This window comes from Actinomyces sp. HMSC075C01, assembly GCF_001812965.1.
Lineage (GTDB): Bacteria > Actinomycetota > Actinomycetes > Actinomycetales > Actinomycetaceae > Actinomyces > Actinomyces acetigenes.
The window spans coordinates 1-57,671 of the sequence record NZ_KV811028.1; the positions used below are offsets into that span (position 1 = coordinate 1).

Below are 57,671 nucleotides of genomic sequence, written 5' to 3' on the forward strand. Positions count from 1 at the left end.
TGTTTCAGCAGGCCTGGCAGTACTCCACCGCCCGCGAGATCGACTCGCCCGACCGCGGGGCCTTCTTCGGCTCCGTCCTGCGGGGATACTCGCTGGCCACTCTGTCGACTGCGGGTCTGGTCATTGCCCTGAACCGGCCGATCTCCAGGGTGATGCTCCAGGCCGAGTTCGCCGAGGGGTGGCGCTACGTCCCCCTGCTCATGCTGGCGGCGACCTTCGGGGTCATGACCATCTTCTTCGGCACCTTCTACCAGGCGCTCATGAACAGCCGCATGCTCATGGTCTCCACCATGATGGGGGCGGTGGTCAACGTGATCCTCGGGGTGGCTCTCGTACCGTTCATGGGGCCGTGGGGCGCCGGCCTAGCCGGAGCGGTGGCCTACGCCCTCATCCTGGTGGTGCGGGCATACGATCTCGGGCACCGCATCGACCTGCCCATAGACCGCCCGCGCCTCACCTACCAGCTCACACTGCTCAGCATCATGGCCGTGTGCACGTCCTTCGATGGCGGCTCATGGCTGAGCGCGGCAGTCTGGGCCTGCCTGATCCTCCTGGCAACCAGCGACTTGGCAGTGCTGGTCGCCTGCGCTCGCGCAGTGGCCGCACCGCTGATGCGCAGACTTGGGCGGCGCTGAGCCTGCGCCGCCCAAGCCCCTCACCGCCGTCCGATGCCGCGGTAGCTCCAACCGGCCGCCTTCCAGGCCTGCGCGTCCAGGCAGTTGCGTCCGTCAATGACGTAACAGGTGCGCACCAGGCCAGCCGCCTGGGCGGGGTCGAGATCCCGGTACTCGCGCCACTCCGTGCCGATGATGACCAGATCAGTCCCCTCCAGTGCGGACTGCGCGGAGGCAGCGACCTCGTAGGGGCGGTTCGTCCTCTGAGCGAGGATCGGGCCGGCGGCCGGATCGTGCACGACGACCCGCTCGACCATGCCCGACAGCTCCACGGCGAGATCCAGGGCGGGAGAGTTACGCATGTCGTCGCTGTCCGGTTTGAAAGCCGCCCCGAGGACCGTCACCGTGGCGGCGGAGGTGTGCTCGCCGAGGAGCTCTCGAACTGTGCGGATGACACCGGCGCGCATGGTGTCGTTGACCCGATCGACCTCCGCGAGGAAGGCCAGGGCGTCGCCGACGCCGAGCTCGCCGGCGCGGGCCTGGAAGGCGCGGATGTCCTTGGGCAGGCAGCCCCCACCGAAGCCGATACCGGCGCGCAGGAACCGGCGCCCAATACGGTCATCCATGCCGATCGCCTCAGCGAGGGCCGTCACATTGGCCCCCGCGGCGTCGCAGACCTGGGACATGGCGTTGATGAAGGAGATCTTCGTGGCCAGAAAGGCGTTCGCACTGATCTTGACCAGCTCGGCGGTGGCGTAGTCCATGACCAGGCGCGGAGTGCCGGCAGCCAGGATCTGTGCGTAGACCGCATCCATCGTCTCCTGGGCGCCGGCGGTGGCGTCGGGATTCTCCGGCACGCCGTAGACCATCCGGTCCGGACGCAGCGTGTCCTGAACAGCGAAGCCCTCCCGCAGGAACTCCGGGTTCCACAACAGCAGCGCCCCGGTCGGCTCGATCAGCCGGGACAGGTGCGAGGCGGTGCCAACGGGAACCGTGGACTTGCCGGCGACCACCTCGAGGCCGCTGGTGCAGTGCCCCAGGTGAGGGAGCATGGAGGTCACGGCCGCGTCGACGTAAGTCATGTCCGCCGCCCCCGACTCGGACTGCGGTGTGCCCACGCCGATGAAATGGACCTGGGCTCCCTCAATGGCGGAGAAGTCCTGAGTGAAGGTCAGGCGCCCGGCCTCCACGTTACGGGTCAGAAGCCCTTCCAGCTCGGGCTCGAAGAACGGCGCCCTGCCGTTGCTCAGAAGATTTATCTTGTGAGCGTCGACGTCCACGCCCACCACATCATGCCCAAGCTCCGCCATTGATGCAGCGTGAACAGCACCGAGATATCCGCAACCAATCACTGATAAACGCATGGAGGAAGCCTAGGCAGGTATGTGGGGGGTATGTCTACCCCTATACCCGCAGGGCTCCCTGGTGAATTCCTCAAATATTTCACCGAGAATTAGGATGTATTCACTGAGTATTCATGCGGCAATCATGGTAGTCGTATTGTCTGAGCCATTCGGATGTGCTTGTGCTCCGAAAAAAGATTTAAGAAGAAATCGTTGCGCGGGCCTGGGTCTTGCCGTGAGAGACGTGCGCTCACGTGATTCTTCTGTCAGCCATCGTGGCGGGGGAGTGGCCGGGAGTCTTCGGGGCCTCGGCTAGATTAGGACTGGGCGGGAGCGCTTGAGAGAGCCTCTGCCCAACCCGCCACGTCGAGTAAAGGATGGCACAGTGCCCGTAGACGACGACTCCAAGCAGGTCAGGCCCGGCGCCGCCTTCGGCATCCCCGAGGGTGCCACGGGGGAGGAGGTCGTCGACGCCGTCTTCGGCCAGGCCGGTATCGACCCCGAGCTCCTGCCCTACCTGGAGGCTGCAGGCGCCCCCGCTCTGGCTGAGGGCGAGAGCCAGACCGTCTCCGTCTTCGAGCTTCAACAGGCCGGCGCCCAGCAGCAGGCCGACGCCGAGGCCCAGGACCGTGAGGACCTCGAGGCTCTGCGCGAGCTCGTCGCCGCCAACATGATCCCCGGCGGTGACACTGACCGCCTCGAGGAGCTCCTCGCCGAGGTGGACGCCGATGACTCCGACGACTGGGACTCCTGGGAGCCCCAGCTCCCCGACGACTCCGAGGGTGAGCACCTGCGCGACCTGCGAGCCGCCGCCCGCGGTGTCGAAATCTCCGCCCGCATGCGCCAGGTCGAGGCCGAGATCCTCGCGCGCGCTCCCGAGCACCAGGTCCAGCCCTCCCTGGAGCGCGTCGAGGCCGTCCTCGACCTCCTGGGTAACCCCGAGCGCACCTACCGCACCGTTCACATCACCGGCACCAACGGCAAGACCTCTACCGCCCGCATGACCGAGCGCCTTCTGGCTGCCGGCGGCATGCGCACCGGCCGCTTCACCTCCCCGCACCTGGCCACCATCCGCGAGCGCATCAGCCTTGACGGTGAACCGATCAGCGAGGAGGGCTTCATCGCCGCCTGGGAGGACGTGGCCCCTTACATCGCTATGGTCGACGAGCGCTCCCAGGCCGCCGGTGGCCCCCGCCTGTCCTTCTTCGAGGTGCTGGCCGTCATGGCTCTGGCTGCTTTCGCCGACTATCCCGTCGACGTGGCCGTCATCGAGGTGGGCATGGGCGGGCGGTGGGACGCCACGAACGTCATCGGCTCCGACGTCGCCGTCATCACCCCGATCGGGCGGGACCATGAGCGCTGGCTAGGCTCGTCGATCACTGAGATCGCTCACGAGAAGGCCGGCATCATCAAGGACGGCTCCACCGTCATCGTCGCCCACCAGGTCCCCGACGCCGCTGGCGAGATCGAGCAGGCCGCAGCCTCTCATCGGGCCATCGTGCGTCGGGAGCGGGACCCGCAGGAGGACCCCACCTCGCCGGAGGCCGGTGTCCTGCAGGTTCTCGACCGCCAGCTCGCCGTCGGTGGCCAGATGGTCACCTTCGCCACGGCAGCGGCCGTCTACGAGGACGTCTTCGTCCCGTTGCACGGGGAGTATCAAGCCCACAACGCCCTGCTGGCTCTGGCTGCCGCCGAGGCGGTCCATGGCGGGCGCCGGCTGCCCGCGCGCATTGTCGAGGACGGCTTCGCCTCCGTCACCAGCCCGGGCCGTCTGGAGGTGCTGCGCTCCTCGCCCACGGTCCTGGTTGACGCCGGACACAACCCCCACGGCATCGAGGCCCTCACTGGAGCCATCGAGGAGGCCTTCGGCTTCCAGCACCTCGTGGCGGTCCTGGGGGTCATGGCGGACAAGGACGCCGAGGGCATCCTGGCGGGCCTGGAGCCGGTGACTGACGCCGTCGTGTGCGTCCCCATCGACTCGCCCCGGGCCATGGATGTCGACGACCTTGGCGAGATCGCCCGGGAGGTCTACGGTGCCGACCGCGTCGTCGTGAGCCAGCAGCTCGGCGAGGGCGTGGAGCAGGCGGTCGCCCTATCCGAGGGGTATGACGCCCCGCTGACCGCCTCGGGAATCCTCATTGTCGGCTCCGTGGTCCTGGCCGCAGAAGCCCGCGCCCTGTTCGGCAGGCCCTGACAGCAGCGGCCCGCTCCTTCGACGGCGCTTCTTGAGTCCCCGTTCCAACTGCGGAGGCATGTGCGTTTGGGCTGGTCGCAGGCCCTGCGGTCGTCTCAGCGCGCGAGGCGGCAGGGGGCGTGAGAGGATGGAAACGCGAGTGGACGGTGAGCACCTCGCCGGCCTGCTCCGGCGCGTCCCACGAACGTTCCCGGAATGCGTCGGGACCCATCGGGTCCGCGCAGGGCCCGATCACAGCCGCATGGTCGTCCTTCACCCTCGGGTGCATGGCGGTCAGGCCTGGAACCAACACCTGCCAAGACCCGAGAAGGAAACACCATGTCCTTGGATGCTGTCTGGGCCCTCGACTGGGCCCGTCGCGCCGCCCTGCTGGCCACCGAGAACCGCGCCGAGCTGACCGAGCTGGACCGAGCCATCGGAGACGCCGACCACGGCGACAACCTCGATCGCGGAATGAGGGCTGTGGTCACCAAGCTCAATGCCGCCCAGGAGGCAGGAAACCTTCCGGCTACTCCCGGGGGAGTCCTCAAGCTCATCGCCACCACCCTCATGGCCACCGTCGGCGGTGCCGGAGGCCCGCTGCTGGGCACCGCCTTCCTCAGGGCCGCCCGCTCCAGCGACGCCCCCGCCTGGGGGGCACAGGAACTGGCCCGGGCTCTGGAGGAGGCCACCTCGGGCCTGGAGGCCAGAGGACATGCCACCAGCGGGGACAAGACCATGGCCGACGCCTGGCGACCCGCGGCGATGGCCGCCAAGGAGGCCGCCGAGATCGGGCAGGACGAGGTCGGAGTCCTTGCCGCGGCCGCGCAGGCCGCCGCCAAGGGGGCCCAGGACACTGAGCCCCTCCAGGCTCGCCTCGGCCGGGCCTCCTTCCTGGGGGAGCGCTCCTGCGGGCACCGCGACCCCGGCGCCCAGTCCTCGGCTCTCATTCTCCAGGCTGCCGCCGACGCCGCCCGCGACCGCTCCTCTGGCCCCTTCCTGGTGGTTGAACAGGCCTGAGTCCGACACTGCCATGGCCTGAAGGGGGTCGGACCCGTTATGGTCCACTCGGTCCCTCACCAGCCAACCCAGCAAGGAGACTCCCATGGCCAGCACGTCCGGCACCGGCCGCATCCTCATCCTCATCAAGCCCGACGCCGTCGAGCGTCGCCTCACCGGTGAGATCCTGCGCCGTATCGAGGCCAAGGGATACGCCCTGACGGCCCTGAAGGTCCTCACTCCCACCGAGAAGATCCTCGCCCAGCACTACGCCGAGCACGTGGGCAAGCCCTTCTACCCCGGCGTCGTGGAGTACATGACCTCCGGCAACGTGGTGGCCGCAGTCGCCGAGGGCCAGCGCGTCGTCGAGGGCGTGCGCAGCCTCATGGGCCCCACCGACCCCACCACGGCCGCCCCCGGCACCATCCGCGGAGACCTGGGACGCGACTGGGGCACACCCGCCATCCTCAACCTCGTCCACGGCTCGGACAGCGACGAGTCCGCCGCCCGCGAGATCGCCATCTGGTTCCCCGAGCTGGCCGACTGACTCCCAGCCCCTCCCGCAGGGCGCCTGACGCCCGCCATGACATGAGATGACGATGGTGCGACTCCCCTCACGGGAGTCGCACCATCGTCATCGGGGCGTGGCCGGTGAAGGCCGGTGAGACCTCTCGCTCAGGACCGCTCTGCCCTTCTGAGGACCTCCTTGAGAGGGACTCGGGCACCGGTGCGGGTCACGGCCCGGGTGTAGATCGCCGCCGCCACGTGTACCAGCAGTGGCAGGAAGACCAGCGCGATCGCCAGGGCGACCAGCTGCTCGGTCCAGGAGGAGACCCCCAGCACCAGGCGCGCCGGCATCATGAAGGGAGCGAAGGGCGGCAGGTAGGACAGGACTCGGAAGGTCGTGTTGTTGCTGTCCCCGGTGGCCATCAAGAAGCTCAGGACATAGGGGACCATGGAGAGCATGACCAGGGGCATGCTCACCGAGCTGACGTCCTCCTGACGGCTCACGAGTGAGGCCGCGGCCCCGAAGGCGACCGCGAAGATCGCGTAGCCCACGATCATCCACACGATCATCGCGACGAGCACGCCGTCCAGGTTGAGACTGATGTCCGGCATGACTCCCGTGGCCTTCGCGGTGGTGACCCCGACGACGGCGACGAGCCCGGTGGTCAGGACCGAGGCGATACCGATCCCCAGGATCTTGCCGGCCAGCAGCGAGCTGGGGCGCACGCACGCCAGGAGGATCTCCACGATCCGGCTCGACTTCTCCTCCACCACCCCCTGGGCGATGAACTGACCGCCGCCCATGATGGCGAACAGCAGCAGGACGTCGATCGTCAGGAGAATCGCGTAGCGCGAGCCGAAGTCGGCCGAATCCCGCTGAGGGGCGTTGAGCACCGTGACCTTGGGCTTGGCGGCACTGAGCTGAGAGGCCACCTGGGCGGGGTCGCCTCCCAAGGACGCGATCTGCCGGCCCAGAGCCGACTGCTGAAGGAAGGCCGTGGCCCCTGAGACGACCGCGTCGTCGGCTGACTTGTCCACAGTGATGGTGGGGGCGGAGCCGGAGACGTCCAGGACCATGTCCACGTGCGGCGTGCCCTCGGAGGAGTCCTCGGCCAGGACGTCCTTCGCCTGGTGGGCGGAGACGTCAACGAGCTCGATCGTCTTCCCATTGGAGGCGGTCACCTTGTCCAACCCGGCGGCCTGGGTGGGGGTCACGCCCTTGAGCCCGACCCGGTAGGCCTGGTCCTGGCCCGAGGTGTAGAGCTTGACGCCGACGATGCCGCCGACGGCGGCGATGAGCAGCACCAGGGTCAGGATGATGGTCGACTTCTTCAGCAGGTGCGCCCGCAGCTCGCGGCCGGTGACCAGGGCGATCTCCTGACGACGAGTAATAGGGCTGGTCCGGTCGCTCATCAGTGCGTCTCCTTCGTCTCGTTGGTGTCTGCGGTTCCCTCGCGGGAGGTGGCGGTCAGCACATCCCGGAAGATCTCGGTGAGCCGGTGGCGCACCGGGCCGAGCTCGCGCACCGTCCCCAGGCGCTGGGCCGTACTCAAAAGCGCCTGCTCATCGGCTCCCGCCGCGGTGATGACCAGGCGGCCGGCGTCATCGACCTCGACCGTGGGGGCGGGCAGGTTCAAGGAGGCGGCCTGCACCGGCGCGCTGCCGGCGGCCCGCTCGACAACGACCCGCCAGCGGGGCGTCTCGGTGGCCTGCAGCTCGGGAATCGTCCCGTCGGCGACGAGCCGGCCCGAGCGGATGATGACCACCCGGTCGCACAGGCGCTCGACGACGTCGAGCTGGTGGGAGGAGAAGAGAGTGGGCACGCCTGCGGCTGCCCGCTCCAGGATGACCTGGCTCATGACGTCCACGGCCACCGGGTCCAGGCCGGAGAAGGGCTCATCGAGAATGAGCAGCTCGGGGCTGCTCACCAGCGCGGCGGCCAGCTGGACGCGCTGCTGGTTGCCCAGCGACAGGCTCTGCACCTCGTCGCCGCGGCGCTCCTCCAGGCCCAGGCGCTCGGTCCACTGGTTCGCAGCTGCCTTGGCGGCGGAGGCGGACAGTCCGTGGAGGCGGGCCAGGTAGACGAGCTGCTCGGCCACCTTCATCCGGGGATAGAGGCCGCGCTCCTCGGGCATGTAGCCGATACCGCGTCGGATGGCGGCGTCCACGGGGACGCCCTTCCAGGTCACGGCGCCGGCGTCGGCGTCGAGCACTCCCATGACGATGCGCATCGTGGTGGACTTGCCCGCTCCGTTCGCACCGACGAAGCCGACGATCTCACCGCGATCCAGGGACAAGGAGAGATCGTCCAGGGCCTGCAGGCTCCCGAAGCGTTTGGACAGGCCGGACAGTTCAAGCATCATGGCTCCTTCGGGCTCGGGGGCGAGGCGGGATGGCGAGGCGGGTGCGCGCCGCGTGCCCGGTTCTCTTGATATGGAAAGTTTGCTTGTCTCATGCGGTCGTGTCAAGTTTCTTTGTCGTTTTAGTCCCCGTGAGAACCGTCCGCGCTGTTAGGGTGGCGCTCGTGCACCTCAAGACGTTGACGATCAAGGGATTCAAGTCCTTCGCCTCGTCGACTACCCTCCGCCTGGAGCCCGGCATCACCGCCGTGGTCGGCCCCAACGGGTCCGGCAAGTCCAATGTTGTCGACGCCCTGACCTGGGTCATGGGGGAGCAGGGCGCCAAGAACCTGCGCGGCGGCTCCATGGCCGACGTCATCTTCGCCGGCGCAGGCTCCCGCCCGGCCCTCGGGCGCGCTGAGGTCTCCTTGACCATTGACAACACCGACGGCGCCCTGCCGATCGACTACACCGAGGTCACCATCTCGCGCACCCTGTTCCGCGGTGGCGGGTCGGAGTACCGCATCAACGGCAGCCCCTGCCGCCTCCTCGACGTCCAGGAGCTCCTCAGCGACACGGGCCTCGGGCGCCAGATGCACGTCATTGTCGGGCAGGGGCAGCTCGACGCCGTCCTGAGCGCCACGCCTGAGGACCGCCGCGGCTTCATCGAGGAGGCCGCCGGCGTCCTCAAGCACCGCAAGCGCAAGGAGCGCGCCCTTCGCAAGCTCGAGTCCATGGCCGCCGACCTCGCCCGCGTCGCCGACCTCACCCAGGAGCTGCGCCGTCAGCTCGGCCCCCTGGCCCGACAGGCCGCCATCGCCCGGCGCGCCCGGAGCATCCAGGTCGAGGTTCGTGACGCCACCGCCCGACTCCTGGCCGACGACGTCGTCCAGGCCCAGTCCCTCCTGGAGGCCGGGGACGAGGACAAGGAGGCCCTGGCGCGGCGCCGCAGCGCCGTCGAGGAGGCCGAGCGCGTCGCCAGAGCTCGCCTGAGCGAGCTGGCCGCCATCGAGACCACCTCCGCCCAGCGCCTCGCCCGGGCCGGCAGCACCTGGGAGGAGCTCACTGGTGCGGCCCAGTCCCTCGGGGCGCTCGCCGACGTGGCCGGCGAGCGGATTCGGCTCCTGGCCTCCGCGCCCGCTCCGAGCCACGGCACCGATCCTGAGGAGCTCGAGCGTCGGGCCGAGGCCGCGAGCCGGGAGGAGGCCGAGCTCGCCGACACCCTCGAGGCCGCCCGCACCGCACTCAGCGACGCCACCCGGGTGCGCACGGACGCGGAGACTGCTGAGAAGGCGGCGGACCAGGAGCTCTCGGCCGCTCAGCGCCGCGTCTCAGAGCGACGAGAGACCATCGCCCGGGCCGGTGGGCGCGTCGCCTCGGCACGCAGCCGCCACGAGGCCAGCCTGGCCGCCCTCGAGCAGGCGCGCAGCGCGCTGCGAGCCGCTGAGGCTCGCGAAGACGGCGCTCGGGCCGCCCTGGCAGAGGCCGGGGGACAAGCGGAACCGACAGAGCCAGCCAGTGGTGGCGCGCAGGAGAATACCGGTGCCCCAGGGCCCGCGTCTGCACAGGCAGGTGCGGCGGCCGACGCGGCGGTGCGGGCCGCCGCCGCGCACGACGAGGCCACGCGGCACCTGGCCCAGGCCCGCGAGGCCGTCGCGGCCGCGACGGACGCCCGCAGGGAGGCGGCCTCCGACCGGGCCACCTGGACCGCCAGGCGCGACACCCTGGCCATGTCCCTGCGCGGCCAGGACGGAACGGCCGCGCTGCTGCAAGCCGGTATAGACGGTCTCCTCGGACCGCTTGCCGAGCACCTCAGTGTCGAGCGCGGATGGGAGAACGCCGTCGCCGCCCTCCTGGGAGCGCTCGCCGAGGCCGGCCTGGCCGCCGATGCCGAGGCGGCCCTGGCCGGACTGGCTCATGCCCGCAGCCAGGACATCGGGGCGGTGCGACTGGTGCTGGCCGACGACCCCTCACTGGGTGCGGCCGGCACCGATGACGAGGCGGAGCCGGTTCCCGTTGACGGAGCACTGGCGGCTCGCGGCCTCGTCAGTCCCGCGCAGCCGGGGCGCCTCGAACAGGTCCTGGACGGGCTGCTCAAGGACTCCTGGGTAGTGGAGGACCTCGAGGCCGCCAGCACCCTGCGCGGCGAGCTGCCCGACGCCGTTGTGGCCACCCGCGGTGGTGACGTCCTGGCACCCGGCTGGGTCGCCGGCGCCGGTCGAGGGGCCTCCTCGGTCCTCGAGCTCACCGCCGCCCACGAGGAGGCCGACACTGAGGCCGCCGCCGCCGCGCAGGCCGAGACCGAGGCCGACGCGGCCCTGGAGGAGGCTCGGCGCCAGGAGGACGCTGCTCGCCAGGCGCTCAGCGAGGCACTGTCCGCCCTGCGTCAGGCCGACGCCGAGGCCGCTCGCGCCGCCGAGGCGATGGCCCGCCTGACCTCCGCCGCCCACGCCGCCGCCGAGGAGACCGGGCGTGCCCGCCGGGTGCTGGAGCGCGCCGAGGCCGAGTCGGTCCAGCGCACCGCCGAGCTCGCCGCCGCCACTGCCGCGCTGGCCGAGGTGGAGGACGGGGCGGGCGACGCCAAGGACGGTGACGGCGCCGGCCCTACCGGTGGGTCGGGAGCAGCGGGCGCCTCGGGAAAGGAGCGTCCCGACAGCCTCGAGCGCGCTCTGGAGGTCGCCCGCCAGGAGCGCGAGGCCGCTGCGAACGCCGCGCGCCGGGCCCGCGCCGTCGAGACCGACGCCAGGCTCGCCCTGCGCACCGCAGAGGAGCGCGAGCGCTCCAGCCGCGGGCGCGCCGACTCGCTGCGGGCGGCCGCACGCCGTGAACGCGACCAGCGCGCCGCTGCCGAGCGGGCCCAGCAGCGGCGCAGCGCCCAGCTGGCGGTCGCCACGCACGTGCGGGACCAGGCGCGCGCCGCCGCCGAGACGGCGCGCATCAGTGTGCAGCAGGCGACCGATGAGCGTGCGGCCATCGAGGCCGAGCGCTCCCAGGCTCTGTCCGCCACCAACGAGGTTCGCGAGGAGATCGACCAGCTGACCAAGGAGCTGGGCAGCCTTACCGATGCCGCCCACCGCGAGGAGGTGGCCCGGGCCGAGCAGCGCATGCGTCTGGAGGGCCTGGCGGAGCGCGCCATGAACGAGCTCGGCCTGGAGCTGGACCCCCTCGTGGAGGAGTACGGACCGCACATGCTTGTTCCCGAGCTCATCGAGGACGCTGATGCTGCCTCCGTCTCTGACTCCGACTCCGCTGCGGACCAGGACACTGCTCAGGCATCGGTCGGCGGCGCAGGCAACCCGGGCCGTCCCTACGTGCGCTCCGAGCAGGAGAAGCGCCTGGCCAAGGCCTCGCGCGACCTCGCCCGACTCGGCAAGGTCAACCCGCTGGCCCTGGAGGAGCATGCGGCCCTGGAGCAGCGTCACCAGTTCCTGGCCGAGCAGCTGGCTGACCTCAAGCGCTCGCGGGACGACCTGCTGAGCATCGTTGAGGAGATCGACACGCGGGTTCAGGAGGTCTTCGCCCAGGCCTACGAGGACACTGCCCGTCAGTTCGCCTCCGTCTTCGACCGGCTCTTCCCCGGCGGGGAGGGACGGCTGGTGCTCACGGATCCCGATGACATGCTCACCACCGGCATTGAGATCGAGGCGCGCCCCGCCGGTAAGAAGGTCAAGCGGCTGTCCCTGCTCTCAGGCGGGGAGCGCTCGCTAGCCGCCGTGGCCCTGCTGGTGGCGATCTTCAAGGCGCGGCCCTCGCCCTTCTACGTCATGGATGAGGTCGAGGCGGCCCTGGATGACACGAACCTGGGGCGGTTGCTGGAGATTTTCACCGAGCTGCGGCGCTCCAGCCAGCTCATCATTATCACCCACCAGAAACGGACCATGGAGGTGGCCGACGCCCTCTACGGCATCACGATGCGAGACGGGGTTACCAAGGCCGTCTCGCAGAGGCTGGCCCAGCCCGACCGCGGGACGGCTGTGACTCCTGATGCCTGAGTGAAACTTGATGAAAATGTGATAGACTGCTGATAATGTGACCGTCGTTTTCAGATACGAACCATTGTTGTGTCAGGAAGTTGTCAGGTTTGGTTGTTGATTGGACGACAAGTGCGTGCAAAGTCTGGTCAGATCGTATTTCGCAAGGCAGAATCCTAGCTATGGGTGTCATGATTCTTCCTCTCGTTGTCGTGCTGGTTGCCGGCCTGCTTGTGCTCGGCATGGTTTGTGCTGAGCGCTTCCCGGTGCGCTCCTGGCCCTCGCGCATTCGCAGCGTGGTCCGCAACTCTCAGGAGGTGCGCATGGAGGAGCAGGACGTCGAGGTTGAGGTGGTGCCCCAGGAGGTCAGCCTGTCCGACCTCATGACGCGTGAGGGGCCGGCGGTCTATGCCGGGACTGAGGGCTTCGGAGGCCTGGTCGGCGTCGTCGGAAAGGCGATGGACGCTGCGGAGAGGACTCGTGGCTCCGCCGGCTCCCGGCGTCGCGCTCATGTGCATGAGCCGGCAACCGGTGGGCTGTCGCAGCCTCAGAGGTGAGTGGCGGCGGTAGCCTCGTGAATAAATACTGCCGTGTACACTATTTTCACGACTATGCGATGCCGCGGTGACGCTGCTTCTGGGTGAATTCCTGGCCCTGGGAGATTGCCGCTCCTCCGATACCCTCTCGCACTTTCTCTCACTCCCACGGTCACCGAGCTGTTTCGGTCTAAGAGCGACACGGCTCACCGGGTAATGCGGCTACGAGAACGCCTCATCCTGCAGCGCGCCCACGAGCGCGCTGCAGTTTTCTTCATGCCGTAGCCACGCCGCATGCCCAGGGTCCTCGCGCCTTCCTCGGGCGAGAGGCGACCCGGGCAGGCCGACCCCGCCACAGGGGGCCCGTGATCGGGCATGATGGGTCCATGGAACCGATCCTCATCGTCCTCGGCATCATCCTGGTCATCGTCATCGCAGGAGGGCTGTGGCTCTACGCCGGTAGACGGCGGGGCCGGGTCTCCGACGAGATCAGCGCCCACAAGCCGATGTCCGTGGAGGATCTCCTGCCCTCTGAGGGTGAGGACACCGAGGAGGAGGCCGACGAGGAGGGCGTCGCCGAGCCGGCTGCGACGCTGGAGTCCCCCGAGTCCATCCCTGGCCGCATGCAGCGCCTTCGCGCCCGCCTGGCCGGCGCCGGCGGCTTCGGCAAGGCGGTCCTGTCCGTCCTGTCCCGAGGAGACCTCACCGAGGAGGACTGGGAGGAGATCGAGGACACGCTGCTCACCTCCGACCTGGGCATCGAGGTGACCACCTCACTCATGGACGAGCTGCGCACCCAGGCCAAGGTCCTGGGAACCTCCGACCCCGAGGCGGTCCGCGCCGTCCTGCGCGCCGAGCTGCTCAAGCTCGTCGACCCCTCCCTGGACCGCTCCCTCAACCTGGAACGTCCCACACCGGCCGAAGGGGCCCAGGGGACGCCCGCGGCGGCCATCCTCATGGTGGGGGTCAACGGCACCGGCAAGACCACCACCTGCGGCAAGCTCGCCCGCGTCCTGGTGGCTCAGGACAAGACCGTCGTCCTGGGGGCGGCCGACACCTTCCGTGCCGCGGCGGCCGAGCAGCTGAGCACCTGGGGCGAGCGCGTGGGTGTTGACGTCGTTCGCTCCGAGAAGGAGGGAGCCGACCCCGCCTCAGTCGCCTACGACGCCGCCCGCGAGGCCGCCGCCCAGGAGGCGGACGTCGTCGTCGTCGACACCGCCGGGCGCCTGCAGAACAAGGCCGGTCTCATGGACGAGCTGGGCAAGATCAAGCGCGTCATGGAGAAGATCGCCCCGGTCGGCGAGATCCTTTTGGTCCTGGACGCCACCACCGGCCAGAACGGTATGCGTCAGGCCCAGGTATTCTCCGAGGCCGTGGGCGTCACGGGCATCGTGCTCACCAAGCTTGACGGCACCGCCAAGGGCGGCATCGTCGTCACCGTCCAGAAGGAGTTGGGCGTGCCCGTCAAGCTCGTGGGCCTGGGGGAGGGCGCCGACGACCTGGCCCCCTTCGACCCGGAGGGTTTCGTCGACGCGCTGCTGGGCTGAGCCTAAGAACCGACGCGCCCCAGCGAACCACGCCGCAACGCCCCCCGGTCGCCCGCCTCGTCCAGAGAGTGGGTGGCCGGGGACATTTGGGCCAGTCGAACGAGTCTTCCGTGCTCTCGTCCTAGCCAGCGCTACTCAATGATCCACCCCTTCTGGGCGGCGATGTGCACCGCTGCGGCGCGGGTGGGCGCACCGGTCTTGGCCATGGCCTGGGACAGGTGGTTACGGGTAGTTCCCTCCGAGAGATGGACCCGCCGGGCGACCTCGGAGACGGTGGCGCCGTCGGCGGCGGCCTGAAGCACCTCGGTCTCCCTGGCGGTCAAGGGGGAGTCCCCGAAGATGAGCGAGTCGGCGGCCAGCGCCGGGTCGACGACGCGCAGCCCGGCATGGACCCGGCGCACCGACTCGGCCAGCTCGGTGGCCGGAGCGTCCTTGACGACGAAGCCGTGGGCCCCGGACTGAATGGCGCGCCGCAAGAATCCGGGGCGCCCGAAGGTGGTGACGATGAGGACCCTTGTGGCCGGCAACCGCTCCAGGAGACTCGCGGTCGCTCTCAGCCCGTCGGTGCCGGGCATGTCGACGTCCATGAGGACGACGTCGGGCCGCTGCTCGAGCGCGACGGGCAGGACGTCGTCCCCGTTGCCGACCTGGGCGACAACCTCGATATCGGTCTCCAGGGCGAGCAGTGCGGCCAGCGCCCCGCGCACCATGGCCTGGTCATCGGCCAGCATCACTCGGATCATCGCTCAGCTCCGTTACTCAAGGTTCCTCAAGGCCGACGACATGAGTGCTCGCCGGAATTCGGGGTGCGCGCGACCGGGTCACTGGCTCGCGTCGGGCGCCATAGGTGAGGATAGACGGCGGGCGCGTACTCTCAGGACGGTGCCGCTGCCACTGGAGGGAGCCTCGATGGTGAGGTCGGCGCCGTTGTCCTGACAGCGCTGGCGCAGCCCCTCCAAGCCGTGACCGTCGCCGGTGCCGGCCGAGTTCAGTCCGATACCGTCATCAGCCACCTCAATGGAGTCGGCGCTCAGGCTCACCCGGCAGTGTGAGGCGTGGGCATGGCGCACGATGTTGGTGACGCCCTCGCGCACCACCCAGGCGAAGAGCTCGCGCAGCTCGGGATCGACGACCTCGACGGTCAGCGGTAGGTCGGCGCGGACACCGGCCGAGGTCAGGACGTTCGTGGCCCGGGCCAGCTCGCCGGCCAGGCTCAGCTCGCGGTAGCTGTTGACGGTGGCGCGCACGTCGGCCAAGGCGGAGCGTGCCAGGGACTGAACCTCGGTCAGCTCCGCCCTGGCCTGATCGGGGGCGGTATCGACGAGCCTGGTGGCGAGCTCGGTCTTCAGAGCGATGACCGTCAGCGAGTGCCCCAGGATGTCGTGCATGTCCCGGGCCATGCGGTTGCGCTCCTCGTTGATCTCCAGTTCGTGGGTGCGTTGCTCCAGAATGCGGGCCACCCGCCGCTGCTCCATGATGTAGCGCCCGAAGACGCAAGCGCCGCCCGCACCGAGCAGAGCGATCCAGGCCCCTTCACTTGCGGACCAGGAGGGACTCATCCTGGGAACGAGGAACAGTGTGCCAGCGAGGATCGCGATGGGGCCGATGGACGCCTGCCAGGGCAGGGAGAAGGCCAGGACAACGGCCAGGAAGACCACCAGCTGCAGGCTCTGAGGCCCCACGCCGAGGGCAGCCCCGATCGCTGTGAGCGCGCCGATGACGATGAGCGACAGACTCAGGTGGCTGGGCCAGGTCAGGCCCTGGCGCACCCGTCTCACGCTGAGCGAGCAGGCGGCATACAGGCATGCGCAGGAGACGATGGCGCTGACAGCTCCCCACACCCCACCGTTGGATCCTTGGGCCAGCCCCTCCTTGACGACCGGAACCATGGAGGCGGCCCACGCGATACCCCAGCCGACCGCCACAACGCGGGTGCGGCGAGCCCGCGCCTCGTCGGGGGACAGGGCGCGGGCGGTCATGGACGAGATCGTACTCATTCTTGGAGTTCTAGACCCGAGCAGTGTCGCGGCCCATCCTCCAGGCGGCGCCGCCCAGGAAGACGGCGAGCCAGGTCAGCACGTTGACCACCCACCACCAGGAGAAGCTCTCGGCGCCCATGGGCCACAGCGCCAGGTTGTGCAGCCCGTACATGGGGGTGAAGCTGCCGATGCGATCCATGGTGGATCCCGGCGTCAACGGGATGAACATGCCGCCGAGAAAGGCGAGCAGGGCCATGAGCGGGCCAACCACCTGCATGGCGTTGTCCGAAGGCAGGAGGTAACCGACGAACAGTCCGAAGGCGACGAAGACCAGGGAACCCAGCCAGATGATGAGAGCCGAGGAGATCCAGGCCGTCGCAGGCATCTGCGCGTGACGCACGGGGCCGCAGGCGTAGACGGCGCCGATGGCCAAGGCGCTGATGAGCATCCCCACGATCGCCTTGGCGGTGATGTAGGCGATGGGCTTCAGCGGGGTCAGGCGCAGCTGGCGGCTCCATCCCGAGGCCCGCTCGGTGCTTACGGCCGCCCCTGCCCCGGTGGTGGTCATGAGTGCGCCGTACAGGGCCATGCCGATCATCATGTTCGCCACGATGTTGCCGTTGCCGTAGGGCGTGGCCGAGTAGTCGGTGGTGGTGAACATGAGGAAGAAGGCCACGGGCAGCAGGACGGAGAAGATCATGGACCGGCGGTTGCGCAGGCGCCTGCGTGCTTCGAGCGACAGCAGGGTCAGGCTCAACCCTCCCAGCGGCGGCGTGGTCCGGGAGGACAGATCGAGGCGCGTGACTACTGATGAGGCGGAGGAGGACGAGGAGGACTGAGAAGAGGACATTGCGGTTCCGATGGAGGACGTGGGCGGGAGGGTGACGGTGTTGCCGGGGCGGGAGGAACGGCTCATGCTGACGCTCCGGCACTGGGGGTGGAGGCGCTGTCGCTGGTCAGGGCCACGAAGGCGTCCTCCAGGCCTCGGCTGGTGATCTCCAGGTCCTTGGCCAGGTGATCGCCGAGGAGGAGTGCGGCAACGGCGTCGGTGTCGGTCGAGCTCAGGGTGAGCGTGCTGCCCAGGATCTCGACGTCGTGGATCCGGCCACGGGCCTGCAGATCGGTCAGGGCGCTGTGTAGCTGCTCGGGTGTGCAGGTCAGGGTGGCCCTCAGGGTGCGGCCGCTCACGGAGGCGCGGATCTCCGCAGCAGTGCCGTCGGCGATGATGCGCCCATGACGCATCAGGACGACCCGGTCGGCGAAGGCGTCGGCCTCTTCAAGGTAGTGCGTGGCGAAGACGATGGTGCGCCCGCGCTCGGCGTCTGCGTGGATGGCCTCCCAGAAGCTGCGGCGCCCCTCGACGTCCATGCCCGTGGTCGGCTCATCGAGGATGAGCAGTGCCGGATCGCTGACGAGCGCCATGGCGAAGCGCAGGCGCTGCTGCTGACCTCCGGAGCACTTCTTGACGATGCGCGAGGCGAAGTCGGTGACACCGGCGCGGCGTATGGCCTCCTCGGCATCGATTCGATGCGAGAAGAGACTCGCCGTCAGCTGCACCGTCTCACGCACGGTGATATCGGGCAGGAGGCCTGCGGTCTGCATGACTGCGGCGACCAGGCCCCGGTCGACCGCCTGGCGCGGGCTCATGCCGAAGACTCTCGCATCGCCCCTGGTGGGGCGGCTCAGTCCCAGGATCATGTCGATCGTCGTCGTCTTGCCCGCGCCGTTGGGGCCCAGGAGGGCGACGACCTCGCCGGGGCGGATGGTCAGGTCGACACCGTCGACGGCGGTGACGTCTCCGAAGGACTTGTGCAGATCGGTCAGTCGGACGGCGTCCACATGGTCCGTCCGGGGGTCTTCCGGGACGGAGGCCTCCAGGCCGGTCCGAGGTGTTGCTGTGCTCATGGCTCAAGACTCGCCCCGCGTCGGCTGCAGTCCATGGCCCATCGGTCATCACTTGCTCATGACATATCTCAGGGGTTACCAGGCGGCGAAATACGGTGGAATACCGGGAGAAAACCTGTGCTCGAGGTGGGGGAGGGCCTCGAGGGGAGCCAGGTCCCTGGGACATGACGCGGGGGACGTATCCGGCTGGAGAGTGTGGGGTCAGTCCCGGTCCGGGCACGGGGGAGAGGACGGGCCCGTCTTGCCGCTATCCTGGGTCACAGTCGAGGTGAGCGCCATGGCCCATGGGCATGGACGCTCCACCCTCACCCGCCCTGAAGTCTCCCGACCAACGCGCCCCACGGCGCCAGGAAGGACCATCGCGTGTTCGGCAACCTCTCCGATCGCATCACCGCCTCCTTCAACCAGCTGCGCGGCAAGGGTCGTCTCACTGAGGCCGACGTCAACGCCACGGTCACCGAGATCCGCCGCGCCCTCCTGGAGGCCGACGTCGCCCTGCCCGTGGTGCGCGCCTTCACCGCAGCGGTGCGCGAGAAGGCGGTCGACGCCGCCCGCTCCCAGGCCCTCAACCCGGGCCAGCAGGTCGTCAAGATCGTCAACGAGGAGCTCATCGAGGTCCTGGGAGGCCAGACCCGGGAGATCCACTGGGCCGACCGCGGTCCCACGATCATCATGCTCGCCGGTCTCCAGGGTGCCGGTAAGACCACCCTGGCCGGAAAGCTCGGACGCTGGCTGCGCGACCAGGGCAAGCGCGTCCTGCTGGTGGCCTCCGACCTCCAGCGCCCCAACGCCGTAACCCAGCTGAGTGTCGTCGCCGAGCGCGCCGGGGTGCACGTGTGGGCGCCCGAGCCCGGCAACGGCGTGGGCGACCCGGTGGCAGTGGCCCGCTCCGGCGTCGAGCACGCGCGTACCAGCGGTTATGACGTCGTCGTCGTGGACACCGCCGGCCGCCTGGGTGTGGACGCTGAGATGATGGACCAGGCGATCCGCATCCGCGACGCCGTCTCCCCCCACGAGATCCTCTTCGTCCTGGACGCCATGGTCGGTCAGGACGCCGTCAACACCTCGGTCGCCTTCCGCGACGGCGTCGGCTTCACCGGCGTGGTCCTCTCCAAGCTCGACGGCGACGCCCGCGGTGGTGCGGCCCTGTCCGTGCGCGGCGTCACCGGTGCCCCGGTCCTGTTCTCCTCCACCGGTGAGGGCCTGACCGACTTCGAGCGCTTCCACGCCGACCGCATGGCCTCGCGCATCCTGGACATGGGTGACCTGCTCACCCTCATCGAGCAGGCCGAGCGGACCCTGGACCGTCAGGAGGCCGAGGACGCCGCCGCCAAACTCGCCAAGGGCACCTTCACCCTCGACGACTTCCTGGGCCAGCTGCGCCAGATCCGCAAGATGGGCTCCATGAAGAAGCTCCTGGGCATGATGCCCGGCATGGGGCAGATGCGTGAGGCCCTGGACAACTTCGACGAGCGCGAGGTCGACCGCATCGAGGCGATCGTGTGCTCCATGACGCCCGCCGAGCGCAAGGACCTGTCCATCCTCAACGGCTCTCGCCGCAGCCGTATCGCCAAGGGCTCGGGAACCACGGTCCAGGCCGTCAACGAGCTCGTGGACCGCTTCGAGCAGGCCAAGAAGATGATGGAGACCATGGCCTCCGGCGGCATGGGCGGACTCGGTGAGGGCGGTCCCATGCCCGGCATGGGGTCGCTGCCCGGAATGGGCAAGCACTCCAAGGCCCGCCAGGCCCCCAAGGCCAAGCGCGGCAAGGGCGGCAAGAAGGGCCGCAGCGGCAACCCCGCCAAGGCCGCCCGCCAGGCCAAGGAGGCCGCCGCCGCCAAGCAGGCCAGGATCGAGGGCGGCCAGGGCGACGCGCCCGCAGCCGGCTCCTCCTTCGGGCTCGGCGGCGGCCAGGGCGGCGCCTCCGGCTACGGGATCATGCCTCAGGGCCAGCCGCAGGCCCAGGCCGGTGCGCAGCCCTCGGGCGACGACGTCGCCGACGCCATGAGCGCCCTGCCCGAGGACCTGCGCCGCCACCTCGGGCTGTAGAAGCCAGGCCCCGCTTACAGCCAGCCGTTGGTCTCGGCGGTGCGGGCCGCCTCGGTGCGGTTACGGGCGTGGGTCTTGGCGATCGCCGAGGACAGGTAGTTGCGCACCGTGCCCTCGCCCAGGCGCAGCCGCGTGGCGATCTCTCGGGCGTCCGCGCCCGTGGCCGCAGCCTGCAGAACCTCCTTCTCCCGCTCGGTCAGCGGATTGGGCCCGAGCAGCACCGACTCCTGGGCGAGCTCGGGGTCAATGACCCGCAGGCCCGCATGGACCTTGCGGATCGCCTCAGCCAGGGCCTCAGGCGGGGTGTCCTTGACGATGAAGCCCGCGGCTCCCGCCTCCATGCCCCGTGAGAGGTAGCCCGGGCGACCGAAGGTCGTCACAATGAGACACCGGCACGATGCCCCGGAGGCGACGACGTCCGCAGTGGCCGCCAGTCCGTCGCGCCCCGGCATGTCGATGTCCACCAGGGCCACGTCCACGGCGTGCTCACGCACTGCGGGGAGGACCTCGTCGCCCCTCCCCACCTGGGCCACCACCTCCAGATCGCTCTCCAGCCCCAGAAGCGTCGCCAGCGCCCCACGCACGAGGGCCTGGTCATCGGCGATGAGCACACGGATCGGGCTCACGGCAGCCTCACCTCCAGTCTGGTCCCGCCGGTCGTCACGCCAGCGGTGTCTGCCACGCCAGCGGAGTCTGTCGTGCCGGCGCCGGATGAGTCAGTGCGACCGGTGAGCGGACTGGTCATGGTGAGCGAACCGCCCTCCTGTTCACAGCGGGAGCGCAGGCCTGCCAACCCGTTACCGGGTTTGTCGCCGGCCAGGCCGACACCGTCGTCGCTCACCCGCAGCAGCCCCGGCTCCAGATGCACTGCCACAGTGGCCGCTTGCGCGTGCCGAACGATATTGGTCGTCGCCTCGCGAAGAGCCCAGGCCAGTACTGCTCGTTGACGCTCAGGAATGTCCTGGGCGCTGCCGGTCATATCCACGCTGATCTGGGCGGCGTTCAGGGCGGTACGCGTGGCCTCCACCTGGCTGGCCAGGTCCGGGGACCGCAGGCGCGTTACCGTGGAGCGCACGTCGGCAAGGGCCCCGCGGGCCAGGGTGATGACCTCGTCGAGCTCCCGGGAGGCGGCGGCCGGGTCACGCTCGATGAGCCGGCGGGCGACCTCGGCCTTGAGGGTGAGGACCGTCAAGGAGTGCCCCAGGATGTCGTGGACATCGCGCCCGAGGGCCTCGCGCTGGGAAACGAGGGCGAGCTCGCGCTCGGCGGATGTTCTGCGCTCCTGGAGCTCCACCGCGATGCGGGCGATGATGATGGGAACCTCGGTGAGCGATATGCCCAGTACCTGCCAGTGCGACTCCGGATGCGTGTTCCATAACAGCGAGGCGGCAGCCAGAAGACCCGTCGCTATGACAACGGTGGGGATGCCCCGGCGCAGCGTCGTGGAGAACAGGAGCAACGAGCAGAAGAAGGGGAAGAAGCAGACCGTCCACCATCCCAGAGCCGGCAGCGTCAGTACGGTGAAGAAGGCCTGAACCGCGAGCTCTCTCAGGAGGATGCGAGTCGGGAGGCCGGTAGGAGGGACTCCGACTCTCGGTGCATGGTTGTCCGGCGTCGAGAACGCCCAGACGTAGCCGGCGATGAACCCCAGTACCCCGGTCAGCCCCAGCAGACGCTGCCACCAGGCGAAGGAACCGAGGAGAAGCTGGATGATGGGAAGGAGCAGGAAGAACACCCACACCGTGGCGTCCCAGACAACGTGACGGCGATGAAGGCGCCAGGGGTGGGAACGGGACCGCCCTGACCCAGATGATGATGCCGTCAGGTCGGCTGAGTCATGCAGGGGCTGTGGCATGGTCATCGCCGGCCTCACCGGCGCCTGGTCACCCGGCGTCGGGCCCCGATCACGAGCAGCCCGAAGATGAGTGTCCACGTCACCAGGTTAGCCAATGGCATCCACAGCGGGTCCTGAACGCCCGCTTGCCGATCCGGTACATAGGTCCACCCCTCGCCCAGCGGCCACCGGGCCAGCGCCGTCGACCCGTACATCGGGGTGAAGCGACTGATCGCCAGCAGCGTGCGGTTCAGTGGCATGAAGGCGTTGCCGATGAAGGCGAACAAGGAGACCAAGGAGGTCGCGATACCGATCGATGCCGAGGACGGCAGCCACATCCCGGCAGCCAGCCCCCACAGGACGAAGGGCAGGACCCCGATCAGGCAGATGAGGGGACTGGTGGCCCAGACCCAGCCCTCCATCTGCGAGTCCGTCAGTGCCCCAGCGGTGAGCACGACGACGACGGGAAGAGCCGCGGTTCCCACCGCGGTGCCGGTCTTGACCACGAGGTAACCGCGCAGGCCCCGGGAGGTGACCGCCATCTGCCGGCCCCAGCCCGCCGACTGCTCGACGGCGGCCGCCGCCGAGGCGCTCGTGGCACCCAGGCAGGCGCTGAAGGAGGCCATCGCAAGCATCACCGAGGCCGAGACATTGCCGTGAGCATGCGGGCCGTAGTCCCCGGCGGACGCGTTCAACCGGCCGAAGACGAGGTACATCGCCACAGGGAAGGCGACAACGAAGAAGAGGTTGGCGGGCTCGCGCAGGCTCCGATAGAGGTCGAGCCAGAGGTAGGTCAGGAGGGGGCGTGCGGGCCTGAGTCCTCCCGAACGGCGTGGTTGGCTGCTGGAGCCACCAGCAGGGGAACTCGCGGGGGAGGCGGACAGATCGGAGGTTGCCTGGGGTGTCACGGTCATGATGTGGCCTCAATGCATGTGGTGATGGCGGTCAGGGTGAAGGGCGTGGGCTAAGGCAATGGCGGAGGTGCACCGTCAGAGCCGCCGGAGGTCAGAGCGGTGAAGACCTCGTTGAGGCTCGCGGCGCCGATCCCCAGGTGCTCGGCGGGGGTGGCACTCAGCAGCCAGCGGGCGAGGGCGTCGGAGTTAGTCGTGCGCAGCTCCACGTGCTCACCGTGGACGACCGCATGCAGGATGCTGCTGGCCACGGGGCAGTCGGCCAGGTGCTGCCCCAGTGTTTCCTCGGAGACCCCGGGCCAGGTGGCGGTCACCAGGGCGCCATCGCCCAGGGCTCGGATCTCATCGACACTGCCGTCGGCGACCAGGCGGCCATGGGCGATGATGACGATGCGGTCGGCGAAGGAGGCCGCCTCCTCCAGGTAGTGGGTGGCGAACAGGATGGTGCGGCCGCGGCGGGTCTGGGTGCGCATCGTCTCCCAGAAGGCGATTCGGGCACTGACATCCATTCCGGCGGTGGGCTCGTCCATGATGAGAAGGTCGGGGTCTGGCAGCAGGGCAAGGGCCAGGCGCAGGCGCTGGCGCTCGCCTCCCGAGCAGTGGCTCACTCTGCGGGTGAGGAGCCGGCCAAGACTCGCGTGGTCGACGGCGTCGTCGAGCCTGGAGGCGTGCGAGACTCTGTTACCGTGCCGGGGGTGCATTGAGGCCGCGACCCGCAGGGTCTCCCCGACGGTGAAGTCGTCCAGCAGACCGCCGTCCTGGAAGATGACACCAACGCGACCTGCCTGGACCGCCTGGTTGGGGGAGGTCCCCAGAAGCTCGATCGTCCCGGCGTCGGGGCGGGTCAGCCCCAGGATCATGTCGAGGGTGGTGGACTTGCCCGCGCCATTGGGGCCCAGGAAGGCGACGACCTCTCCGGGCCGGATGGTCAGGTCGAGGTTGTCGACGGCGACGAGGCTGCCGAATGTCTTGCGCAGGCCACGGGAGTCAATCGCGGGGGCTGGAGCCGTGCGCCCGACCTGAGGGCAGGATCCCGGGGAGTGAGTGACGGGGGCTGTGGTGGTTCGGGTCATGACCCCAGGCTCCCGCCGGCCCGTGGCTCCCGGTACTGAGCGCTGTCACCGCTGCCGTATGACACCTGTCATGTGTCATGCAGCAGCGGGCTGTGCGGAAAGCCGTCGTGTCCTCAGGACTGCGGTGCGTAGCCGACCAAGGTGGAGCCGTCGATCGCGACAATGAGGTTCTGGCGCCAGACGGGGATGACTGCGCCACGGGATGTGATGGGCAGGGGATCCATCGGCGTCTTCGATGTCGTGTCAATCATGAACACGGCACCGATCTCACTGCTGGCGGAGCGGCCGCGTATGGTGAGCGTGCGCTTGTCGGAGCTCAGTTTCCAGGAGCTCTGGAACTGTGCACGGGCCGGTGTGTTCCACGTGGCTACGTCGTCGGACAGCGTCAACGGGGTCCCGTTGAGGCTGCAGTGCGTGGCATCGGCGCAGGTGAGGTCGATATCGGCCCAGCTCGTGTCTCCCGACTCGTAAGCGGCCTTGAACTGGGACAGCGTGGGTTGCTGACCATCCTTGATGAGGAGGGACGCAGCGGAGCCCTTGAGAGTGAAGGACTCTGCGGGTGCCCCATTTTCGGAGAAGGTGGATGCAGTCGAGCTGTCTGGATCGATGGTGACCCAACCGTCCCTAGCGGAAAGCAGCTGGATGGGGCGCCCTTGATCATTCTTCTCCGGTGAGAGAGTCAGGAGAGAACCGTCCCTCGTCGAAAGAACTCCGATCCTGGAAGAGTCTTTGGGGGTGCTTTCAACGGACACTGCGATCGAGTCTGATGTCGGTGTCCCATCGGCGTGGTGCCAGAGTGGATAGACCGACGTGAACTCATAGGTCTGCTGCCAGCGCCGAGTCGGCTCTCCATCATTCCAGTCCCAACCCGCGCAGGTGCTGCTCCCGTCCGAGTACGAGGAGCTGCATGAGACGGCTATGTTGTCATTGGCGACGAAGCTTGACGACTGGAAACCCGGTGGGAGTTCGGTTGTCTTTCCTGTTGTCGGGTCAAGAACCTCGTCGTCCAGTAGCAGGTGCCCTCCCCACCAGTGACGATATCCGGTGGTGAATGTGTATCCAAGTGACGTCGTCCAGATCTTCTTGGGTGTATCGCCTTCAATATTGAACCCCGTCAGGTCTGATGTGTCATTGTCGTTGTGGTGAATGACAACGACATAGTGTCCGCACGAGTACGTGTCCCACGTAAAATCGTTCTCCCATGCCGGGAGGCCCGTGTCAAGCCTCCATGCCTCCTTCCATGAAGAGTCTTCCGTTTGATGTCCTTCCATCTCACAGGAGGCAGGTGGAGGTGGTGGAGGGGAGGCGCTCGGTGCAACGTGTGACGTGGTGTTCACGGCCACTCGTCCCACCATGACGAGGGCTGCCACGCAGGTGGCTCCAAGAAGGACCGCAAGCCACAGCCCTACTGCGTGGCGGGGCTTGCTGGCCCGCGCGTTCCCGGTCAGGGTCCTTAGGGCGTGATGGGGTTGGTTCGGTCCGGTCGTGTCGCTCTCGCGGTGGGTGGCTGAGAGCAGTTCATCCGTCGAGGGGCTACTGGGAGGGCGGATCGACGTCGGGGTGCTCTGTTTGGAGCGGGGTGGTCGGATCGACGAGCTCTTGCCGGGCGGCTGGATGCTGCGATTGCCGAAGGGGAGAAGCCTCATGGGCGAAGCATGCCCCGGTGTCGTGGACCGCGCTGGGTTTTGACCGGTGCGAACCATGCGGGTTGAGTCAATCGGCGTGGTGCCACATTGAAGCGGCGCGCGCAGGCTCGGAGTCGGCGTCGGCTGTGGGCGATCTCGCACCGAGTGGTGGGTCGGCGCCCCGGCTCGGGCTGGCGACCTCCTCGGAGGCTCTGGCAGAATGTCCGGCTGTACTCGGTCGGACGTCGGTCCCTCTCCCGGCCCCGGTCGCGTCTCGGCTCACGCCGGAAACCGTTGCTTGACCCCACCGGGGACCAGCGCGCGCCAAACCATCCAGAACCAGGAGTTCAACCAAGTGGCAGTCAAGATTCGCCTCAAGCGCATGGGCAAGAAGTTCGCCCCCTTCTACCGGGTCGTCGTCCTCGACTCCCGCAAGAAGCGCGATGGCCGTGTCATCGAGGAGATCGGCGTCTACGACCCGATGCAGGAGCCCTCGCTCATCCGCATCGACTCCGAGCGCGTCCAGTACTGGCTCGGTGTGGGTGCTCAGCCCTCCGACGCTGTCTACAAGCTGATCAAGATCACCGGCGACTATCACCAGTTCAAGGGCCTCAAGGGTGTCGAGAGCACCCTCAAGGTCAAGGACGCCGACGCCGCTGCGGTCGCCAAGGAGGCCGCGGTCAAGGCCGCCGCCGACGACGCTGAGAAGCGCAAGGCCGCCGCCGCCAAGGCCAAGGCCGACGAGGAGGCCGCTGCGGCGGCCGAGTCCGCCGAGTCCAAGGCCGAGGAGTCCGCCGAGGGCCAGGCCTCCGATGAGGCCGCCGCCGAGGAGGCCTGAGATGCTGGCCGACGCCCTCGAGCACCTCGTACGGGGCATCGTCGACAACCCTGACGACGTCACTGTCACCTCCCGGTCGCTGCGCCGCGGCGACCTGCTGGAGGTGCGGGTCAACCCCGAGGACCTCGGCCGAGTCATCGGCCGCTCGGGCCGTACTGCTCGAGCACTGCGCACAGTGGTCGGAGCGCTGGCGGACTCGCCGGTGCGCGTCGACGTCGTCGACACCGACCGCCGCTGAACGCAGGGCCTTCAGGTCGGTGCTGTAGGCCGCCTCGGCCTCGGTCGGTCCGATCAATCACCACGAGTGCCCGGTCCCCGCCAGGGGGCCGGGCACCGTCGTCCTGCCGGGCCTGCGCGCCCCTGTGCCGCCTGCGCGACGACCACGGCCGCCAGAGGGATGGTCCGCATCGAGTTGGTCAACCTCACGCCGTCGGTGCGCCACCTCATCCCCGCGGCCGATGGGAACGCAGACCACGGCGCGGTAGGTTGGCGTCAGACAACCAGACCTTCCAGACAAACCGTTCCATGCCCCGATCCCAGGAGAACAGGTGCTGCTCACCCTTGCTGTCATCGGTCCCGCCCACGCCCTCAAGGGTGAGGTGCGTCTCGAGATCCGTACCGATGACCCCGAGGGGCGTCTCGCACCCGGAACCACCGTCCCCACGGAGCCGGCCCACGCGGGCCCGCTGACGGTCAGTCGTCTGCGTTTCGACGGCTCGCGCTGGTTCGCCTCCTTCGAACAGGCGCGCGACCGCACGGCCGCCGAGGCGCTGCGGGGTGTCAGGCTCCTGGTCGAGACCGACGACGACGCCCCTGGCGGTGAGGGCTCTGAGGACTTAGAGGAGGCCTGGTACCGCCACGAGCTCGTCGGCCTGCGGGCTCTGAGCGTCTCCGGTGAGGAGCTGGGGGAGGTCACCGACGTAGAGCCCGGTGTCGCCCAGGACCGGCTCGTGGTCACCACCCCTGAGGGGGACGAGGTGGCCGTGCCCTTCGTCGAGGCGCTCGTACCGGACATCGACCCTGAGGCCGGCACGGTGACGCTGGCCCCGCCCGGTGGCCTGTTCCCCGGACGCGGCCAGGCGGAGGAGGCCAGGTGAGGATCGACGTCGTCACCATCTTCCCCGACTATCTCAAGGTCCTCGACCTCTCGCTCATCGGGAAGGCGGCCGACCGCGGCCCCCTCGACCTGCACGTCCACGATCTGCGCGACCACGCCCACGACCGGCACCGCACGGTGGACGACACGCCCCTGGGCGGTGGGGCCGGCATGGTCATGAAACCCGACGTGTGGGGCGAGGCCCTCGATGAGGTGCTCACCGCGCAGGCCCCCGGTACGCCCCGTCAGGTTCTCATCATCCCCACCCCCTCGGGTGAGGTCTTCACCCAGCGAACCGCCGAGGACCTGGCCGGCGCCGACAGCCTGATCTTCGCCTGTGGTCGCTACGAGGGCATCGACGCGCGCGTGGCCGAGCACTACGCCTCCCGCGGTATCGAGGTGCGCGAGCTGAGTATCGGCGACTATGTGCTCAACGGCGGAGAGGTCGCCGCCGTCGTCATGATCGAGGCCATCGCCCGGCTCCTGCCCGGGGTCCTGGGCAACCCCGAGTCGCTGGTCGAGGAGTCCCACGGAGCCGCCGGCCTGCTGGAGTACCCCGTCCACACCCGCCCCACCCGGTGGCGCGGACTCCAGGTCGACCCCGTCCTGCTCTCCGGTGACCACGGCCGTATCGCCCGAGCCAGACGGGACCAGGCCCTCACCCGCACCGTCGAGCGCCGACCCGACATGATCTGGGCCCTGGACCCCGCCGGCCTGGATCGTGAGGACCGTGCGCTCCTGGCTCGCCTGGGCTGGGCGGTCCCGGCCGGGGCGGAGCATCCGGTTCCGGTGCGTCTTCGCAACGCCTCCGCCGACGACGCCCACGCCCTGGCCGCTCTCGCCGCCCGCACCTTCCCCGATGCGTGCGGGAACGTCATCGCCCCCGAGTTCCTCGAGCGGCACATCGCCGCCACGCTTGTTCCCGAGCTGTTCGCCACCTGGGCCGGAGACGACCGCGTCGACCTCGTCGTCGCCGAGCTGCTCGAACCTCTTTTGGCAGGACCGGATTCCTCCTTCGGGGCGGAAGCTGGCGCGAGCACTGCTCCGGCTCTGGTCGGCTACGCCGCAGTGCTGCGCGAGGAGGCCGACTCCGGCGGCGAGCGGCCCCACGGGATCGACCCCCGCCCCGCCTGCGTGCGGCCTGCCGGGGGAGAGGTCGTCGGCGAGCTGTCCAAGGTGTACGTCGACGCCACCATGAGAGGATCCGGACTGACCCCCGCGCTTATGGACGCCGTGATACGCCAGGCCGCCGCCCACGGAACGGACCTGCTCTGGCTCGGCACCCACGTCACCAACAAGCGTGCCCAGAAGGCCTACAAACGGGCCGGCTTCCGCCAGGTCGGTACCCGCACCTACAACGTCGGTGGCCAGGACGCCCACGACGTCGTCATGACCCGGCGGACAGGAGAAGGCCTATGAGCAGCGGACCCGACCAGAACCTTCAGGACAGGACCGATGGGGACACGGATGAGGTAGTGACCCCGGGGAAGAGTCTGCGGGCCGGCAGTGACCACCGGAACAGCCACCGGCACAAGGGCGGTGCCCACAAGGACAAGGCCGGGGCCAGCGAGGCCGTTGAGCCGGCCTCGATGGGGGAGCGGATCATCTTCCGCCTCAAGCAGTGGGGCATCACCCTGTCCTACCTGGTCGTCGCCGTGGTGATCATCGCCCTCATCCGCACCTTCGTCATCCAGAGCTTCACCATCCCGTCGGGGTCAATGGAGAACACCCTCAACGAGGGGGACCGCGTCACCGTGACGATGTACGACTCCGACAAGGTCAGCCGGGGCGACGTCGTCGTCTTCACCGACCCGGACCACTGGCTGACGACCCAGGAGCCCACCGGTCTGCAAGGCGCAGCGCAGGACTTCCTCGTCGCGATCCGCATCTTCCCCCAGAACGCCGGCCACCACCTCATCAAGCGGGTCATCGGAATGCCCGGTGACCACGTCGTCGCCGACGGGAAGGGCTCCTTGACCGTCAACGGCGTCGAGCTCCATGAGAACTACCTCAAGCCCGGCCGGTCGGCCTCGGAGGTCGCCTTCGACGTCACCGTTCCCGAGGGCTACATCTGGGTCATGGGCGACAACCGTTCCAACTCCTCGGACTCCCGCTACCACCAGAACGACGTCCACCGCGGCTTCGTGCCCCTGGGCAACGTCGTCGGTGTCGCCAAGAACGTCGTGTGGCCCTACTCCCACTGGTCCAGCCTCACCTCCGGACACGCAGTCTTCTCCCAGGTCCCCGAGCCGACGTCCACCCCGACGGCGCTGCCCAGCGGAGCGGCCGCGCCCGCCCCGGTGAGCACGCTGGCGGGCTCCGGGGACTGAACGCCCTGGATGCGTGCTGGGGCGTGAGAAAGGCGTGAACTCAGGCACGTCGAGGCTGACGCACTCGTCCGTGGACTGAGCCTGTGGCAAACTGAGCGGGCACTTGGGTCCTGCGGTTCCTCTGCCACTGGGGAGGCGGCCGCTTCGAAGGAGCTCAGGGGCGTCCACCTCCGGCGCTGCCCCGTACGGCGCGGCGCCGCCGAACCAGCACTCCTGACCAGTGGCACGGGTGTGGAGAGAAACATGAACCTGATCGACGAGATCAACGCCGCATCACTGCGCGACGACATCCCCTCCTTCCGTCCGGGTGACACCCTCAAGGTCCACGTCAAGGTCGTTGAGGGATCGCGTACCCGCGTCCAGGTCTTCCAGGGCGTCGTCATCGCGCGCCAGGGCGGCGGCGTCTCGGAGACCTTCACCATCCGCAAGGTCTCCTTCGGTGTCGGTGTCGAGCGCACCTTCCCCGTCCACACGCCCTCCATCGAGAAGATCGAGGTCGTCACCCGGGGCCAGGTGCGCCGTGCCAAGCTCTACTACCTGCGCAACCTGCGCGGTAAGGCCGCCAAGATCAAGGAGCGTCGCGAGGACTGAGCGCCCGCACTCTCCAGGCGGCGCCCGGAGCCCACGGGTTCCGGGCGCTCGCCATCTCCCACCGCCGTGCAGCGGTGGACCCATGTCCATCAATTCCGGGGAAGGAGCACGGTGAGACCGGTGCAGGATGGTGCCGACGACGTCGGGCTGGACCTGAAGCAGGCCGATCCCTCCCAGATCGGTCGGGCCTCCAGGTCCGCGATCACACCGGCCTGCAGCTCTCCGTCCGCGGACTCCCCGCAGGAAACCCGCACGGCTTCTGAGAACGCCGGAGAGGCTCCGAAGCCGGCCCCGGTTGACGACAGCGACGAGTGGGACTACGACCCGTTCATCGACCCCGACGCCGAGCCCGAGCCCGATGACGAGCTCACCGAGCTGCCACCCTCCATCCAACCCCGCCGGCAGGTGGCCCCTGCCATCCCCCCGCCGCAGACCAGCCCCTTGTACCAGCGGGTGATCAGGCTGGTGCTCGTCGTGGCAGTCGTCATCCTGGTACCGGCTCTCCTCCGGGCCTACGTCGTCCAGATCTACGAGATCCCCTCGGGCTCCATGGAACGCACCCTGCGTGACGGGGACAAGGTCGCGGTCCCCATGTACGGCTCCGACGACGTCGAACGGGGCGACGTCATCGTCTTCACCGATCCTGACGACTGGCTTCACGTCAAGGAGCCGACAGGGCTGCGCGGTGCCACCCAGAGGCTCATGATCGCAGTGAACCTTCTGCCGGAGAACACCGGCCATCACCTCGTCAAACGGGTCATCGGTGTCGGCGGTGACCATGTGGTCGCCGACGGGAAGGGATCCTTGACCGTCAACGGCGTCGCGATCAAGGAGCCCTACGTCAAGGACGGTCAGTCCCCGTCCCTGACCTCCTTCGATGTCACCGTCCCCCAGGGCTACGTGTGGGTCATGGGGGACAACCGCAGCAACTCGGCCGACTCCCGCTACCACCGCGACGACGCCCACGGCGGCTTCGTGCCGCTCAAGAACGTGGTCGGGGTGGCCAGGGTGGTCTTCCAGTGGACGCATCTGAGCCGGTGGGGGCTCTTGGGAGGAGGGGAGCGCGCCTTCTCAGACGTCCCTGCGCGGGAGGCGACGTCGCCCGCACCGCCCTCGCCTCCGGCTGCTCCCACGGGTGACGGGGAGACGGCTTCTGGGGAGGAGGCGCCCTCGCAGGCCGCCGAGGACAGCAGCTCCGAGGACGTTGGCGCTGCCGGCGAGGGCCCCAGCGGCGATGACGGGCCGCAGGCCGAGCCCGGCGGGCCGGCTGACGTCCCGGATTCCTCCGGAAACTCCTCCGACCAGGAGCAGGCTCCGGGGAGAACGAAGTGAGTTCTCGGGGACGCACCCGCCCCGACCGGGCCCTGGAGAAGACTCTGCTGGAAACCCACGGCTACGTCGGCGGTCTGGACGAGGTCGGTCGCGGGGCCCTGGCCGGACCGGTCAGCGTCGGGCTGGCGATCGTGGCGCGGTGCACCGATGACGACTTCCCCGAGGGGCTCGCCGACTCCAAGCAGCTGACGGCCCGGGCCCGAACAAGCCTGGTGGATCCCGTGCGCGACTGGCTCGTGGACCACGCCGTCGCCCACGCCTCACCGGCAGAGATCGATGAGCACGGCATCGTCGCAGCACTGAGAATGGCGGGTCTGCGGGCCCTGCAGCAGGTCGCTGAGCGCGGCCACGCCCCCGACGTCATCATCCTCGACGGCGTGGCCGACTGGCTCACCCCCACCCAGCCCGACCTGCTCACCGCCCTGGAAGGCGGATACCTTCCCGAGACTGCTCCTGAGGCTGCCGGGTCTGCTCCCACCCCTCCGGTGCGCATGGAGGTCAAGGCCGACGCCCGGTGCGCCGTCGTCGCTGCCGCCAGCGTCCTGGCCAAGGTCGAACGCGACTGCCTCATGGCCGATCTTGACGACCCCGGCTACGGGTGGGTCTCCAACAAGGGCTACGCCTCGCCGGCCCACATCCAGGGACTCACCGCTCTGGGGGCCAGCGACCAGCATCGACGCAGCTGGCACCTGCCCGGCCTGGAGCAGCGCCACGGCTGAGGCGCCGCCTGATGCGGCTACCCGGCCCGGGGCGACTCATGGGCGGGCCGACTCGCCCCCGTGGCCTGCCGCCTCCAGCGGCTGCGGGCAGGCATGATGGCCCGGTGAGCGCAGAAGACCTCGAGTCCTATGAGAACGAGCTGGAGCTCTCGCTGTACCGGGAGTACCGCGACGTCGCCTCCCTGTTCTCCTACGTGGTGGAGACCGAACGGCGGTTCTACCTGGCCAACGCCGTTGACGTCCAGGTACGCACCAGCGGCGGGGAGGTCTTCTTCGAGCTCACTCTCGAGGACGCCTGGGTGTGGGACATCTACCGAGCCTCCCGGTTCGTCAAGTCCGTCCACGTCGTCACCTTCAAGGACGTCAACGTCGAGGAGCTCACCAAGCTCGAGATGGACATCCCCTCCTCCTGACCGCCTTTCCGATGCTGCGCCGCCTCTGACGGCTCCGTTCCGCTGGCCGCCCCCGCTCGCTGGGGGCCACAGGTCGTTTTCTGACACCGCCGTCCACAGGGCCGACGGGGCCGTGGCGCGCACCGGCTGAACCGGCCTCACGCTAGTTGCGGAGGTGATCGGGATGACCGACCAGGTCGCAGCAGCCACAAGGGGACGAACGGTGATCGCAGCCAGATGCGGCGATCACGGGCTCACACCGCCCGCCCGGGGCCCGGGCGGCGAAGGAGACGCTCGCGCAGGGGCCTCCCGCCAGAGCACCGGGCGGTGCGGAGAGGACCTCGCCGCCACCTACCTGGAGGACATCGGCTGGAAGATCCTGGAGCGCAACTGGCGCCCGGACCACGGCCTGCGCGGAGAGCTCGACATCATCGCCCTGGAGCCGGCTGCGGCGCACCACGAGCCGGGCAGCGCATCCGTCGCCGACCCGGCAGAGGCGTGGGCAAGGCCGAGGCTGGTCATCGTTGAGGTCAAGACCCGCAGCTCCCTGCGCCAGGGGCCACCGGCGGCCGCCGTCGACGCCCGCAAAGTCGCCCGACTGCGTGCCCTGGCGGCCGCCTGGGCGAGCACCCATGAGACCACGTCGCACGCCGGCATGCGCCTCGACGTCGTCTCCATCCTTCTGCGCGACGCGCGTCCTGCGCTGCTGCGCCACCACCGGGCGGTGGATGCGCCATGGGGCTAGCTCGCACGCTTGCTGTCACGCTGACCGGGTTGGCCGGGCACATCGTCGACGTCGAGGCTCATGCCACCCAGGGCCTGCCCGGATTCACCCTCGTGGGCCTACCCGATACCGCCGTGCGCGAGTCGCGCGAGCGCGTCCGGGCCGCGTTGAGCACCTGCGGCGTCACCTGGGGCGAGCAGCGCCTGACCGTCAACCTCTCCCCGGCGGACCTGCGCAAGACCGGGACCGGGCTGGACCTGGCGCTCGCCCTGGCCGTCCTGGGAGCACGTGGGCGGCTCGGACGGAGCGCGGCCGGGCTCCTGGGACGAACCGTCTACATCGGCGAGCTCGGCCTGGACGGCTCCGTGCACTCCGTGCGCGGCGTTCTGCCCAGTGTCCAGGCCGCGGTGGCTGCAGGGGTGGAGGAGATCGTCGTCGCCCAGGAGGCCGCCGCCGAGGCTGAGCTCGTCCCCGGCGCCCGGGTCACCGCCGTCAGGCACGTCGGCCAGCTCGTCGAGCGCTACGGAGGGCACCTGAGTACGGCCGTGGCCGCCGCGCTGGAGCAGATCACCGAGGCCGCCGCAGACGAAGCCCCCACGACCCCGCCCCACGACGCCGAGCCACCGGACCTGGCTGACGTCGTCGGACAGGGCGAGGCCCGCCAGGCCCTCGAGGTCGCCGCCGCCGGGGGCCATCACCTCATCATGGTGGGGCCCCCGGGGACGGGCAAGACCATGCTGGCCGAGAGGCTCCCCTCCATCCTGCCGCCCCTGGAGCAGGCCGATGCCGTCACCGTCACCTCCCTGCACTCCGTGGCCGGCATCTTCGACCCCGCCCGCGGACTCATCACCCGGCCGCCATTGCGCGCACCGCACCACACGGCGACCCGGGCCGCCGTCGTCGGAGGCGGCTCTGGCCTGCCCCGACCCGGGGACGTCTCCCTGGCTCACCGCGGCGTGCTCTTCCTCGACGAGGCCCCCGAGTTCAGTGCGGGAGTCCTGGACTGCCTGCGCCAGCCGCTGGAGTCGGGAGTGGTCACCATCGACCGCGTGGGCGGGCGCGCCAGCTACCCGGCCGCCTTCCAGCTCGTCCTGGCCGCCAACCCCTGCCCCTGCGGCAAGGCCGGCGGCCGCGGCCTGGAGTGCACCTGCACCTCCTTGCAGCGACGACGCTACTTCTCACGACTGTCCGGTCCACTGCTGGACCGGGTCGACATCCAGGTCGAGGTCGGCGCCGTCAGCGCAGCCGATCTCGCTTCTTCCGGCCATGGAGAGTCCAGCGCCGTGGTGGCCCGGCGCGTCCTGCGCGCCCGCCGGGCCGCGGAGCGCAGACTGGCCGGCACCCCGTGGCGCCTCAACGCCGAGGTACCCGGCTCCTACCTCAGAGGCCCCGACGGCGGACTCAGCGCTCCGCTCAGCCGCCGGCTCATGACCGCCCTCGAACGCGGCGACCTCTCCCTGCGCGGGGTGGACCGGGTCCTCAGACTGGCCTGGAGCCTCGCCGACCTCGAGGAGGCCGACACCCTCGCCCTTACCCACATCGGGACCGCCCTGGCCCTGAGAACCCCAGGAGTGCGCCCATGACACTTCCCTACGACGTCGATGATCCCGCGCTGGCACGCGCGACCTGGTCCCGCCTGGCCGAGCCCAACAGTGCCACCGCAGCCATGGTGGTGGGCCGGCTCGGGCCGAGTCCCGCCCTGAGGTGGCTGCTGGAGGAGGCCATCGACCCCTCTGGGCAGGTGCGCAGCTCGCCCCGCCCGCCGGTGCCACAGCCGCCTCCGGGAATGCCCAGCGACGGTGATATCAGCGCCTGCTGGGCTCAGGCTGCCGCCCGGTGGGCGCCGCGCCTGGAGGGACTCGACATCCGCCGCGAGCTCGATGTGCTCGACCGCCTGGGTGGGAGCCTCATCCTCCCGGGGGAGCCCTGGTGGCCGCCGGGACTCGACCAGCTCGAGCACCCGCCCTTCTGCCTGTGGGTGCGCGGAGACCCCTCGCTACTGGTTGGCGCCGTGGACCTGAGGGACAAGGACCTCGACGGCGGCATGCCCGGGGCCATGGGAGACGACGACGCTCAGAGCGTCGCAGGCGCCGGTCAGCCGGTACGCGAGCAGCGGATGCCAGTGGGGCCCGCCAGCGGACTGTGCCTGGCACTGGTGGGGGCCCGGGCCTCCACCCGCTACGGTGAGAGCGTCGCCACCTCCCTGGCCTCGGGGGTGACGGCCCAGGGCGGCCTCATCGTCTCCGGGGGAGCCTTCGGCATCGATGCCTGCGCGCACCGCGGAGCACTGCAGGAGGGACCAACGGTGTCGGTCTCCGCCGGGGGAGTGGACCGCCTCTACCCGGTGGGAAACACCGGGGTTCTGGAGGCAGTCATCGCCTCCGGGGCGCTGGTGGCGGAGGTGCCACCGGGTTGTCAACCGGGCCGTCACCGGTTCGTCTCACGCAACCGCGTCATCGCGGCGATCTCGCAGGCGACGATCGTGGTGGAGGCGGCCTGGCGATCGGGAGCCTTGTCCACTGCTCACCGCGCCCTTGAGCTGGGCAGGCAGGTGGGCGCCGTTCCCGGCCCCGTGACCTCCATGTCCTCGGTCGGATGCCACCGGCTCCTGCGCAAGGGGGCGGTCTGCATCACCGACACCGACGACGCCCTGGAGCTGCTGACGCCCCTGGGCACCGTCGACGCGGATGTCGCCAAGGAGCAGGACCCCGAGCTGGCCGGGAGCGGGCTTCTTGATGGCCTGGAGCCAAACGCCTCCCTCGTGCTGGATGCCATGCCCGCCCGGGCCGCGGCGAGCACCGAGTCCATCGTCCGATCCTCGGGGCTGTCCCCGAAGGAGACCACGTCGGCACTGGGGATCCTGGAGCTCTCAGGGAAGGTGGAGCGCACCGCCACCGGTTGGAGGCGGCGCTGCTCGAAGCGCTCAGGTGGTCGGGATCAACGAGCCTCTCGCGGCTGAGCTCGGGGTAGTAGGTGCGTGTCCTGCGCCCTGCCTCTGAGGTATATGTGTCGGGTGCCGTAGTCTTCAGGTGCCCGTGTCGCCCGGTCCTGCAAGCAGGCCTTCGAATGGACCGATAAGAACCTGACGGATCAAGCCGATCACCGCCGTTGTTCGTCATCGCTGTCGTGAGAGGAGGTGCCCCATGTCGAGGACGCGCGCCGATCTGCTCGCCTCCTACCGCAGCTACCTGGCCCTGCAGCGAGACCTGTCCGAACACACCGTGCGCGCCTATCTCGTCGACATCAACGACCTGCTGAGCTTCCTCGGTGTCGGTGAGGGGGACACTGAACCCATTGACGCCGCCCTGGCCACCCTTGACCTGGCGGACCTGCGGGACTGGCTCGCCGCGATGGCCGCGAGCGGTCACTCGCGCGCCACCCTGGCCCGCCGCTCGGCCTCGGTGAGGACCTTCTCCTCCTGGGCCTTCGAGACGGGACTGCTCACCTCCGACGTCGCCGCGCGCCTGCGTGCGCCGCGCGTCGACAACCGTCTGCCCGGGGTGCTGACGACCCAGCAGGCCTCACAGCTGCTCAAGACCGCCGCGGACCTCGCCTCGGACGGGGACGTCCTGGCCGTGCGGGACCTGGCCATCATCGAGACGCTCTACGCGACCGGCGTGCGGGTCTCCGAGCTCGTCGGCCTGGATGTCGCCGACCTCGACCACTCCCAACGGACCCTGCGAGTCCTGGGGAAGGGTCGGAAGGAGCGGACCGTCCCCTACGGGGTGCCCGCCGCCAAGGCGCTGGAGGCATGGTTGCGTCGGCGCGGTGAGATCTGCGCCGATGACGCGGGAGGCGCCCTCTTCCTCGGGGCGCGGGGGCGGCGTATCGATCCCCGGGTGGTGCGCGACGTCGTCCACCGCCTGTGCGCGGCCGCCCAGGTCCCCGACCTGGGCCCGCACGGACTGCGGCACAGCACTGCCACCCACGTCCTGGGCGGGGGAGCGGACCTGCGCAGCGTCCAAGAGCTCCTCGGGCACTCCTCCCTGGCCACGACCCAGCGCTACACCCACGTCTCGGCTGAGCGTCTGCGCAGCGTCTACGAGCAGGCCTTCCCTCGCGCCTGAGCGCAGCCCGTGCGGGGGCCGTGTTCTTCAGTGAAGGGGCTTGAGGCGGATGACGGCCGGCTGCAGCAGGCGCAACGGGTTGATGTAGGTCTTGGGGCCGGTGCGCGCCCCCCAGTGCAGGGCGCAGACCCCGTCCGAACGGTGCCCCGGCAGCAGGGTGCCGACGACCTGGCCCGCAGCCACCGCGTCACCCGCGCTGACGGCCGGTTCGACCGGCTCATAGGTGGTGCGGATCCCGTTGGCGTGGTCGATGGACACCACGGGGCGCCCGGCCACCATGCCGGCGAAGGCGACCGTCCCCGCGGCGGCGCTGCGGATCTGCGTGCCCTCTGCGGCCGCGAGATCCACTCCCCGGTGCCCGCGTCCCCACGCGACGGTGGGCGGGTCGAAGCCCTCCACCACGGTGGCTGGCGCGCCGGTCGGCCACTGGAAGCGGCCCCGTGGGCGCCGGGGGTCCGCAGGCCGGTCCGTTAGCGCCTGGCCGGCCGTTCCCGTCTCGTTGACGAGCCGGGAGGGCGGGCTCAGACTCGTCACGAGAGAGGTCGACGAGGTCAGCCAGTGGGCGGCTTCGGCCGGCTCGGGCGCGCTGCCCGTCCGCTCGGGAAGCAACGGGTCCTGGACCCACGGAGCCGAAACCGTGGTCACGGCGGTGCTGGTGGCCGGACTGGTGCCTGTGCTCATACCCCGAGCCGGTGGTGTACCGGGCAGTGCGGCCAGTGAGCCGCAGGCGACCAGTGCCGTTGCCAGCGCGGCGAGACGGCGGGGCGGGATGTGGGAAGGAGAGGACGGTGTGTGAGGATCTCGGCGGCGTGGGCTTCGCCGGAGTTGCTGTGGGTGCATGCCCTCAGAGTGCGCGCCGAGCGGCCTTCAGCGCCGGGGACGTCGTCGGCCCTGTGGAAAGCCCCTCGAGGAAGCGGCCTGTGGTGACCGGGACGACTCCGAATACCGCTGATTCGCCCTCGGCCGCTGGTTCAGTCCTGTGGTAGCCTCGCCTCCGCAGCATTCTGCGGATCGCTCCGGCGTCAGCGGGAGACGGGCCCCGAATGCTGACTTCGCGTGCCTGCACCCGAGCAACTCGGGACGTCCCTCCGGGCGACACGGTCGCGGTCCCGGTCATCATGGTTCGCCACGGTGAACGGGTGGCCGTGCGTCGCAGGCACCAGGCCCCATCCGCGCCGGCTCCCAGCCGGTCACCGGCTCCGGTGCGCGTTCGCAAGCGTGCGGAACCACGGGGAAGAACCCAGAAGAAGAACCCCGGGACGTCTCCGAGCGCAGCTCGACCGTCCCCCGAATGATCGTGCGTCGAGCAACCTCTCGGCTCACACGGAAGGACCGTCATGGCCGTCGTTACCATGCGCCAGCTCCTTGACAGCGGTGTCCACTTCGGGCACCAGACTCGTCGCTGGAACCCCAAGATGAAGCGCTTCATCCTCACCGAGCGCAACGGCATCTACATCATCGACCTCCAGCAGTCCATTGAGGGCATCAACACCGCCTACGACTTCGTCAAGGAGATCGTCGCTCGCGGCGGCAACATCCTGTTCGTCGGAACCAAGAAGCAGGCCCAGGCCGCCGTGGCCGAGCAGGCCCAGCGCGTCGGCATGCCCTACGTCAACCAGCGCTGGCTGGGTGGCATGCTCACCAACTTCTCCACCGTGCGCGCCCGCCTGGACCGCATGAAGGAGCTCGAGCAGATCGACTTCGACGACGTGGCCGGCTCCGGCCACACCAAGAAGGAGCTGCTCATGATGCGCCGCGAGAAGGACAAGCTCCAGCGCACCCTGGGCGGTATCCGCGACATGAGCAAGCTCCCCGCGGCCGTGTGGGTCGTGGACACCAAGAAGGAGCACCTGGCCATCTCCGAGGCCCAGAAGCTCGGGATCCCGGTCATCGCCATCCTGGACACCAACTGCGACCCGGACGAGGCCACCTACGGCATCCCCGGCAACGACGACGCCATCCGCGCCGTCACCCTGCTCACCCGTGTCGTCGCCGACGCCACCGCCGAGGGCCTGCTGGCCCGCTCCGGCGGTCGCGCCCGCACCGGTGAGGAGGCCGAGGTCGCCCCCGCCGACGCCGAGCCGCTGCCCGAGTGGGAGGCCCAGCTCCTCGCCGGAGCCGAGGCCGACGCCCCGGCCGCTGAGGCTGCTGAGACCGCCGAGGCCCCCGCCGCCGAGCAGGCCTGAGCCCACCCCTCAGCTCCTCGCTCACAGCGCGGCGTCCCCGCGCTGTGAGCACCTCTCACTCGTCCTTTTTCACACGTCAATTAGTCACTGACTGACCAGGAGACATTCATGGCGAACTACACCACCGCTGACATCAAGGCGCTGCGCGAGAAGACCGGCGCCGGCATGCTCGACGTCAAGAAGGCCCTCGACGAGGCCAACGGCGACGCCGAGAAGGCCATCGAGATCATTCGCGTCAAGGGCCTCAAGGGCATCGCCAAGCGCGAGGGCCGCGCCGCCTCCGCCGGCCTCATCGCCGCCAAGGTCGTCGACTCCGGCAACGGCCAGGTCGGCGTCCTCGTCGAGATCAACGCCGAGACCGACTTCGTGGCCAAGAACCAGAAGTTCCTCGACTACGCCGAGCAGGTCCTCACCGCCGCCCTGGACTCCGGCGCCACCGACGCCGAGGCCCTGGCCGAGGTCAAGGTCGACGGCTCCACCGTCAAGGAGCTCACCGACGGCATGCAGGCCGTCATCGGCGAGAAGATCGTCGTGCGCCGCGTCGGCCGCCTCGAGGCCGACAAGATCGAGCTCTACCTGCACCGCACCAACCCCGACCTGCCCGCCCAGGTCGGCGTCCTGGTGGGCACCGACGCCAAGGCCGCCGAGGTGGCTCACGACGTCGCCATGCACATCGCCGCCTACTCCCCGGCCTACGCCACCCGCGAGGACATCCCGGCCGAGGTCGTGGACAAGGAGCGCGCCATCGCCGAGGAGACCACCCGCGCCGAGGGCAAGCCCGAGAAGGCCATCCCCAAGATCGTCGAGGGCCGCCTCAACGGCTTCTTCAAGGAGAACGTCCTGGTCGACCAGGCCTTCGCCAAGGACCCCAAGACCACGGTCGGCAAGGTCGTCGAGGCCACCGGCGGCGAGCTGACCGGCTTCGTGCGCTTCCGCGTCGGCGCCTGATCCGCTCACCGTTCGGGGTGGGGGCGCGAGCATCATGCTCGCGCCCCCACCCCGTCTTGTTCCTCTCTCACTCATCTTCCCCTCTCACTCACCGACACCCCTCACCGCCGGCTCCCCAGGGCGGCTCTCGTGCACGTCTCATGAGTGGTCCTCGTCCCACGGCGTGTCTGGCCATTCGGGTTGACCCTCATCGTGGCCCGGCGCCCGCCCGGGACGGGGTAGGCTGTGCCAAGCCTGCCCACCGAACCCAGGAGACATAGCGCAATGAGTCAGGAACCGGCTCGTGACGACCGCGTTGCCCACGGCACGCACCCCAGACGTGTTCTACTCAAGCTCTCCGGTGAGGTCTTCGGTGGCGGATCGATAGGTCTGGACTCCGACGTCGTCTCCGACGCCGCCCGCCAGATCGCCGAGGCCGTGCGCGCCGGAGTCCAGGTCTCCGTCGTCGTCGGAGGCGGGAACTTCTTCCGCGGCGCCGAGCTCTCCTCACGCGGCATGGACCGCGCCCGCGCCGACTACATGGGCATGCTGGGAACCGTCATGAACGCCCTGGCCCTTCAGGACTTCATCGAGAAGGCGGGGGTGCCCGCCCGCGTCCAGACCGCCATCGCCATGGGACAGGTCGCCGAGTCCTACATCCCCCTGCGGGCCATCCGCCACATGGAGAAGAACCGCGTCGTCGTCTTCGGCGCCGGTGCCGGCCTGCCCTACTTCTCCACGGACACCGTCTCGGCCCAGCGCGCCCTGGAGACCCACTGCGATGAGCTGCTCGTGGGCAAGAACGGGGTCGACGGCGTCTACACCGCCGATCCCCGTAAGAACCCTGAGGCCCGGCGTCTGGACCAGCTCACCTACGAGCGCGCCCTGGCCGACGGCCTCCAGGTGGTCGACGCCTCCGCCTTCGCCCTGTGCCGCGACAACGGCCTGACCATGCGGGTCTTCGGCATGGGGGAGCCCGGAAACATCACCCGAGCCCTGCTGGGTGAGAGAATCGGGACACTCGTCAGCTGCGACTGACCCGGCTGCGGGCTCCGGCGGGCCGCCGACGGCCCCCTTCGAGCCCCGTGACCGCGTACGGCGCAGACGGCCAGCACACCCTCCCAACCCGCAGCCATCCCCACGATGGCCGACCACTACCTGACGAACCCACGACCGCCCAGTAGCCCAGTAAAGGAAGCACCATGATCGACGACGTCATGCTCGAGGCCGAGGACAAGATGGACAAGGCCCTCCAGGCAGCCAAGAGCGAGCTGGCCACCATCCGCACCGGCCGCGCCAACCCCTCGATGTTCAATGGGATCGTCGTGGACTACTACGGCGCCCCCACCCCGCTCCAGCAGCTCGCCTCCCTGACGATCCCCGAGGCCCGCACCGTCCTGGTCAGCCCCTTCGACCGCTCCGCCATGAAGGACATCGTCACTGCCATCCGCGAGTCCGACCTCGGCGTCAACCCCACCGATGACGGCACCGTCATCCGCGTCACCCTGCCGGCACTGACCGAGGAGCGCCGCAAGGACTACGTCAAGCTCGCCCGCTCCCGAGCCGAGGACTCCCGCGTCCAGGTGCGCGGTATTCGCGGCAAGGCCAAGAAGGAGCTCGAGGCCATCAAGAAGGACGGCGAGGCCGGTGAGGACGACGTCAAGCGCGCCGAGCACGAGCTCGACGGCCTCACCAAGCGCTTCGTCGAGCAGATCGACGCCGCCCTGAGCGCCAAGGAGGCCGAGCTGCTCGAGGTCTGAGCCGCCTCGCCCCGGGATCGACCGCGTCTGCGCCCGACCTCCCGCCCCTGTCCCGTCAACCCCTGTGAGCCCCGTGTCGCCTCTGCTGAACCCGCGCCCCACGCGCAACCACGACCCCCTGCCCGCCACCGGGCGGGCGGGACGCAACCTGCCCGCCGCCATCGGGGTGGCGGTCGTGCTCATCGCCGTGGTCCTGGGCTCCCTGGCCTTCTACAAGGTCATCTTCGTGGGCGTCGTCGTGCTGGCCGTCTGCGGGGCGCTGTGGGAGCTGGCGGCGGCCTTCGCCCGCAAGCGCATCCGCCTGCCCCTGGCGCCGCTGTGGCTGGGGACCCTGGGAATCTCCGTGTGCGCCTGGGAGGTGGGGGCGGAGGCGGCCTTCGGGGCCTACGTCGCCACCGTCGGCGCCTGCGTCCTGTGGAGCTTCATGGACCAGGCCGAGGCGGAGGTCGGCACCGTCCTGGAGCAGGCCGGCCACGACATCCCCCGCACCGAGGCCCACGACGAGGTCCGCCGCTCGCGCTCCAGCGCCGCGGCCGCCTCGGTCTTCGCCGCCACCTACCTGCCCTTCCTGGCCGGTTTCGCCGTCCTGCTCCTCGTGCAGGAGCACGGCGTGGGAAAAGTCATGATGCTCATCGCCCTGGCGGCCGCCAACGACACCGGCGGATGGATGGCCGGCATCACCTTCGGCCGTCACCCCCTGGCGCCCTCCGTCTCACCCAAGAAGTCCTGGGAGGGGCTCATGGGCTCCCTCATCGCAGCTCTCGCCACCGGTGCCGGCTGCGTCTGGGCCATCGGCGGCCCCTGGTGGGCCGGAGCCGCACTGGGCGCCTGCACCGTGGTCGTCTCCACCCTGGGCGACCTGGGGGAGTCCCTGCTCAAGCGGGACCTGGGACTCAAGGACATGGGCACGCTCCTGCCCGGACACGGCGGAATCATGGACCGGCTCGACTCGATCCTCGTGGCCGCCCCACTTGTCTACGCCTTCACCCTCCTGGTGAAATAGGGACGGCATGCCGCACCCACCCCTATCGATCAGCCCGGCCCTCCCCAGCCCCGGGACACGAGGAGCACGAGCGTGAGTCCATCGCGAGCACAGCAGCGCCCCCGGCGCCCGCAGCCCGTCAACATCACCGGACGGCCGAGTGACGGCCGGGTCCAGGTCATGCCCACCGACCAACCCCCGGAGGGCGCCACCAGCCCCGACGCCAAGCCGCGCCTGTCCTTCGCGGTGCCCGCCGCGCGCGGCAAGGCCCCCCGCCACCTGGCCGACCTCGACCTGGCCGGGCGCAAGGCCGCCTGCAAGGACTCGGGCCTGCCCCCCTTCCGGGCCGACCAGCTCTCACGCCACTACTTCACGCACTTCACCCGTGACAGCACGGACATGACCGACCTGCCCGCCGCCCAGCGCGAGCAGCTGTGCGCCGAGCTGCTGCCCGAGCTCATCACCCCGGTGCGCGCCCTGCGCGCCGACGGCGGACGCACCATCAAGCACCTGTGGGAGCTGCACGACGGCGTGCGCGTCGAGAGCGTCCTCATGCGCTACAAGGAGCGCACCACCCTGTGCGTCTCCTCCCAGGCCGGCTGCGGCATGGCCTGCCCCTTCTGCGCCACCGGCCAGATGGGCCTGACCCGCAACCTGTCCACCGGGGAGATCGTGGAGCAGGTGCGCCACGCCGCCCAGGCCTCGGCCGCCGGGGAGCTGACCGGGGGACCGGCCCGCCTGTCCAACGTGGTCTTCATGGGCATGGGCGAGCCGATGGTCAACTACAAGAACGTCGTCGGAGCCCTCCACCGGCTCATTGACCCGGCCCCGGAGGGCTTCGGCCTGTCGGCCCGCAGCATCACCGTCTCCACCGTGGGACTCGTCCCCCTCATCCGCCGGCTCGCCGGCGAGGGGCTGCCGGTGACCCTGGCAGTCTCCCTGCACGCCCCCGACGACGAGCTGCGCGACGAGCTCATCCCCGTCAACTCCAAGTGGAAGGTCGGCGAGCTGCTCGACGCCGCCCACGACTACTTCCTGGCCACCGGCCGGCGCGTGTCCATCGAGTACGCGCTCATCAAGGACATGAACGACCACGCCTGGCGCGCCCAGCTGCTCGCTGACGAGCTCAACCGCAGGGACACCGGATGGGCTCATGTCAACCCCATCCCGCTCAACCCCACCCCGGGATCCATCTGGACCTGCTCGGAGGTTGCGGTTCAGGATATGTTCGTCAACACGCTCCGGCGTGCCGGAATTACCACGACAGTGCGAGACACTCGAGGCAGCGACATCGACGGTGCCTGTGGTCAGCTCGCGACCGAGGTACTCAACCAGGAGAGGGCCAAGACGACATGAGCGACATGTTCCCCAAGGCAGCGCTCCTGCGACCGGGCTACCGCCCCGAGCAGGTGGACCGCTACTTCGAGACGGCTCACGAGATCTACGACGCCGGTGAGCTCGACGAGATGGACTCCGAGGGCGTGCGCACCGTCGCCTTCGACGTCGTCCTGCGCGGCTACCAGCCCCAGGCCGTGGACGCGGCCCTCGACCGGCTAGAGGCCGCTTTCCTCCAGCGCCGGCGCGCGGCCTTCGTGGCCAAGAATGGTCGCCAGGCCTGGATGGATCAGGTCACCCAGCTCGCCACCACCCTCTACCCGCGTCTGCTGCGCCCGGCCGGCGAGCGCTTCGCCCCGGCCTCCGGGCAGGGGTATGACAAGACCGACGTCGACGCCCTCATGGACCGCATCGCCGGCTACTTCGACTCCGACACCACCCTGACCTCCAGCGAGGTGCGTGGAGCGGTCTTCCGCCGGGCCCGGGGGAACAAGGCCTACGGGGAGCCCAGCGTCGACCGTTACCTGGCGCGCGTCGTCGAGGTCCTCCTGTCCGTCGAGTGAGCCGAGCCCGTCCTGAGGAAACCTGCCACCCCATGACCAGCCACGCACCAGTGCCCTCCCATCTCCCACAACGACTGGTCCTCCTGGGATCCACCGGGTCGATCGGCACCCAGACCCTCGAGGTCCTCTCCCGCCTGGGGGAGCACGCCCCGCGAGTGGTCGCCCTGGCCGCCGGTGGATCGCGCCTGGAGCTCCTGGCCCGCCAGGCCATCACCTGGGAGGTCCCCGTCCTGGCCGTCACCAGCAGGGGAGAGGACCTCTCCGACCGCCTGCGCCAGGCCCTGAGAGCCGCAGCCGCCCAGGCGGGCCGCCCCGACCCGGTCACCACCATCCTCACCGGCCCCGACGCCGCGACCACGGCGGTTCAGGCCGCCGAGCTCGGGGCCTGCGACACGGTCGTCAACGGCATCACCGGCTCGGTGGGCCTACTGCCCACGCTGGCTGCCCTGGCCAGCGGAGCCCGCCTGGCCCTGGCCAACAAGGAGTCCCTCGTCGTCGGGGGCGCCCTGGTCCGCCAGGCGCTCGCCCGACCCGGCCAGATCGTTCCCGTGGACTCCGAGCACTCCGCCATCGCTCAGGCCCTGGCCTGCGGCCGCCACGAGAAGGGACTGACCAGTCCCGTCCTCAGCGGACGCAGCGAGGTGCGGCGGCTGGTCCTGACCGCCTCCGGCGGACCCTTCCGGGGGCGCAGCCGCGCCGAGCTCACCGGGATCAGTGCCGCCGCCGCCCTCAAGCACCCCACCTGGGACATGGGGCCGGTGGTGACCATCAACTCCTCGACCCTCATCAACAAGGGGCTCGAGCTCATCGAGGCCCACCTCCTGTTCGACGTGGCCCCCGAGCGGATCGACGTCGTCGTCCACCCCCAGTCCGTCATTCACTCCATGGTGGAGTTCACCGACGGCGCCACCATCGCCCAGGCCTCCCCGCCCGACATGCGCCTGCCCATCGCCCTGGGGCTGACCTGGCCCGAGCGCCCCGACCTGTCGGGGCTGGTGACTCCCAACGACTGGCGCGAACCGGTCAGCTGGACCTTCGAGCCGCTGGACGGCGCCGCCTTCCCCGCCGTCGACCTGGCCCGCAGCGCCGTGGCGGCCTCGGACACCCACCCGGCCGTGCTCAACGCGGCCAACGAGCAGGCCGTCGCCGCCTTCCTCGCCGGCGGCCTGGAGTGGCTGGACATCGTCGAGATCGATGCGGCCGTCGTCGGGGAGCACGAGGGCCTGACCGGCCCGGGCCTCGACGACGTCCTGGCCGTGGAGACCTGGGCACGCGCCCGCGCCGACGAGCTCATCGCGGCACGAAACGGAGAAACGCACTCGTGAGCACCACCCTGGCCTACATCCTGGGCATCGTCATCCTCGTCATCGGGATCGGTGTCTCAGTGGCCCTTCACGAGCTCGGGCACATGATCCCCGCCAAGAAGTTCGGCGTGAAGGTACCCGAGTACTTCATCGGCTTCGGCCCCAAGATCTGGTCGTTCAAGCGCGGGGAGACCGAATACGGCGTCAAGGCCATCTGGTTGGGCGGCTACGTCAAGCTCGTCGGCATGCTGCCTCCGGCCAGGCCCGGCAGACCGGACCGCCGACGCAAGGACGGAAGCCTGGGCATGGTGGGCGAGGCGCGCGCCGAGGCCCTGGAGGAGATCCGGCCCGGGGAGGAGCATCGGGCCTTCTACCACCTCAGCGTCCCCAAGAAGCTCGTCGTCATGGCCGGGGGAATCCTCACCAACCTGGTCCTGGGGATCGTGCTGCTGGCCGTGGCCGTCGGCGTGGTCGGGATCCCCGGACGCACGACGACGCTGTCGACCGTGACCCCCTGTGTCTCGTCCGACATCGACGCGGGCGCCCCCTGCCAGGACTCCGACCCGGTCGGCCCCGCCAGCGCCGCCGGCATCAAGGTCGGCGACAGGATCGTCTCCTGGGGCGGGGTGAAGGTCTCCACCTGGGAGGAGCTTCAGGCCCGGATCGCCGCCGGCGGTACCAGCCCCACCGAGGTCGTCATCGAGCGCGACGGAGCCGAGCGCACCGTGAGCGTCACCGCGGTCGAGGCCCAGCGCACCGTCCGCGACGCACAGGGCGCCCCGGTCAAGGACGCCTCCGGGGCCGTGCGCACCCAGGCCCGCCCCTATGTCGGCATCTCTCCGTCGCTGGGAACCATCCCCCTGAGCCCCGCCAAGATCCCGGGCATCATCGGGCAGGCCATCGGTGGGACGGTCAAGGCCATCGCCACCCTGCCGGTGGGCCTCTATCACGCCGTCCAGGCGGCGCTGGGCGTTGAGCAGCGCAGCGCCGACAGCGGCGTCGTGGGCCTGGTGGGGATGGGGCGTATGGCCGGCAACGCCACCAGCGGCGGTGTGTCCGGGGGCGGAGCGGTCCCCCTGTCGATGCGGGTGAGCACCATGCTCATGCTGCTGGGCAGCCTCAACCTGGCGCTGTTCGCCTTCAACCTGGTGCCCCTGCTGCCCCTGGACGGCGGGCACGTACTCGGAGCCTGCTGGGAGGGCACCCGGCGCTCGATCGCCAAGGCGCAGGGCAAGCCCGATCCGGGGCCGGTGGACACGGCCAGGATGCTGCCGGTCGGTCAGGTCGTCTTCGGTCTGCTCATCATCATGGCCCTGGTCCTGGTGTGGGTGGATATCGCTGCGCCGCTGTGAGGCCCGCAGGGCCGGGCAGGTCGTGAGCAAATCGGTACCGGCGGGAGCGATGCCACACACCTGAGGTGCGGGGCCCGGCAGGGCGGGTGACATACTGGTCGGGTGACTGAAGCGATCGCTCTTGGCATCCCTACGATGCGTGCCCAGGCCCCGGTCCTGGCGCCGCGCCGACCGACCCGCAAGATCCAGGTCGGCAGCCTCAACGTCGGTGGAGACGCCCCCATCACCGTGCAGTCGATGACCACCACGAAGACCCACGACATCGGCGCCACTCTCCAGCAGATCGCCGAGCTGACGGCCGCGGGTTGCGACATCGTCCGCGTGGCCTGCCCCACCGACAAGGACGCCGAGGCGCTGCCGATCATCGCCAAGCAGTCGCGCATCCCCGTCATCGCGGACATCCACTTCAACCCCAAGTACGTCTTCGCCGCCATCGAGGCGGGCTGCGGCGCGGTGCGCGTCAACCCCGGTAACATCCGCAAGTTCGACGACCAGGTCGCCGGCATCTGTAAAGCCGCCTCCGACGCCGGTGTCTCCCTGCGCATCGGAGTCAACGCCGGTTCCCTGGACAAGCGCCTGCTCAAGAAGTACGGGAAGGCCACCCCCGAGGCGCTCGTGGAGTCGGCCACCTGGGAGGCCGGGCTCTTCGAGGAGAACGACTTCCACGACTTCAAGATCTCCGTCAAGCACCATGACGTCGTCACCATGGTGCAGGCCTACCGGCTCTTGTCGGAGGCCGGTCAGTGGCCCCTGCACCTGGGCGTGACCGAGGCCGGTCCCGCCTTCCAGGGCACCATCAAGTCCTGCGCCGCCTTCGGCACCCTGCTCGCCGAGGGCATCGGCGACACCATCCGGGTCTCCCTGTCAGCGCCCCCGGTCGAGGAGGTCAAGGTGGGCACCAAGCTGCTGGAGTTCATGGGACTGCGCGAGCGCCAGCTCGAGATCGTCTCCTGCCCCTCCTGCGGCCGGGCCCAGGTGGACGTGTGGACCCTGGCGGAGGAGGTCGAGGCCGGGCTCAAGAACATCACCGCTCCGTTGCGCGTGGCCGTCATGGGCTGCGTCGTCAACGGCCCCGGCGAGGCCCGCGAGGCGGACCTGGGCTGCGCCTCGGGCAACGGCAAGGGGCAGATCTTCGTGCGCGGACAGGTCGTGGAGACCGTCCCGGAGGACCAGGTCGTCGAGACCCTCCTCAAGCACGCCGAGGCCATGGCCGCTGAGATGGCCGAGGAGTTCGGGCAGGAGGCCCTGGCCGGCACCAGCCCCATGGTTTCGGCAGCCGGCTGAGGACCGGTGAGGGCCGGGCGCCTCCCGCGCCGGCCCGGGCCTGACGGGTATGAGCTTCCTGCGGCACCGCGACACGAGGCGCGCTCAGCGTCACGCCGACCGCCTGACACCGGTCCCCTCCGATCAGGTGTCAGGAGTCATGTCGCTGTGCGCCCTGGAACCGGTCTGCGCCGTGAGCCTGGTCCAGCAGATGCAGCGCTGGACGCGCTGGGGGCGTGGCGACGTCGTCGCCCTGGGCGGACTGGCACAGCCCGTCGCCGCGGCCTGGTCGGTCGGCTCCCTCATGCCCTTCGGTCTGGCCGGACGCCCCGAACACGGTCTGCGAGCGGCGGACGCCGGCGAGATCCGGGCGCTGGCCGAGCACTGCCGACCCCGCCTGTCCAGGCACGGTTCCGTCTGCGGGCCGGCCCGGGACGTCGCGGCGGTCTGGGGCACGCTCAACGAGCAGGGAGTGCGTGCCCGCCAGGAGCGCTGGAAGCAGCCGGTCCTGGCCGCACCTCGCGCGGCTGCAGGGCTGGGCGGCGCGCACCGGCCCCGTCACCCGTCCCTGTCCTGGGTGGGACAGGCGGTGCGTCGGGCGCATCCGAACGAGACGGAGATGGTCCTTCCGGCCTCGGTGGACATGTTCATCGGCGAGCTCGGATACGACCCCACGACCGATGGTCCCGGATACCGGCGCCACGTCGGCTGGCTCGTTGAGCAGGGGCGCAGCTATGTCGTCCTCGACGACGGCGTCGGTGGGCCGGTCCAACCCGGATCGCCTCGGGCGGTGGCCTTCAAGGCCGACGTCGGGGCCCTGTGGCACTCCCCAGCAGGCGGCGTCGCCCAGCTGACCGGCGTGTGGACCCGCCCCGACCTGCGTGGGCGGGGAGTCGGGGCGGCTGCCCTGGCCGGTGTGGTGGACGCCGTGCGCCGGGACCATGTCGGTGCCGACGGCGTCGTGAGCCTCTACGTCAACGACTACAACGCCCCCGCCATGGCGCTCTACCGCTCTCTGGGCTTCGAGCAGGTGGGCCTGTTCGCCACCGTGCTGCTGTGAGCGTTCCACTGACGTGCGGCGCGCTCATCGCCCGGGTCGTGAGGGCTCGACGGCGTCGCACGCGTCAGTGAGGTGGGAGGCGCCCGGCGCTCTGCGTTGGGGTCAGGGCACCATACCCCGTAGGATCACCCCGTGCTGCACAGACTCTCCACCTCCTTCATCCGAACCCTGCGCGAGGACCCGGCCGACGCCGAGGTCGCCAGCCACCGCCTGCTCGTACGCGCCTGCTACATCCGCCGGGCCGCCCCCGGGGTGTACACCTGGTTGCCGCTGGGTCTGCGGACGCTGCGCAAGATCGAGGACATCGTGCGCCAGGAGATGGACGCCATGGGCGGCCAGGAGGTCCACTTCCCGGCTCTCCTTCCGGCCGAACCCTACCAGGCCACCGGGCGCTGGGACGACTACGGCCCCACCCTGTTCAAGCTCCGCGACCGCAAGGACGGGGACTACCTGCTGGCCCCCACCCACGAGGAGATGTTCACCCTCGCGGTCAAGGACCTCTACTCCTCCTACAAGGACCTGCCGGCCGTCGTCTACCAGATCCAGACCAAGTACCGTGACGAGGCCCGCCCCCGCGCCGGCATCATCCGCGGCCGCGAGTTCGTCATGAAGGACTCCTACTCCTTCGACATCGACGACGCCGGCCTGGCCGCCGCCTACCAGGCCCACCGGGACACCTACGAGCGGATCTTCACCCGCCTGGGCCTGGACTACGTCATCGTCAACGCCATGGCCGGCGCCATGGGCGGTTCCCACTCCGAGGAGTTCCTCCACCCCTGTGAGATCGGTGAGGACACCTTCGTGCGCTCCTCAAGCGGCTACGCGGCCAACGCCGAGGCCGTCACCACCGTGGCCCCCGAGCCCGTGGACGCCTCCGGGGTCGGCCCGGCGCGCGTCGTGGACACCCCCGACACCCCGACCATCGACTCCCTGGTCGAGCTGTGCAACCGGGCCTACCCGCGCTCCGACGGGAGGGCCTGGACGGCCGCCGACACCCTCAAGAACGTCGTCGTCACCCTCATCCACCCCGGCGGCGAGCGTGAGCTGCTGGTCGTCGGCGTGCCCGGGGACCGCGACGTCGACATGAAGCGCCTGGAGGCCGCCGTCGCCCCCGCCGAGGTCGAGATAGCCGGCGACACCGACTTCGAGACCCACCCCGAGCTCGTGCGCGGCTACATCGGCCCCACCGCCATCGGCCCCAACTCCCCGCTGCGGCGCGTGGAGAAGCTCGAGGACGGCACCGAGGTCCTCACCGGCTCCGTGCGCTACCTCGTCGACCCCCGGATCGTGGAGGGAACCAGTTGGGTCACCGGCGCCAACACCGACAAGAAGCACGTCCTGGACCTGGTCATGGGCCGCGACTTCACCGCCGACGGCACCATCGAGGCCGCCGAGGTCCGTGAGGGCGACCCCGCCCCCGACGGCTCCGGCCCCCTCCACCTGGCCCGCGGCATCGAGATCGGCCACATCTTCGAGCTGGGACGCAAGTACTCCCAGGCCCTGGGGCTGACCGTCCTGGACGAGAACGGCAAGGCCCGCGTGGTCACTATGGGCTCCTACGGCATCGGCGTCAGCCGCGTCATGGCCGCCCTGGCCGAGGCTAACCACGACGACAAGGGGCTGACCTGGCCCGTCCAGATCGCCCCCTTCCACGTGCAGGTCCTGGCCACCGGCAAGGACCAGGCCGTCTTCGACGTCGCCGAGCAGATCGCCTCGTCCCTGGACGCCGACGGCGTCGAGGTCCTCTACGACGACCGCCGCAAGGTCTCCGCCGGTGTGAAGTTCGCCGACGCCGAGCTCCTCGGCCTGCCCTACACGCTCGTCGTCGGCCGGGACCTGGCCAAGGAGGGGACCGTGGAGATCCGCGATCGCCGCACCGGCGAGCGCCGCTCCGTGCCCGCCGACGCCGCAGCGGCCGAGCTCAGCGCCACCGTCCGCGCCGCCCTGGAGGCCGCTGAGAGCCTGTGACAGGCGGCGCCGGTACCGGCCGCGGGGCGAACGCCTTGGACTCGGCTGGCCCCTCCTGGCTCCTGTACCGGGTCCCGAGGCACCGCCTCAACGCCGGCTCTGGCCCGGTCCTCTTCCTCGGGGCAGGTTACTGCACGAGGGTAGGGGGGTGTACTGACCAAGGGTTGTGCGTACTGCACGAGCCCCCACACCTCATGGAGTACCCCGCCCCTGCCCAGCAGTCCCCGACCCTCGTGCAGAGTGCATGCCAGGCACCGCCAAAATAATCGAGCCCGTCCCTGCCAACAGGGCGAGCAACGACTCTCACGGCCGGGAATCCTGCTCCACCGGTGTCTTGAGATGCCATGACGTCCGGAGTTCTCAGAAGTCATGAGACAACACAGCGTGGTTGACTCTCAGGCAGTGAGAGCTGAACCTCGTGGACTAGTTACCTTGTTGGTGGTCCCGGGCGGACTCCGGTTTGGACCGGGCCGACGGAATCGGCCCAAATTGCCGCCTCGACGCCGACTCATCCTCGGAACCCGCCCCTACGCCCGCCGGTCCCGGGGAGAGGCCGCCAGGCCGAGCACGATCACGACCGCCCCCGCGGCCAGGGCGCAGGCTCTTCCGGGGGAGCCGAGTGGGGCTCCCAGCAGGGCGCCGACGATGCAGGTCCCGACGCTGGTGCCGAGTTGGCGCGCGGAGGTCATGACGGCCCCGATGCGGCCGGGCGGGGCGTCGGCGGCCGACGCCGTCGTCAGGGTCGCCGCCGTGCTCGCCGACACCGCGGCGACGCCGAAGACGACTGTCGCGGCGCATGCGGCCGCGGGCCCCGTGGAGCGGGTCGCGCCGATCACGATGAAGCCCAAACCCGCGGCGCAGGGCGAGAGCGTCATGATCGGCCCGAGGGAGCGGCCCGACTCGCACAGGCGCTGGACGGCGGGTGCGCACAGCAGCGCCGCTGCGCCCTGGAGCCAGAACGGCAGGCCCGCCAGCCACGGGTGCGCCGCCCGCAGGGAGTCGAGCCGGACCGCCACGAGGAGCACCTCCGCGGCCTGCCACCCGCCGAATGCGGTCATGAGCACCAGCCCCGCCCTGGCCGTCGTGGCGGCGGTCATGGAGGGCGGGATGACCGGGCGCGTCCGGCCGGCGTCGGCGCGCAGGACCGCCAGCAGGAGGGGCGAGGCCGCCGCCAGCGCCGCGAGGGGCGTCCACCAGCTCCTGGCGAGCAGGGCCGCCTCGGCCGCGGCGAGCAGGACGGTCACCGCTGCGCTCAGGAGCACGGGAGGGCGTCCGTCCGCCCCCGCCGACCGCCGTCCCCCGCCCGTTCTCCCCCGTCCCAGCGGGACGGTCCCGATCAGGAGGGCGAGCGCGATGACGGCGGGGCCGGTGAATCCCGCCCTCCACCCCGCCGCCGCGATCAGCGGCGTTCCCAGGCCGACCCCCAGCGCGAGGCCGATCGCCCCCACGGCGGCGAACCAGCCCAGGGCGCGCCGCGCCCGTCGCGGGGGCAGGTCGATCAGGAGCGCCAGGGTCGCGGGGGCGGCCAGCGCCGCGCACGCCCCCTGAAGGGCCCGCAGGGCGATGACCGGCCCGACGGCGCCGACCATGGTGACCGCCCCGCCGCTGAGCGCGAAGGCGCCCAGTGCCCACCTCAGCGCGCGCAGGGCCCCGAAGCGGTCGGCGCACCAGCCCCCGAGCAGCAGGAGCCCCCCGAAGGCCAGCGCGTAGACGCCCTGCGCGAGGGAGACCCGTCCGACCCCGGTGTGCAGTTGGCGGGACATGACCGGGGTCGCCGAGGTGATCACGGTGGTGTCCAGGACCAGGAGGAGCTGGACTCCGACGAGGACGGCCGTCGTCCCCGGCGGCCCGCCCCGCCTCGAGCCGCCGCGGCCCCCTGCCGGTCCCATGTCCGAGTGCGTCATGGCCGCAGTCTCGCGAACCCATTGAGATCAGGCAAACAGCGGCTTTGACAGCCACCGATCAGTTCTTCTAATCTCGCGCACGTGGAGCTCAGACACCTCGCCTGCTTCCTGGCGATCCTCGACACGGGCTCCTTCACCCGGGCAGCCCGGCGCGTCCACCTCACCCAGTCGGGCCTCAGCCAGCAGGTTCGGTCCCTCGAGCGCGAGCTCGGCACGGCCCTGTTCACCCGCCGACCGGTGCGTCCGACGCCGTCGGCCCTCGCCCTGGAGCCCCACGCCCGCGCCGCCCTAGCCGCCGTCGACGAGGCCGGGCGCGCGGTCGCGGCGACGACCGGCGCGCACCTGGAGCTGCGGGTGGGGGCCATCGCCTCGCTCACCGCGGTCGACCTGTGCGACCTGCTGGAGCGGGTGCGCCTCGCCCACCCCAACCTGTCGGTCTCGATCGTTCAGGAGGCCACCGATGAGATGGTCCGGGACGTGCGCGACGGCCGCCTCGACCTCGCGATCGTCGACACCGCGCGCCCCTCCAGCCGCGACCTGGAGTCCCTGGTGGTCTGCGAGGAGTCCTTCAGCCTCGTGGGGCCGGCGCTGCCGTCCGGGCCGGTCGCGCCGGCCGACCTCGACGGGCGCGCATGGGTCGCGCTGCGCCGCGGGACCCGGCTCCGCGAGGTCTTCGACCGCCTCATGGAGGACCACCACCTGGTTCCCGCGGTCATCGGGCAGGTCGGCGACATCCGGCTGCTGGGCAGACTGAGCGCGGCGGGCTTCGGCAACGCCGTCCTGCCCGCGCCGATGACCCGCCGCCAGCGGGCCGCGCCCATTCCCGCGGCCGTTCTGGCGCCGCGCACCGTGCGGGCCGTGTACGCCCCGCGTCACCGCAACCCCGCGCTGGCGACCTGCCTGACGATCCTGCACGATGGCGCGGGTTCCGCCGGGTGAGTGCCGTGATCCGGTCTCGTCGGCTGGGGTCCCCGGATCCGGCGGTGACACATTCCATTGCCCAGTCCCCGCCCGCGTCGGTCGGAGCGAGGCTCGGGTGCGATGAGCCAGTCCAAAGTCTGCGGCGAGACCGTTTCTGATGAGCAGACGGCCCGACGTCGCCCCGTTCCCGTTCGGGAGCCGTCGGGGAAGGCTTCCGTGGCGCCCGCTCAGGTCAACAGACCCTGCTTGGTCAGTCGGTCCTTCGTGATCGTGGCCGAGTCGAGCTGCTTGCCAGTGGAGTGCTTGTTTGAGTGTGCGCAGTTCGTCGGCCGTGAGCCCAGCCTGGACGGGCTTCGCATCGAGACTGTCCGAAAAACCCCCAGCAGTCCAGACACACCACATAGGGGCACCCTCATTGCCCCGGTTGACCGGCGGACTGGCCGAGCACCCTCAAAAGATGGAAGGGTCAGGATGCCGCTGGGCCGGAGGCCCCAACGATCCGGTGCTGCAGGTGTGACGCGTTGCCGCCACATGCGAGACGACGAGTCCTACGGGGATCTCCATCGGAGCGGGGCGGGCTTTCTCACCTCGGGGCCGTGTCTGCCTGGATGTCGGCCAGGCGCTCCTCGGTCTCCTGCTGCTCAACCGCGTGCTCGTGGGCCGGGTTGAAGACGTTGTCGATGGGACCCAGGAGGGCGCCCCGGGGGTCGCGCTTGCGGCGCCGCCAGTAGATCCAGCCACGGCGCTCCATCCACAAGAAGAGCTGGTCCACGGCCGCCAGGGCGGCGATGGCGGCCACGGCCGTCACGACAAGACGCATGTCAGGCGGCGTAGCCGGGCAGGGAGGAGAAGTCCGCGCCCCAGGCGGTGGCGCGGCGGGCAGCGTCGACCGCACCGGTGACGGCCGCTTCCCGGGCCGGGCTGGAGGCCTTGGCAGAACCGGCCTCCTGCACCTCTGAGGACACGATGGCGGACCACACCTGCCGGGCCCAGAGCACCTGGGTACTCACACTGGGGTCGGTGGACTCACTCGGGGCGGCGTAGGCGCTCAGCCGCTTGTCCTCGGAGCCCGCGGCCACCGCGGCGTTGACGACGGAGGTGGCGGCCTTGGCATCAGCGACCGCCCGAGTGCGCTGGGAGTCGTCGCTGCGCGCCGCAAGCTCCTCCATGGCGTAGCGGGCCTCGTCATAGGAGGTCAGCAGACCGGAGCTGATCTTGGAGCCCTGCGCCACCTCCACCCGTGACTTATCCGCCGAGCTCGGCGGCTGGAAGAGATCATGCTGGAGACTCCAGGCCACCGTCAGCGAGGTGAAGAGCCGGGCATCCTGCTCCGAGGCGGCGGCGATCGCCGCCCGGCGGGCCAGCGTCGATCCATCGGCCAGGGCCGTGGCCAGATCCTGGGCGGAGGCGCCCGCCGAGGCCGACGGCACCGGAGCAACCGTGGGGTAGGTGGAGGGCACCTGTGTGGGCCAGGGCTGCCATACCCCGCCCAGGGTCTCGAGCTGGGCGTCAGCCGTCTGCTTGACCCCCTCGGCCAGGGTCACCGTCGTGGCATCCCCGCCGCCGGCCTGCGCGACCACACCGGCGGTGGAGGAGATGAGCGCGGCCTGCCGGGCCAGGCCGTCACGGGCGGTCTCCGCCGCCGAGGCCGATGGCAGGGACGCCGGGGAGCCCTTCCCCAGACGCAGTCCGCAACCGCTCACCGCCACGGTCAGAGCCGTTCCCACCGCGAGCACCGCGGTGCGACGCGTCAAGCCGTGGCCCGCCGCGTCGGCGTCGCCACTGGTACGGGGCCTGGCGCCGAGCCGGTCACTGTAGGCCGGCTGAGAGCCGTTCGACTGGGCGGGCAGGGGAGGGCGGCGAGTGTTCACCGGGGAATCCTCCCACAGACGGCGGGTAGCATGATCCCGACCTCGACCACCTCGACCATGTTGACCACGTCGCCCGGGCCTTCGCCTCGGGCCAGTACGGGAGGAAGAACGACCATGGCAGCCCCTGATCAGCGCAAGGATCCGCGCCAGCGCGCTGACGCTCTGGCCTGCAGTCTCACCGATCTGCTCCTTCCCGTTGTCAACGATGCCGGGCTTCATCTTGAGAGCGTGGAGACCACCCGGGCGGGAAAGTACTCGGTCGTGCGCGTCTTCGTGGACCTGGTCGATGGTCCCGGAGACCTCGATCTCGACGCCCTGGGGCCCGTGACCGCGGCCGTCTCCCAGGCCCTCGACGAGGCCGACCCCGTCAAGGGTCAGTACACCCTCGAGGTCTCCACCCCCGGCGCCGAGCGGGAGCTGAGCACCCTGCGTCACTTCCGGCGTGCCGTTGGTCATAGTGCCCGGGTGCGCACGGCCGACGGTGAGCTCACCGGCCTCGTCACCGCGGCCGATGAGGACGACGGCGCCAGTGAGCACAACGGCGGCATGGTCGGGATCGAGGTCGACGGCGTCGAGCGCCGCATCGCGCTGGGGGACATCATCGAGGCCCGGATGGTGGTGGCCGGGCTCTAGAGCCGGGCAACAGGCCGAAGATCCATAGGATACTCCCCACGGGTAGTGACCGGGAATAATGTATGTCCTGATAACTGATAGGTTGACGGACCTGCCCGGGAAAGACGTGATGGACCATCCGACCCCTCACGGGCTACCGTCAACGGGA

General features: G+C 70.0%; 51 protein-coding genes. 35 read left to right on the plus strand and 16 right to left on the minus strand.

Going from position 1 to position 57,671, the window contains the following annotated elements:
* A partial coding sequence (locus tag HMPREF2883_RS10370) for an MATE family efflux transporter (RefSeq protein ID WP_176747208.1) occupies positions 1-635 on the plus strand: 635 nt, incomplete at its 5' end.
* 20 nt (positions 636-655) lie between these two features.
* Here HMPREF2883_RS10370 and HMPREF2883_RS10375 read toward each other — a convergent pair.
* Entirely contained in the window at positions 656-1,978 is a 1,323-nt protein-coding gene (locus tag HMPREF2883_RS10375) for a UDP-glucose dehydrogenase family protein (protein ID WP_070661967.1), read from the minus strand.
* Between the two features lie 364 nt (positions 1,979-2,342).
* Here HMPREF2883_RS10375 and HMPREF2883_RS10380 point away from each other — a divergent pair, with 364 nt between their 5' ends.
* The 3 genes from HMPREF2883_RS10380 to ndk all read left to right on the plus strand — a co-directional run bounded on the left by HMPREF2883_RS10380 (position 2,343) and on the right by ndk (position 5,676).
* Positions 2,343-4,151 (plus strand): bifunctional folylpolyglutamate synthase/dihydrofolate synthase, encoded by a 1,809-nt coding sequence (locus tag HMPREF2883_RS10380; protein ID WP_070661970.1) that lies wholly within the window; start codon positions 2,343-2,345, stop codon positions 4,149-4,151.
* A 318-nt stretch (positions 4,152-4,469) separates the two neighbouring features.
* Positions 4,470-5,150 carry a dihydroxyacetone kinase subunit DhaL gene (gene dhaL, locus HMPREF2883_RS10385; protein ID WP_070661973.1) on the plus strand — a complete coding sequence of 227 codons (681 nt, stop codon included), beginning with the start codon at positions 4,470-4,472 and terminating at the stop codon, positions 5,148-5,150.
* Positions 5,151-5,235: 85 nt separating this feature from the next.
* Positions 5,236-5,676, plus strand: a complete 441-nt coding sequence (gene ndk, locus HMPREF2883_RS10390) for a nucleoside-diphosphate kinase (RefSeq protein WP_070661976.1) — start codon at positions 5,236-5,238, stop codon at positions 5,674-5,676.
* A gap of 128 nt (positions 5,677-5,804) precedes the next feature.
* On the opposite strand, the gene HMPREF2883_RS10395 is transcribed toward ndk, so the two are convergent.
* Together HMPREF2883_RS10395 and HMPREF2883_RS10400 are read right to left on the minus strand one after the other, a co-directional pair.
* Complete coding sequence (locus HMPREF2883_RS10395) at positions 5,805-7,049, minus strand: ABC transporter permease (RefSeq protein ID WP_070661979.1); 1,245 nt, start codon at positions 7,047-7,049, stop codon at positions 5,805-5,807.
* Positions 7,049-7,996, minus strand: a complete 948-nt coding sequence (locus HMPREF2883_RS10400; protein ID WP_070661982.1) for an ABC transporter ATP-binding protein — start codon at positions 7,994-7,996, stop codon at positions 7,049-7,051. The genes HMPREF2883_RS10395 and HMPREF2883_RS10400 overlap by 1 nt, the downstream gene beginning before the upstream one ends.
* A 164-nt stretch (positions 7,997-8,160) precedes the next feature.
* On the opposite strand from HMPREF2883_RS10400, the gene HMPREF2883_RS10405 reads away from it, so the two are divergent.
* The 3 genes from HMPREF2883_RS10405 to ftsY all read left to right on the plus strand — a co-directional run bounded on the left by HMPREF2883_RS10405 (position 8,161) and on the right by ftsY (position 14,029).
* Positions 8,161-11,967, plus strand: a complete 3,807-nt coding sequence (locus HMPREF2883_RS10405; protein ID WP_070661985.1) for an AAA family ATPase — start codon at positions 8,161-8,163, stop codon at positions 11,965-11,967.
* A gap of 161 nt (positions 11,968-12,128) precedes the next feature.
* Positions 12,129-12,503, plus strand: coding sequence for a hypothetical protein (locus HMPREF2883_RS10410; protein ID WP_070661988.1), 375 nt, complete (start codon positions 12,129-12,131; stop codon positions 12,501-12,503).
* Positions 12,504-12,868: 365 nt separating this feature from the next.
* Positions 12,869-14,029 carry a signal recognition particle-docking protein FtsY gene (ftsY, locus tag HMPREF2883_RS10415; protein ID WP_070661990.1) on the plus strand — a complete coding sequence of 387 codons (1,161 nt, stop codon included), beginning with the start codon at positions 12,869-12,871 and terminating at the stop codon, positions 14,027-14,029.
* 131 nt (positions 14,030-14,160) lie between these two features.
* On the opposite strand, the gene HMPREF2883_RS10420 is transcribed toward ftsY, so the two are convergent.
* The 4 genes from HMPREF2883_RS10420 to HMPREF2883_RS10435 form a co-directional block, all read right to left on the minus strand.
* On the minus strand, positions 14,161-14,772 hold the full coding sequence (locus tag HMPREF2883_RS10420) for a response regulator transcription factor (RefSeq protein ID WP_070661992.1): 612 nt from the start codon (positions 14,770-14,772) through the stop codon (positions 14,161-14,163).
* Positions 14,773-14,850: 78 nt separating this feature from the next.
* Positions 14,851-16,026, minus strand: a complete 1,176-nt coding sequence (locus HMPREF2883_RS10425) for a sensor histidine kinase (protein WP_070661995.1) — start codon at positions 16,024-16,026, stop codon at positions 14,851-14,853.
* A gap of 10 nt (positions 16,027-16,036) precedes the next feature.
* Entirely contained in the window at positions 16,037-16,765 is a 729-nt protein-coding gene (locus HMPREF2883_RS10430) for an ABC transporter permease (RefSeq protein ID WP_176747212.1), read from the minus strand.
* A 155-nt stretch (positions 16,766-16,920) separates the two neighbouring features.
* Positions 16,921-17,913, minus strand: a complete 993-nt coding sequence (locus HMPREF2883_RS10435; RefSeq protein ID WP_070661998.1) for an ABC transporter ATP-binding protein — start codon at positions 17,911-17,913, stop codon at positions 16,921-16,923.
* Positions 17,914-18,276: 363 nt separating this feature from the next.
* Between HMPREF2883_RS10435 and ffh the strand changes: the two genes are divergently transcribed.
* Positions 18,277-19,962, plus strand: a complete 1,686-nt coding sequence (gene ffh, locus HMPREF2883_RS10440) for a signal recognition particle protein (protein WP_070662001.1) — start codon at positions 18,277-18,279, stop codon at positions 19,960-19,962.
* A 14-nt stretch (positions 19,963-19,976) separates the two neighbouring features.
* Here the strand turns inward: ffh and HMPREF2883_RS10445 are convergent, their stop codons facing one another.
* The 5 genes from HMPREF2883_RS10445 to HMPREF2883_RS15615 form a co-directional block, all read right to left on the minus strand.
* A complete protein-coding gene (locus tag HMPREF2883_RS10445) occupies positions 19,977-20,588 on the minus strand; it encodes a response regulator transcription factor (RefSeq protein WP_070662004.1) in 612 nt (203 codons plus the stop codon).
* Complete coding sequence (locus HMPREF2883_RS10450) at positions 20,585-21,697, minus strand: sensor histidine kinase (RefSeq protein ID WP_070662275.1); 1,113 nt, start codon at positions 21,695-21,697, stop codon at positions 20,585-20,587. The genes HMPREF2883_RS10445 and HMPREF2883_RS10450 overlap by 4 nt, the downstream gene beginning before the upstream one ends.
* A 134-nt stretch (positions 21,698-21,831) precedes the next feature.
* Positions 21,832-22,710: a hypothetical protein gene (locus HMPREF2883_RS10455; protein ID WP_070662007.1), complete on the minus strand. Its 879-nt coding sequence runs from the start codon at positions 22,708-22,710 to the stop codon at positions 21,832-21,834.
* A gap of 50 nt (positions 22,711-22,760) precedes the next feature.
* Positions 22,761-23,780, minus strand: coding sequence for an ABC transporter ATP-binding protein (locus tag HMPREF2883_RS10460; protein WP_070662010.1), 1,020 nt, complete (start codon positions 23,778-23,780; stop codon positions 22,761-22,763).
* A 113-nt stretch (positions 23,781-23,893) separates the two neighbouring features.
* Positions 23,894-25,150: a glycoside hydrolase family protein gene (locus HMPREF2883_RS15615; protein ID WP_256277442.1), complete on the minus strand. Its 1,257-nt coding sequence runs from the start codon at positions 25,148-25,150 to the stop codon at positions 23,894-23,896.
* 610 nt (positions 25,151-25,760) lie between these two features.
* Between HMPREF2883_RS15615 and rpsP the strand changes: the two genes are divergently transcribed.
* The 13 genes from rpsP (at position 25,761) to HMPREF2883_RS10530 (ending at position 37,494) form a co-directional block, all read left to right on the plus strand.
* Positions 25,761-26,243: a 30S ribosomal protein S16 gene (rpsP, locus tag HMPREF2883_RS10470; protein ID WP_070662013.1), complete on the plus strand. Its 483-nt coding sequence runs from the start codon at positions 25,761-25,763 to the stop codon at positions 26,241-26,243.
* 1 nt (position 26,244) lies between these two features.
* Complete coding sequence (locus tag HMPREF2883_RS10475) at positions 26,245-26,481, plus strand: RNA-binding protein (protein ID WP_003786440.1); 237 nt, start codon at positions 26,245-26,247, stop codon at positions 26,479-26,481.
* 310 nt (positions 26,482-26,791) lie between these two features.
* On the plus strand, positions 26,792-27,340 hold the full coding sequence (gene rimM / locus HMPREF2883_RS10480; protein WP_070662016.1) for a ribosome maturation factor RimM: 549 nt from the start codon (positions 26,792-26,794) through the stop codon (positions 27,338-27,340).
* Complete coding sequence (gene trmD / locus HMPREF2883_RS10485) at positions 27,337-28,758, plus strand: tRNA (guanosine(37)-N1)-methyltransferase TrmD (protein ID WP_070662019.1); 1,422 nt, start codon at positions 27,337-27,339, stop codon at positions 28,756-28,758. The genes rimM and trmD overlap by 4 nt, the downstream gene beginning before the upstream one ends.
* Positions 28,755-29,669 carry a signal peptidase I gene (lepB, locus tag HMPREF2883_RS10490; RefSeq protein WP_070662021.1) on the plus strand — a complete coding sequence of 305 codons (915 nt, stop codon included), beginning with the start codon at positions 28,755-28,757 and terminating at the stop codon, positions 29,667-29,669. Before trmD ends, lepB (HMPREF2883_RS10490) begins: the two co-directional genes overlap by 4 nt.
* Before the next feature lie 243 nt (positions 29,670-29,912).
* Complete coding sequence (rplS, locus tag HMPREF2883_RS10495; protein ID WP_003786428.1) at positions 29,913-30,260, plus strand: 50S ribosomal protein L19; 348 nt, start codon at positions 29,913-29,915, stop codon at positions 30,258-30,260.
* A 111-nt stretch (positions 30,261-30,371) separates the two neighbouring features.
* Complete coding sequence (gene lepB, locus HMPREF2883_RS10500) at positions 30,372-31,592, plus strand: signal peptidase I (protein WP_070662024.1); 1,221 nt, start codon at positions 30,372-30,374, stop codon at positions 31,590-31,592.
* Positions 31,589-32,311 (plus strand): ribonuclease HII, encoded by a 723-nt coding sequence (locus tag HMPREF2883_RS10505; RefSeq protein ID WP_070662027.1) that lies wholly within the window; start codon positions 31,589-31,591, stop codon positions 32,309-32,311. The genes lepB (HMPREF2883_RS10500) and HMPREF2883_RS10505 overlap by 4 nt, the downstream gene beginning before the upstream one ends.
* Positions 32,312-32,415: 104 nt before the next feature.
* A complete protein-coding gene (locus HMPREF2883_RS10510) occupies positions 32,416-32,724 on the plus strand; it encodes a DUF2469 domain-containing protein (protein WP_003781502.1) in 309 nt (102 codons plus the stop codon).
* 163 nt (positions 32,725-32,887) lie between these two features.
* Positions 32,888-33,448: a YraN family protein gene (locus HMPREF2883_RS10515; RefSeq protein ID WP_070662030.1), complete on the plus strand. Its 561-nt coding sequence runs from the start codon at positions 32,888-32,890 to the stop codon at positions 33,446-33,448.
* Positions 33,439-35,010, plus strand: coding sequence for a YifB family Mg chelatase-like AAA ATPase (locus tag HMPREF2883_RS10520; RefSeq protein WP_070662033.1), 1,572 nt, complete (start codon positions 33,439-33,441; stop codon positions 35,008-35,010). Before HMPREF2883_RS10515 ends, HMPREF2883_RS10520 begins: the two co-directional genes overlap by 10 nt.
* Complete coding sequence (locus HMPREF2883_RS10525; RefSeq protein WP_070662036.1) at positions 35,007-36,386, plus strand: DNA-processing protein DprA; 1,380 nt, start codon at positions 35,007-35,009, stop codon at positions 36,384-36,386. Before HMPREF2883_RS10520 ends, HMPREF2883_RS10525 begins: the two co-directional genes overlap by 4 nt.
* Positions 36,387-36,570: 184 nt before the next feature.
* On the plus strand, positions 36,571-37,494 hold the full coding sequence (locus tag HMPREF2883_RS10530) for a tyrosine recombinase XerC (protein WP_070662039.1): 924 nt from the start codon (positions 36,571-36,573) through the stop codon (positions 37,492-37,494).
* 27 nt (positions 37,495-37,521) lie between these two features.
* On the opposite strand, the gene HMPREF2883_RS15620 is transcribed toward HMPREF2883_RS10530, so the two are convergent.
* Positions 37,522-38,175: a M23 family metallopeptidase gene (locus tag HMPREF2883_RS15620; RefSeq protein ID WP_256277443.1), complete on the minus strand. Its 654-nt coding sequence runs from the start codon at positions 38,173-38,175 to the stop codon at positions 37,522-37,524.
* A 656-nt stretch (positions 38,176-38,831) separates the two neighbouring features.
* On the opposite strand from HMPREF2883_RS15620, the gene rpsB reads away from it, so the two are divergent.
* The 12 genes from rpsB to HMPREF2883_RS10595 all read left to right on the plus strand — a co-directional run bounded on the left by rpsB (position 38,832) and on the right by HMPREF2883_RS10595 (position 52,194).
* Positions 38,832-39,680, plus strand: a complete 849-nt coding sequence (gene rpsB, locus HMPREF2883_RS10540; protein ID WP_070662042.1) for a 30S ribosomal protein S2 — start codon at positions 38,832-38,834, stop codon at positions 39,678-39,680.
* Positions 39,681-39,788: 108 nt separating this feature from the next.
* Positions 39,789-40,628, plus strand: a complete 840-nt coding sequence (tsf, locus tag HMPREF2883_RS10545; RefSeq protein WP_070662045.1) for a translation elongation factor Ts — start codon at positions 39,789-39,791, stop codon at positions 40,626-40,628.
* A 264-nt stretch (positions 40,629-40,892) separates the two neighbouring features.
* Positions 40,893-41,645, plus strand: coding sequence for a UMP kinase (pyrH, locus tag HMPREF2883_RS10550; protein WP_070662047.1), 753 nt, complete (start codon positions 40,893-40,895; stop codon positions 41,643-41,645).
* A 164-nt stretch (positions 41,646-41,809) separates the two neighbouring features.
* On the plus strand, positions 41,810-42,367 hold the full coding sequence (frr, locus tag HMPREF2883_RS10555) for a ribosome recycling factor (RefSeq protein WP_003786400.1): 558 nt from the start codon (positions 41,810-41,812) through the stop codon (positions 42,365-42,367).
* A 73-nt stretch (positions 42,368-42,440) separates the two neighbouring features.
* Positions 42,441-43,370 carry a phosphatidate cytidylyltransferase gene (locus tag HMPREF2883_RS10560; RefSeq protein ID WP_070662050.1) on the plus strand — a complete coding sequence of 310 codons (930 nt, stop codon included), beginning with the start codon at positions 42,441-42,443 and terminating at the stop codon, positions 43,368-43,370.
* A 72-nt stretch (positions 43,371-43,442) separates the two neighbouring features.
* On the plus strand, positions 43,443-44,705 hold the full coding sequence (gene rlmN, locus HMPREF2883_RS10565) for a dual-specificity RNA methyltransferase RlmN (RefSeq protein ID WP_070662053.1): 1,263 nt from the start codon (positions 43,443-43,445) through the stop codon (positions 44,703-44,705).
* The gene (locus HMPREF2883_RS10570; protein WP_070662056.1) at positions 44,702-45,247 is read left to right on the plus strand and encodes a DivIVA domain-containing protein; all 546 of its coding nucleotides are present in this window, start codon (positions 44,702-44,704) and stop codon (positions 45,245-45,247) included. The genes rlmN and HMPREF2883_RS10570 overlap by 4 nt, the downstream gene beginning before the upstream one ends.
* A gap of 32 nt (positions 45,248-45,279) precedes the next feature.
* Complete coding sequence (gene dxr, locus HMPREF2883_RS10575; RefSeq protein ID WP_070662059.1) at positions 45,280-46,572, plus strand: 1-deoxy-D-xylulose-5-phosphate reductoisomerase; 1,293 nt, start codon at positions 45,280-45,282, stop codon at positions 46,570-46,572.
* Positions 46,569-47,903, plus strand: a complete 1,335-nt coding sequence (locus HMPREF2883_RS10580; RefSeq protein WP_070662062.1) for a M50 family metallopeptidase — start codon at positions 46,569-46,571, stop codon at positions 47,901-47,903. The genes dxr and HMPREF2883_RS10580 overlap by 4 nt, the downstream gene beginning before the upstream one ends.
* A gap of 102 nt (positions 47,904-48,005) precedes the next feature.
* Positions 48,006-49,187, plus strand: coding sequence for a flavodoxin-dependent (E)-4-hydroxy-3-methylbut-2-enyl-diphosphate synthase (ispG, locus tag HMPREF2883_RS10585; RefSeq protein ID WP_070662065.1), 1,182 nt, complete (start codon positions 48,006-48,008; stop codon positions 49,185-49,187).
* Positions 49,188-49,236: 49 nt separating this feature from the next.
* Complete coding sequence (locus tag HMPREF2883_RS10590) at positions 49,237-50,226, plus strand: GNAT family N-acetyltransferase (protein WP_081384582.1); 990 nt, start codon at positions 49,237-49,239, stop codon at positions 50,224-50,226.
* Positions 50,227-50,358: 132 nt separating this feature from the next.
* Positions 50,359-52,194, plus strand: a complete 1,836-nt coding sequence (locus HMPREF2883_RS10595; RefSeq protein ID WP_070662068.1) for a proline--tRNA ligase — start codon at positions 50,359-50,361, stop codon at positions 52,192-52,194.
* A gap of 527 nt (positions 52,195-52,721) precedes the next feature.
* Here HMPREF2883_RS10595 and HMPREF2883_RS10600 read toward each other — a convergent pair.
* Positions 52,722-54,098, minus strand: coding sequence for an MFS transporter (locus tag HMPREF2883_RS10600; RefSeq protein ID WP_081381698.1), 1,377 nt, complete (start codon positions 54,096-54,098; stop codon positions 52,722-52,724).
* 81 nt (positions 54,099-54,179) lie between these two features.
* On the opposite strand from HMPREF2883_RS10600, the gene HMPREF2883_RS10605 reads away from it, so the two are divergent.
* Positions 54,180-55,037: a LysR family transcriptional regulator gene (locus HMPREF2883_RS10605; RefSeq protein ID WP_070662077.1), complete on the plus strand. Its 858-nt coding sequence runs from the start codon at positions 54,180-54,182 to the stop codon at positions 55,035-55,037.
* A 565-nt stretch (positions 55,038-55,602) separates the two neighbouring features.
* Here HMPREF2883_RS10605 and HMPREF2883_RS10610 read toward each other — a convergent pair.
* Both HMPREF2883_RS10610 and HMPREF2883_RS10615 read right to left on the minus strand, forming a co-directional pair.
* Positions 55,603-55,839 carry a hypothetical protein gene (locus tag HMPREF2883_RS10610; protein ID WP_070662080.1) on the minus strand — a complete coding sequence of 79 codons (237 nt, stop codon included), beginning with the start codon at positions 55,837-55,839 and terminating at the stop codon, positions 55,603-55,605.
* A gap of 1 nt (position 55,840) precedes the next feature.
* A complete protein-coding gene (locus HMPREF2883_RS10615) occupies positions 55,841-56,890 on the minus strand; it encodes a Tat pathway signal protein (RefSeq protein WP_256277444.1) in 1,050 nt (349 codons plus the stop codon).
* Positions 56,891-57,004: 114 nt separating this feature from the next.
* Between HMPREF2883_RS10615 and rimP the strand changes: the two genes are divergently transcribed.
* Complete coding sequence (gene rimP, locus HMPREF2883_RS10620) at positions 57,005-57,523, plus strand: ribosome maturation factor RimP (protein WP_070662084.1); 519 nt, start codon at positions 57,005-57,007, stop codon at positions 57,521-57,523.
* Positions 57,524-57,671: the final 148 nt, after the last annotated feature.

Coding starts and splice junctions, on each gene's coding strand:
- HMPREF2883_RS10375 (WP_070661967.1), bottom strand. CDS start 1,978: ATGCGTTTATCAGTGATTGGTTGCGGATATCTCGGTGCTGTTCACGCT.
- dhaL (WP_070661973.1), top strand. CDS start 4,470: ATGTCCTTGGATGCTGTCTGGGCCCTCGACTGGGCCCGTCGCGCCGCC.
- ndk (WP_070661976.1), top strand. CDS start 5,236: ATGGCCAGCACGTCCGGCACCGGCCGCATCCTCATCCTCATCAAGCCC.
- HMPREF2883_RS10395 (WP_070661979.1), bottom strand. CDS start 7,049: ATGAGCGACCGGACCAGCCCTATTACTCGTCGTCAGGAGATCGCCCTG.
- HMPREF2883_RS10400 (WP_070661982.1), bottom strand. CDS start 7,996: ATGCTTGAACTGTCCGGCCTGTCCAAACGCTTCGGGAGCCTGCAGGCC.
- HMPREF2883_RS10410 (WP_070661988.1), top strand. CDS start 12,129: ATGGGTGTCATGATTCTTCCTCTCGTTGTCGTGCTGGTTGCCGGCCTG.
- ftsY (WP_070661990.1), top strand. CDS start 12,869: ATGGAACCGATCCTCATCGTCCTCGGCATCATCCTGGTCATCGTCATC.
- HMPREF2883_RS10420 (WP_070661992.1), bottom strand. CDS start 14,772: ATGATCCGAGTGATGCTGGCCGATGACCAGGCCATGGTGCGCGGGGCG.
- HMPREF2883_RS10425 (WP_070661995.1), bottom strand. CDS start 16,026: ATGAGTACGATCTCGTCCATGACCGCCCGCGCCCTGTCCCCCGACGAG.
- HMPREF2883_RS10435 (WP_070661998.1), bottom strand. CDS start 17,913: ATGAGCACAGCAACACCTCGGACCGGCCTGGAGGCCTCCGTCCCGGAA.
- HMPREF2883_RS10455 (WP_070662007.1), bottom strand. CDS start 22,710: ATGACCGTGACACCCCAGGCAACCTCCGATCTGTCCGCCTCCCCCGCG.
- HMPREF2883_RS10460 (WP_070662010.1), bottom strand. CDS start 23,780: ATGACCCGAACCACCACAGCCCCCGTCACTCACTCCCCGGGATCCTGC.
- HMPREF2883_RS10475 (WP_003786440.1), top strand. CDS start 26,245: ATGCTGGCCGACGCCCTCGAGCACCTCGTACGGGGCATCGTCGACAAC.
- lepB (WP_070662021.1), top strand. CDS start 28,755: ATGAGCAGCGGACCCGACCAGAACCTTCAGGACAGGACCGATGGGGAC.
- rplS (WP_003786428.1), top strand. CDS start 29,913: ATGAACCTGATCGACGAGATCAACGCCGCATCACTGCGCGACGACATC.
- HMPREF2883_RS10515 (WP_070662030.1), top strand. CDS start 32,888: ATGACCGACCAGGTCGCAGCAGCCACAAGGGGACGAACGGTGATCGCA.
- HMPREF2883_RS10520 (WP_070662033.1), top strand. CDS start 33,439: ATGGGGCTAGCTCGCACGCTTGCTGTCACGCTGACCGGGTTGGCCGGG.
- HMPREF2883_RS10525 (WP_070662036.1), top strand. CDS start 35,007: ATGACACTTCCCTACGACGTCGATGATCCCGCGCTGGCACGCGCGACC.
- HMPREF2883_RS10530 (WP_070662039.1), top strand. CDS start 36,571: ATGTCGAGGACGCGCGCCGATCTGCTCGCCTCCTACCGCAGCTACCTG.
- HMPREF2883_RS15620 (WP_256277443.1), bottom strand. CDS start 38,175: ATGAGCACAGGCACCAGTCCGGCCACCAGCACCGCCGTGACCACGGTT.
- rpsB (WP_070662042.1), top strand. CDS start 38,832: ATGGCCGTCGTTACCATGCGCCAGCTCCTTGACAGCGGTGTCCACTTC.
- tsf (WP_070662045.1), top strand. CDS start 39,789: ATGGCGAACTACACCACCGCTGACATCAAGGCGCTGCGCGAGAAGACC.
- pyrH (WP_070662047.1), top strand. CDS start 40,893: ATGAGTCAGGAACCGGCTCGTGACGACCGCGTTGCCCACGGCACGCAC.
- frr (WP_003786400.1), top strand. CDS start 41,810: ATGATCGACGACGTCATGCTCGAGGCCGAGGACAAGATGGACAAGGCC.
- HMPREF2883_RS10570 (WP_070662056.1), top strand. CDS start 44,702: ATGAGCGACATGTTCCCCAAGGCAGCGCTCCTGCGACCGGGCTACCGC.
- dxr (WP_070662059.1), top strand. CDS start 45,280: ATGACCAGCCACGCACCAGTGCCCTCCCATCTCCCACAACGACTGGTC.
- HMPREF2883_RS10590 (WP_081384582.1), top strand. CDS start 49,237: ATGAGCTTCCTGCGGCACCGCGACACGAGGCGCGCTCAGCGTCACGCC.
- HMPREF2883_RS10600 (WP_081381698.1), bottom strand. CDS start 54,098: ATGACGCACTCGGACATGGGACCGGCAGGGGGCCGCGGCGGCTCGAGG.
- HMPREF2883_RS10610 (WP_070662080.1), bottom strand. CDS start 55,839: ATGCGTCTTGTCGTGACGGCCGTGGCCGCCATCGCCGCCCTGGCGGCC.
- rimP (WP_070662084.1), top strand. CDS start 57,005: ATGGCAGCCCCTGATCAGCGCAAGGATCCGCGCCAGCGCGCTGACGCT.